Source organism: Campylobacter sp. RKI_CA19_01121, assembly GCF_025771295.1.
GTDB lineage: Bacteria > Campylobacterota > Campylobacteria > Campylobacterales > Campylobacteraceae > Campylobacter_D.
Genome location: NZ_JAKMQA010000002.1, coordinates 1 through 57,671 on the forward strand (window position 1 = coordinate 1; position 57,671 = coordinate 57,671).

At 30.0% G+C, this 57,671-nt stretch carries 51 protein-coding genes (1 of these 51 running past the window's edge); 42 read left to right on the forward strand and 9 right to left on the reverse strand.

All coding sequences use genetic code 11. The features are described 5' to 3' along the window. Window positions 1-37: 37 nt before the first annotated feature. The 12 genes from L8T90_RS01015 (at window position 38) to L8T90_RS01070 (ending at window position 15,400) form a co-directional block, all read left to right on the forward strand. Window positions 38-1,996 carry a hypothetical protein gene (locus L8T90_RS01015; protein ID WP_263736464.1) on the forward strand — a complete coding sequence of 653 codons (1,959 nt, stop codon included), beginning with the start codon at window positions 38-40 and terminating at the stop codon, window positions 1,994-1,996. Further along, window positions 1,993-2,652 (forward strand): cytidylyltransferase domain-containing protein, encoded by a 660-nt coding sequence (locus tag L8T90_RS01020; protein WP_263736465.1) that lies wholly within the window; start codon window positions 1,993-1,995, stop codon window positions 2,650-2,652. The genes L8T90_RS01015 and L8T90_RS01020 overlap by 4 nt, the downstream gene beginning before the upstream one ends. Continuing rightward, on the forward strand, window positions 2,652-4,280 hold the full coding sequence (locus L8T90_RS01025; protein WP_263736466.1) for an aldolase catalytic domain-containing protein: 1,629 nt from the start codon (window positions 2,652-2,654) through the stop codon (window positions 4,278-4,280). Before L8T90_RS01020 ends, L8T90_RS01025 begins: the two co-directional genes overlap by 1 nt. Next, entirely contained in the window at window positions 4,264-4,887 is a 624-nt protein-coding gene (locus L8T90_RS01030) for an HAD family hydrolase (RefSeq protein WP_263736467.1), read from the forward strand. Before L8T90_RS01025 ends, L8T90_RS01030 begins: the two co-directional genes overlap by 17 nt. Before the next feature lie 106 nt (window positions 4,888-4,993). Next, window positions 4,994-5,911 (forward strand): class I SAM-dependent methyltransferase, encoded by a 918-nt coding sequence (locus L8T90_RS01035; RefSeq protein ID WP_263736468.1) that lies wholly within the window; start codon window positions 4,994-4,996, stop codon window positions 5,909-5,911. A gap of 34 nt (window positions 5,912-5,945) precedes the next feature. Next, complete coding sequence (cysD, locus tag L8T90_RS01040; RefSeq protein ID WP_412174991.1) at window positions 5,946-6,848, forward strand: sulfate adenylyltransferase subunit CysD; 903 nt, start codon at window positions 5,946-5,948, stop codon at window positions 6,846-6,848. Further along, window positions 6,848-8,272, forward strand: coding sequence for a sulfate adenylyltransferase subunit CysN (gene cysN, locus L8T90_RS01045; protein WP_263736469.1), 1,425 nt, complete (start codon window positions 6,848-6,850; stop codon window positions 8,270-8,272). Before cysD ends, cysN begins: the two co-directional genes overlap by 1 nt. Next, window positions 8,269-9,984: an SLC13 family permease gene (locus L8T90_RS01050; protein ID WP_263736470.1), complete on the forward strand. Its 1,716-nt coding sequence runs from the start codon at window positions 8,269-8,271 to the stop codon at window positions 9,982-9,984. Before cysN ends, L8T90_RS01050 begins: the two co-directional genes overlap by 4 nt. Before the next feature lie 8 nt (window positions 9,985-9,992). Then, the gene (cysC, locus tag L8T90_RS01055) at window positions 9,993-10,574 is read left to right on the forward strand and encodes an adenylyl-sulfate kinase (protein WP_263736471.1); all 582 of its coding nucleotides are present in this window, start codon (window positions 9,993-9,995) and stop codon (window positions 10,572-10,574) included. Beyond that, the gene (locus tag L8T90_RS01060; RefSeq protein ID WP_263736472.1) at window positions 10,575-12,173 is read left to right on the forward strand and encodes a hypothetical protein; all 1,599 of its coding nucleotides are present in this window, start codon (window positions 10,575-10,577) and stop codon (window positions 12,171-12,173) included. Window positions 12,174-12,197: 24 nt separating this feature from the next. After that, entirely contained in the window at window positions 12,198-14,225 is a 2,028-nt protein-coding gene (locus L8T90_RS01065; RefSeq protein ID WP_263736473.1) for a capsular polysaccharide biosynthesis protein, read from the forward strand. Continuing rightward, window positions 14,222-15,400 (forward strand): capsule biosynthesis protein, encoded by a 1,179-nt coding sequence (locus tag L8T90_RS01070; RefSeq protein ID WP_263736474.1) that lies wholly within the window; start codon window positions 14,222-14,224, stop codon window positions 15,398-15,400. The genes L8T90_RS01065 and L8T90_RS01070 overlap by 4 nt, the downstream gene beginning before the upstream one ends. Here L8T90_RS01070 and L8T90_RS01075 read toward each other — a convergent pair. Then, complete coding sequence (locus L8T90_RS01075; RefSeq protein WP_263736475.1) at window positions 15,397-16,911, reverse strand: SGNH/GDSL hydrolase family protein; 1,515 nt, start codon at window positions 16,909-16,911, stop codon at window positions 15,397-15,399. The two genes, L8T90_RS01070 and L8T90_RS01075, sit on opposite strands and share 4 nt — an antisense overlap. Window positions 16,912-17,075: 164 nt before the next feature. Between L8T90_RS01075 and L8T90_RS01080 the strand changes: the two genes are divergently transcribed. From L8T90_RS01080 to L8T90_RS01090, 3 genes are read left to right on the forward strand one after another with little or no spacing between them, the layout of a single operon-like run. Next, window positions 17,076-18,206 carry a DUF829 domain-containing protein gene (locus L8T90_RS01080; protein WP_263736476.1) on the forward strand — a complete coding sequence of 377 codons (1,131 nt, stop codon included), beginning with the start codon at window positions 17,076-17,078 and terminating at the stop codon, window positions 18,204-18,206. Between the two features lie 9 nt (window positions 18,207-18,215). Beyond that, window positions 18,216-19,589, forward strand: coding sequence for a cytochrome P450 (locus tag L8T90_RS01085; RefSeq protein WP_263736477.1), 1,374 nt, complete (start codon window positions 18,216-18,218; stop codon window positions 19,587-19,589). After that, window positions 19,586-19,939 carry a membrane protein gene (locus L8T90_RS01090; RefSeq protein ID WP_039627957.1) on the forward strand — a complete coding sequence of 118 codons (354 nt, stop codon included), beginning with the start codon at window positions 19,586-19,588 and terminating at the stop codon, window positions 19,937-19,939. Before L8T90_RS01085 ends, L8T90_RS01090 begins: the two co-directional genes overlap by 4 nt. On the opposite strand, the gene nusA is transcribed toward L8T90_RS01090, so the two are convergent. Next, complete coding sequence (gene nusA, locus L8T90_RS01095) at window positions 19,936-21,027, reverse strand: transcription termination factor NusA (RefSeq protein WP_263736478.1); 1,092 nt, start codon at window positions 21,025-21,027, stop codon at window positions 19,936-19,938. The genes L8T90_RS01090 and nusA overlap by 4 nt on opposite strands. A gap of 123 nt (window positions 21,028-21,150) precedes the next feature. On the opposite strand from nusA, the gene L8T90_RS01100 reads away from it, so the two are divergent. The 6 genes from L8T90_RS01100 to L8T90_RS01125 are packed head-to-tail and all read left to right on the forward strand — an operon-like array spanning window position 21,151 to window position 25,340. Next, on the forward strand, window positions 21,151-21,393 hold the full coding sequence (locus tag L8T90_RS01100; protein WP_039617566.1) for an HP0268 family nuclease: 243 nt from the start codon (window positions 21,151-21,153) through the stop codon (window positions 21,391-21,393). Continuing rightward, entirely contained in the window at window positions 21,390-22,688 is a 1,299-nt protein-coding gene (miaB, locus tag L8T90_RS01105) for a tRNA (N6-isopentenyl adenosine(37)-C2)-methylthiotransferase MiaB (protein ID WP_039617568.1), read from the forward strand. The genes L8T90_RS01100 and miaB overlap by 4 nt, the downstream gene beginning before the upstream one ends. Next, window positions 22,672-23,295, forward strand: coding sequence for a lysophospholipid acyltransferase family protein (locus L8T90_RS01110; RefSeq protein ID WP_263668986.1), 624 nt, complete (start codon window positions 22,672-22,674; stop codon window positions 23,293-23,295). Before miaB ends, L8T90_RS01110 begins: the two co-directional genes overlap by 17 nt. 5 nt (window positions 23,296-23,300) lie before the next feature. Further along, the gene (locus L8T90_RS01115) at window positions 23,301-24,266 is read left to right on the forward strand and encodes a hypothetical protein (RefSeq protein WP_263668985.1); all 966 of its coding nucleotides are present in this window, start codon (window positions 23,301-23,303) and stop codon (window positions 24,264-24,266) included. Further along, window positions 24,263-24,817 (forward strand): hypothetical protein, encoded by a 555-nt coding sequence (locus tag L8T90_RS01120; RefSeq protein ID WP_039627963.1) that lies wholly within the window; start codon window positions 24,263-24,265, stop codon window positions 24,815-24,817. The genes L8T90_RS01115 and L8T90_RS01120 overlap by 4 nt, the downstream gene beginning before the upstream one ends. After that, entirely contained in the window at window positions 24,801-25,340 is a 540-nt protein-coding gene (locus tag L8T90_RS01125; protein ID WP_263706576.1) for a hypothetical protein, read from the forward strand. Before L8T90_RS01120 ends, L8T90_RS01125 begins: the two co-directional genes overlap by 17 nt. Here the strand turns inward: L8T90_RS01125 and L8T90_RS01130 are convergent. After that, window positions 25,327-26,124, reverse strand: a complete 798-nt coding sequence (locus L8T90_RS01130; RefSeq protein ID WP_263736479.1) for a membrane lipoprotein lipid attachment site-containing protein — start codon at window positions 26,122-26,124, stop codon at window positions 25,327-25,329. The two genes, L8T90_RS01125 and L8T90_RS01130, sit on opposite strands and share 14 nt — an antisense overlap. A gap of 72 nt (window positions 26,125-26,196) precedes the next feature. Here L8T90_RS01130 and lgt point away from each other — a divergent pair, with 72 nt between their 5' ends. The 6 genes from lgt to L8T90_RS01160 all read left to right on the forward strand — a co-directional run bounded on the left by lgt (window position 26,197) and on the right by L8T90_RS01160 (window position 34,572). Then, on the forward strand, window positions 26,197-27,012 hold the full coding sequence (gene lgt / locus L8T90_RS01135) for a prolipoprotein diacylglyceryl transferase (protein WP_257928651.1): 816 nt from the start codon (window positions 26,197-26,199) through the stop codon (window positions 27,010-27,012). 77 nt (window positions 27,013-27,089) lie between these two features. Then, window positions 27,090-27,869: a fumarate reductase cytochrome b subunit gene (locus L8T90_RS01140; RefSeq protein ID WP_012661076.1), complete on the forward strand. Its 780-nt coding sequence runs from the start codon at window positions 27,090-27,092 to the stop codon at window positions 27,867-27,869. Further along, entirely contained in the window at window positions 27,853-29,844 is a 1,992-nt protein-coding gene (locus L8T90_RS01145; protein ID WP_066007209.1) for a fumarate reductase flavoprotein subunit, read from the forward strand. The genes L8T90_RS01140 and L8T90_RS01145 overlap by 17 nt, the downstream gene beginning before the upstream one ends. After that, window positions 29,837-30,562 (forward strand): fumarate reductase iron-sulfur subunit, encoded by a 726-nt coding sequence (locus L8T90_RS01150; protein WP_012661078.1) that lies wholly within the window; start codon window positions 29,837-29,839, stop codon window positions 30,560-30,562. Before L8T90_RS01145 ends, L8T90_RS01150 begins: the two co-directional genes overlap by 8 nt. Beyond that, the gene (locus tag L8T90_RS01155) at window positions 30,540-32,765 is read left to right on the forward strand and encodes a dynamin family protein (protein ID WP_263682685.1); all 2,226 of its coding nucleotides are present in this window, start codon (window positions 30,540-30,542) and stop codon (window positions 32,763-32,765) included. The genes L8T90_RS01150 and L8T90_RS01155 overlap by 23 nt, the downstream gene beginning before the upstream one ends. Next, complete coding sequence (locus L8T90_RS01160) at window positions 32,755-34,572, forward strand: dynamin family protein (protein ID WP_263736480.1); 1,818 nt, start codon at window positions 32,755-32,757, stop codon at window positions 34,570-34,572. Before L8T90_RS01155 ends, L8T90_RS01160 begins: the two co-directional genes overlap by 11 nt. Here L8T90_RS01160 and L8T90_RS01165 read toward each other — a convergent pair. After that, complete coding sequence (locus L8T90_RS01165; protein ID WP_263736481.1) at window positions 34,562-35,146, reverse strand: NAD(P)H-dependent oxidoreductase; 585 nt, start codon at window positions 35,144-35,146, stop codon at window positions 34,562-34,564. The two genes, L8T90_RS01160 and L8T90_RS01165, sit on opposite strands and share 11 nt — an antisense overlap. A gap of 233 nt (window positions 35,147-35,379) precedes the next feature. Here L8T90_RS01165 and L8T90_RS01170 point away from each other — a divergent pair, with 233 nt between their 5' ends. The 4 genes from L8T90_RS01170 (at window position 35,380) to L8T90_RS01185 (ending at window position 38,838) form a co-directional block, all read left to right on the forward strand. Continuing rightward, the gene (locus tag L8T90_RS01170) at window positions 35,380-36,108 is read left to right on the forward strand and encodes a gluconate 2-dehydrogenase subunit 3 family protein (protein WP_263682688.1); all 729 of its coding nucleotides are present in this window, start codon (window positions 35,380-35,382) and stop codon (window positions 36,106-36,108) included. Window positions 36,109-36,111: 3 nt separating this feature from the next. Next, the gene (locus L8T90_RS01175; protein ID WP_263736482.1) at window positions 36,112-37,833 is read left to right on the forward strand and encodes a GMC family oxidoreductase; all 1,722 of its coding nucleotides are present in this window, start codon (window positions 36,112-36,114) and stop codon (window positions 37,831-37,833) included. Between the two features lie 226 nt (window positions 37,834-38,059). Beyond that, a complete protein-coding gene (gene rrpA, locus L8T90_RS01180; RefSeq protein ID WP_263663793.1) occupies window positions 38,060-38,389 on the forward strand; it encodes a MarR family transcription factor RrpA in 330 nt (109 codons plus the stop codon). Further along, complete coding sequence (locus L8T90_RS01185; RefSeq protein WP_214114847.1) at window positions 38,386-38,838, forward strand: lipocalin family protein; 453 nt, start codon at window positions 38,386-38,388, stop codon at window positions 38,836-38,838. The genes rrpA and L8T90_RS01185 overlap by 4 nt, the downstream gene beginning before the upstream one ends. On the opposite strand, the gene L8T90_RS01190 is transcribed toward L8T90_RS01185, so the two are convergent. Beyond that, on the reverse strand, window positions 38,835-39,917 hold the full coding sequence (locus L8T90_RS01190; RefSeq protein WP_263736483.1) for an NAD(P)-dependent alcohol dehydrogenase: 1,083 nt from the start codon (window positions 39,915-39,917) through the stop codon (window positions 38,835-38,837). The two genes, L8T90_RS01185 and L8T90_RS01190, sit on opposite strands and share 4 nt — an antisense overlap. A 153-nt stretch (window positions 39,918-40,070) precedes the next feature. Here L8T90_RS01190 and hsdR point away from each other — a divergent pair, with 153 nt between their 5' ends. The 6 genes from hsdR to L8T90_RS01220 all read left to right on the forward strand — a co-directional run bounded on the left by hsdR (window position 40,071) and on the right by L8T90_RS01220 (window position 49,295). Further along, complete coding sequence (hsdR, locus tag L8T90_RS01195; protein WP_263736484.1) at window positions 40,071-42,383, forward strand: EcoAI/FtnUII family type I restriction enzme subunit R; 2,313 nt, start codon at window positions 40,071-40,073, stop codon at window positions 42,381-42,383. Then, a complete protein-coding gene (locus tag L8T90_RS01200; RefSeq protein ID WP_197553790.1) occupies window positions 42,373-43,317 on the forward strand; it encodes a DUF1837 domain-containing protein in 945 nt (314 codons plus the stop codon). The genes hsdR and L8T90_RS01200 overlap by 11 nt, the downstream gene beginning before the upstream one ends. Continuing rightward, on the forward strand, window positions 43,307-45,418 hold the full coding sequence (locus L8T90_RS01205) for a DEAD/DEAH box helicase (RefSeq protein ID WP_318529932.1): 2,112 nt from the start codon (window positions 43,307-43,309) through the stop codon (window positions 45,416-45,418). The genes L8T90_RS01200 and L8T90_RS01205 overlap by 11 nt, the downstream gene beginning before the upstream one ends. 4 nt (window positions 45,419-45,422) lie before the next feature. Next, on the forward strand, window positions 45,423-46,610 hold the full coding sequence (locus L8T90_RS01210; RefSeq protein WP_263736486.1) for a restriction endonuclease subunit S: 1,188 nt from the start codon (window positions 45,423-45,425) through the stop codon (window positions 46,608-46,610). Between the two features lie 120 nt (window positions 46,611-46,730). After that, a complete protein-coding gene (locus tag L8T90_RS01215; RefSeq protein ID WP_263678532.1) occupies window positions 46,731-47,801 on the forward strand; it encodes a Fic family protein in 1,071 nt (356 codons plus the stop codon). Continuing rightward, window positions 47,802-49,295, forward strand: coding sequence for a type I restriction-modification system subunit M (locus tag L8T90_RS01220; RefSeq protein WP_263736487.1), 1,494 nt, complete (start codon window positions 47,802-47,804; stop codon window positions 49,293-49,295). It begins immediately after the preceding gene. On the opposite strand, the gene L8T90_RS01225 is transcribed toward L8T90_RS01220, so the two are convergent. The 4 genes from L8T90_RS01225 to L8T90_RS01240 are packed head-to-tail and all read right to left on the reverse strand — an operon-like array spanning window position 49,292 to window position 52,701. After that, window positions 49,292-50,473, reverse strand: a complete 1,182-nt coding sequence (locus L8T90_RS01225; RefSeq protein WP_263736488.1) for a molybdopterin molybdotransferase MoeA — start codon at window positions 50,471-50,473, stop codon at window positions 49,292-49,294. The genes L8T90_RS01220 and L8T90_RS01225 overlap by 4 nt on opposite strands. Window position 50,474: 1 nt before the next feature. Beyond that, entirely contained in the window at window positions 50,475-50,921 is a 447-nt protein-coding gene (locus L8T90_RS01230) for a molybdopterin synthase catalytic subunit (RefSeq protein WP_039627992.1), read from the reverse strand. A gap of 3 nt (window positions 50,922-50,924) precedes the next feature. Then, window positions 50,925-51,146, reverse strand: coding sequence for a MoaD/ThiS family protein (locus L8T90_RS01235; protein WP_263672196.1), 222 nt, complete (start codon window positions 51,144-51,146; stop codon window positions 50,925-50,927). A gap of 10 nt (window positions 51,147-51,156) precedes the next feature. Beyond that, the gene (locus tag L8T90_RS01240) at window positions 51,157-52,701 is read right to left on the reverse strand and encodes a multicopper oxidase family protein (RefSeq protein ID WP_263736489.1); all 1,545 of its coding nucleotides are present in this window, start codon (window positions 52,699-52,701) and stop codon (window positions 51,157-51,159) included. A 144-nt stretch (window positions 52,702-52,845) separates the two neighbouring features. Here L8T90_RS01240 and nspC point away from each other — a divergent pair, with 144 nt between their 5' ends. The 5 genes from nspC to L8T90_RS01265 form a co-directional block, all read left to right on the forward strand. After that, window positions 52,846-54,009, forward strand: coding sequence for a carboxynorspermidine decarboxylase (nspC, locus tag L8T90_RS01245; protein ID WP_263736490.1), 1,164 nt, complete (start codon window positions 52,846-52,848; stop codon window positions 54,007-54,009). 136 nt (window positions 54,010-54,145) lie between these two features. After that, the gene (locus L8T90_RS01250; RefSeq protein WP_263663798.1) at window positions 54,146-55,075 is read left to right on the forward strand and encodes a formate dehydrogenase subunit gamma; all 930 of its coding nucleotides are present in this window, start codon (window positions 54,146-54,148) and stop codon (window positions 55,073-55,075) included. A 63-nt stretch (window positions 55,076-55,138) separates the two neighbouring features. Then, on the forward strand, window positions 55,139-55,819 hold the full coding sequence (locus L8T90_RS01255; RefSeq protein ID WP_263663799.1) for a molecular chaperone: 681 nt from the start codon (window positions 55,139-55,141) through the stop codon (window positions 55,817-55,819). A gap of 176 nt (window positions 55,820-55,995) precedes the next feature. After that, window positions 55,996-56,199 carry a twin-arginine translocation signal domain-containing protein gene (locus L8T90_RS01260; RefSeq protein ID WP_012661099.1) on the forward strand — a complete coding sequence of 68 codons (204 nt, stop codon included), beginning with the start codon at window positions 55,996-55,998 and terminating at the stop codon, window positions 56,197-56,199. Between the two features lie 16 nt (window positions 56,200-56,215). Further along, window positions 56,216-57,671, forward strand: the 5' portion of a protein-coding gene (locus tag L8T90_RS01265; protein ID WP_263678542.1) for a formate dehydrogenase subunit alpha. It continues 1,367 nt past the right edge of the window; the window shows 1,456 of its 2,823 coding nt (coding positions 1-1,456); its start codon is at window positions 56,216-56,218; its stop codon lies off the right edge, out of view.

Here is a 57,671-nt window from a genome sequence, read left to right on the forward strand (position 1 = left end):
GATTGCTATGTGTATACATTAGAAAAAAGGTAATATTGTGGAAATTAGAAATTTTATAGAAATGCTAAAAAAATTCGATGAAAAAATTATAGAAAAAGAATGTATTATTGGTGATTTTACTGAAGAATTTAGGAGTATTGTTAAAATTCAAGAAGAAAAAAATATTTCAAAGATGATCGATTTTTGGGGTAAACAAATAAGCAATAAATATTTTGAAATAGAGCACCCATTTTATAAAAACATTAAGACTAGGGCTGTATATAATATTGCAGATAATAAGGCTTCAAATATCGTATTTATGATTGACAAGGAAAATAAGTATCCGTGGATTTTTACACAGGCATCTTTGTTGATAAACTATATTATTGTTCCCGGTGCTTTTTATAAAATTCAATGTGCATGGCCTATTCCATATACAGTGAAATATATGGCTAATAAAATAAATTTGAATGATTTGAAATTTAAAAACATTAAATTTGGCTTTACATTCAATATGTCTCAACCGCAGCATTTTTTTGTTTACCCATTGAGATTTTTTTATTTGTTGATGAAAAGTGGATTAGTAGAGGATGTAAAAATTGATCCTGCAAATTGTTTTTTTATGTTTAAAAAATATATTAAAAATATAAATTATAGTCATGATAATATTGTTTATATTTATCCAAATGGTGTCCCAGAATCGCGCAATATTGAATTTGAGGAGGCAATATTGCGTGATGTTTTAGAAGATAAAACAGAAGATAAAACAGAAGATAAAACAGAAGATAAAACAGAAGATAAATTAGTTATATGGATTGGTTTGTGTATTTTTGAGTATAGAGAATGGATTGAACAAGAAGAGGGTGTTTATAATATTATTATAGAGTTGTTAAAATATTTTAATTGTATAAAAATATATTTTAATGGAACTACATCTTATGATGGTATGATTGGTGATAGTAATAAGCAACTTTTGTTTTATGGGGTTAATTCAAATCTTTTTAAGAATTTGTCTGAAAAATTTAAAGAAAAAATTATAACGGGCGAAGTTGAGTTAATTTTTTTGGAAGACTGTGATTATAGAAAAAAAATTTCTTTATGCAATGAGAGTCATTTATGTATATCAGAAGGAAACACAACTGGTATGATTCCGTTTCAGTTTTGTAAAAAACAGGGGGTTAATTTTGTTCCACCGCAAGTTCCTTGGGCGAGAAAGTGCGGTATAATGGTTGAGAAAAAATTTATACTAGCTGCGTATAATGTAAAAAATAAAATAAATGGCGGTTTAGGTGGATATCATATTCCTTGGCAACATATTTATAACCTTGTTGCAGACATTTTGGAAAAAATGGATCTCAGTAGTGTGGCTATAAAAAACGAACTGAAGATCTCTCGTTTATCGGTTCCTGCGGTTGAGATATTAGCAGAGCGTTATAGAATCAATTCAACTTATGGAGTTGCATTTGATTTAAAAGATATGGTTTTAGCAGATACTATAATAAAAGAACTAAAACAGGTAATCCAAAATCAAGATAATCAAGTTAAAAACTCTCAAATTCAAAATTTAAATCAAAATATAAAACTTAAAGAACAAACCATTCAAGATAATTTAGCTCAAATTCAGTTATCAAGCAAACAATTATCCTTCCAAGCTAAATACGGAACAGCCAAAGCAAGAATTCAAAATCAACTCTCTTATAAACTAGGTCAAGCTATGATAGCAAATTCAAAATCTATACTAGGTTATATAAGAATGCCTTTTGTGCTATCTTATATAAAAGATAAACACAAACAAGAACAAAAAATCTATCAAGAAAAAATAAAAAAAGATCCATCATTGGCATTACCTCCATTAGAAGATTATCCTGATTATAAAGAAGTCTCAAAACTTAAAAATCATCTTTCTTATAAACTTGGACAAGCTCTTATACAAGCTAATAAAACTTGGTATAAGGGTGGATATGTTAAGATGTGGTTTGAGATAAGAAATATAAAATACAAAAGTGAGAAAAAATGAAAACAGTTGCTTTTATTCCGATAAAATTAAACAATGAAAGACTACCAGGTAAAAACACTAAAACCTTTTTCGATGGTACACCATTGGTACATTTTGTTCAAAAAACTTTATTGAAATGCGAATATATTGATGATATATATGTATTTTGCAGTGATGCAAAAATAAAATCGTATTTGCTTGATGGAGTTAAATTTTTACAAAGAGATGCTAGTTTAGACTCATCAGAAACACTCGCTGGAGATTTAATAGCTAGTTTTGTTAAAAGTATAGATGCTGATATTTATATTATGGCTCATGCTACTTCTCCTTTTGTGCTTCTTGATACATATAAACAATGCATTAATGCAGTAGTATCTAAAAAATTTGATTCAGCAATTGCTGCAAAGAAATTTAAAAATTTTATTTGGTTTAAAAATGAACCATTAAATTTTTTATTAGATTCAGTTCAAAAAACTCAAGATATAGAACCTGTATTTTGTGAAATATCTTCTCCATATGTGTTTACAAGGAATGTTTTTGCAAATTATAATAGTCGAAGCGGGAAAAAAGTTTTTGTTTGTGAGTGTAATTTTATTGAATTTATTGATATAGATTATCCTGAAGATTTTGAATTTGCGGATAAAGTATACCAATATTTCATTAAAAAGGATAAATAATGAAACATTTAAAAATTTTAGATTGTACATTGCGAGATGGAGCTTATATTGTTGATAAAAAATTTGGAAAACCAGTTATACAAGGTATTATTGAAAATCTCATAGACGCTAATATTGATTTAATCGAGATAGGTTTTTTACAAAATGAAGGTTTTGGAGAAGGTAAAACAGTATTTAAAAAACCGTCTGACGCTTTTGATTTTTTACCTGAAAATACAAAACAATCAAATTTTTCTTTATTGGCTGATTATTCAAGATATGATTTTGATTTATTACCTATAAATGTAAATTGTAAAATCAATGTAATCAGGATATGTTTTTTTAAACATGAGTGTTTCTTAGCAATAGATGCGGTAAGAAAGGTTATTGCCAAGGGTTATAATGTTTATGTGCAACCTGTTGATATTTTGGGTTATTCCGATAAAGAATTATTGGATTTAATAGACGAAGTTAACAAAACAAATAGTACTTGTTTTTCAATAGTTGATACTTTTGGATCGATGTATATTGAAGATTTAAGAAGATTGTATTATTTTATAAATCATAATTTAAATAAGAATATTCAAATAGGATTTCATTCTCATAATAATTTGCAGCTTTCTAGTGCATTATCTCAAGAGTTTATTAGATTGAGCCAGAATGAAAGAAATGTTACAGTTGATACTAGTTTGAATGGTATGGGAAGAGGAGCTGGCAATACACCTACAGAGCTTATTGCATTATACGCAAATAAAAAAATGAACTATAGTTATAATATTCATGCTTTACTAGATTGTATTGATGTGTATATTAAACCAATTGCGGCAAAATTTAATTGGGGATATAGTTTGCCATATTTTATTGCTGGTATGTATAGTGCACATACAAATAATATAAACTACTTGTTAGGGAAAAACAATATCCTTTGTAAGGATATTTCATTGATTTTATCGCAATTGGAGATAGATAAAATTAAAAGATATGATTATGATAGACTCGAAGAGCTTTATCTTGAACATATAGGAAGGGTTGATATTGACGATAGTCACGAATTCAAGAGATTAGCTGAAATTTTCAATAATAAAAATATTTTAGTTCTAGCTCCTGGAAATTCTATAATAAATGAAAAAGATAAAATTTTAAAATATATAAGAGATAAAGATTGTTTGGTTGTAAATATTAACTTTATTGATTCAAGTTTTCAAAATGATTTTTTTTATGTAAGCAATATTAAACGTTTTGAATATTTGAAATTAAATTCAATCTTTATTCAAAAACCAAAAATATTTTTGTCAAACATTCAGGCTAACATTCCAAATTCTTTTAGAATAAACATTAATAGAGTTGTTCAAAAAGGATGGAGTAATTTGGATAATTCTATTATCTTATTTTTTAGACTTTTAGATTATTTTAAATTGCAATCTTTGGCTATAGCGGGTTTTGATGGATTTGTATTTGGGCAACAAAATTACTTCAAAGATGAAATGGAAATTCAAAAAAGCAAAGAAGAAATTCATAAAATAAATATTGAGCTAGAAGATATGTTTAATAGTTTTATTGACACAAGGAAAAGTAAATATGAAATTATTATGCTCACAAAGACAAATCTCAAATTAAAAAAAGGTAAGATTAATGCTGATACTTTTTGATCTTGATGGAACTTTAATTGATCCTATAGATGGTGTTATTAGAAGTATTGATTATGTTACAAATTACTTAAAACTTCCTAACATTAGTCGAGAAGTCATTAGAACGTTTATAGGACCACCCATTTTTAATTCACTAAAAAATACACTTGAACTCAGTGATAAGGATGCTGCTCTCGCAACAAAACTTTTTAGAAATATATATAAGCAAAATTTTCTTTATAATGCAAGTGTTTACGATAACATTTCTCTGTTGCTTGAAAAAATTCATAATAGTACAAATAAAATTGCAGTTGCAACTTATAAAAGACAGGAGCACGCAGAGCTTATTTTGAAATATTTTGGTCTCAGTAATTATTTTGATTTTATACAAGGATCTGATGCTGAAGGAAAATGGTGTAAAGCAGATATCATAAAATTATGTTTAGAGTATTTTTCTATGAAAAATGCTCTAATGATAGGTGATACCTTACATGATGAAAAAGCCGCTAAAGATTTAGGTATTGATTTTATTAGTGTTTCTTGGGGATATGGATTCAAAAAAAATGAAGCTATGGTGCATAGTGTAGCAGAATTAATTGATTTTTTATATAATAAAAAGATAATATAATTGTTGCTTTTTAAATATTAAAATTAATAAAAATGATATTATTTTAGTTGTATTGAAGATTGCTTTGTTACAATAAATTTTTAAATATTAGTAAGGAGATGGATTTATGAAATGTTATTTATGTGGAAATGAAAATATTTCTAAAAGAAATGGCAAGGTTAGAGATAATAATGAAATTGATATACTTGAATGTGAAGAATGCGGATTAGTTTTTTTGAGTAAATTTTGTACAAATGAAAAATTTTATATAGATAATAAGATGAATGATTTATCTTTTTTTCAACATTCTAAAAGAATAGATTTTCAAAATAATGGAAAACAAACTCTATTAAATAATTATATTGAAACATTATCTAAAGATAAAGAAGAAGCTATTAAATTCAGGTTGAAATTTGTTAAGGAACAAATTATTGCTAAAAATATATTAGATTTTGGAAGCGGAAGGGCTGAGTTTTTAATTTTAGCTAAGGAGTATGCAAAAACAGTATCTGGAGTGGAAATTGAACAGCAGGTTGAAAAAATTTATGAAAATAACAATATTAAATTATATAGAGATTTAGATGATATTAATTTAATAGAAGGAGAGGGTTATGATATTATAACAGCATTTCACGTAATAGAGCATTTACATGACCCTATCGGTATTTTGAAAAGATTATCTTTTAAATTAAAAGATAATGGCAAAATAATAATAGAAGTTCCTAATGCAAATGATGCACTTCTTACTATATTTCAAAATAAATCATATCAAAATTTTATATATTGGAGCCCACATTTATATTACTTTAATACACATACCTTATCTATGATTGCAAAAAAAGCTGGATTACACGTTGATTTTATAAAATGTATACAAAGATATTCCATAAGTAATAATTTATATTGGTTGGCAAATGGACTTCCTGCTGGACAAAAGCATTGGGGAAAATTTATAGATAATCCTATCTTGCAAAATGCTTATGAGCAAACTTTGGCATCATTAGGCGCAACAGATACTTTGATAGCTCAATTTAGTAAAATTTGATATAATTTTCTCTTTTATTTTGAAAGAGAAAATTATGTTCAATATATCTTATCTGGAATATTTAGAAACACAATCCATTCATACCATCCGTGAAGTGATAGCTGAGTTTGAAAAACCAGCTATGCTTTATAGTATAGGTAAAGATAGCTCAGTTATGCTTCATCTTTTACAAAAAGCATTTTACCCAAGCTTGCCCCCGCTTCCTTTAGTGCATGTAGATACCACATGGAAATTTAAAGAGATGATAGAATTTAGAGACAAACGTGCCAAAGAGCTTGGCATGGAGCTTGTAGTTTATCAAAACCCCAAAATCAAAGAATTAAATCTTTCTCCATTTGCACATGGCTCTTCTATGTATACAGATATTGCTAAAACACAAGGTTTAAAACAAATGCTTGATTTATATCAGTTTGATGCGGTATTTGGTGGTGCAAGAAGAGATGAGGAAAAATCGCGTGCAAAGGAAAGAATTTATTCTGTTCGTGATGAAAATCACTCATGGGATCCGAAAAATCAACGCTCAGAATTATGGGATATCTACAATGGTCGTCATAAAAAAGGTGAATCCATAAGAGTTTTTCCACTGAGTAATTGGACTGAACTTGATATATGGCAGTATATTTATAAAGAAAATATTCCTTTGCCAAGTCTTTATTTTGCTAAAAAACGACCGGTAGTAGAATATATGGGGGCTAAAATTTTAGTTGATGATGAGCGTATGCCAAAAGAACTTGCTAAAAATGCCAAAGAAGAATTGGTTCGTTTTAGAACCCTAGGTTGCTACCCGCTAACAGGAGCTATAAATTCAAGTGCTAGCAATGTTTTAGAAATCATCGAAGAACTTTTGCTTTCTAAAACAAGTGAAAGACAAGGTAGGCTTATAGACACTGATGAAGAAGCAAGTATGGAAAAAAAGAAAAAAGAGGGGTATTTTTAATGAAAACAAATGTAGAAAAATACCTAAAAGAACATGAAAATAAAGAGCTTTGTAGATTTATCACTTGTGGTAGTGTAGATGATGGCAAATCTACCCTTATAGGTAGAATGCTTTATGATACAAAAATGCTTTTTGAAGATCAAATTTTATCTTTAGAAAAAGATAGTAAAAAGCTTGGCAATGCAGGGGAAAAGCTTGATTTTGCACTTTTAGTAGATGGTCTTGCAAGCGAGAGAGAGCAAGGTATAACCATAGATGTAGCATATAGATTTTTCACAAGTGAAAAAAGAAAATTCATCATAGCAGATACCCCAGGCCATGAACAATACACTAGAAACATGGCAACAGGTGCTAGTACAGCTGATATTGCTATCATACTTATAGATGCTAGAAAAGGGGTTTTAACTCAAACTAAAAGACATTCTTATATAGTGAGTTTGCTTGGTATAAAACAATTTATTATTGCTGTGAATAAAATGGATTTGATTGATTATAATCAAGAAATTTTTAATACAATCTGCAAAAATTATCAAGAAATTCTACCATACTTAAAAAATCATGAGTATATTAAAACCCATTTTGTTCCTATATGTGCACTAGATGGAGACAACATAGCTTCTAAAAGCATTAATATGCCTTGGTATAGTGGAAAAACCTTATCTGAGCTTTTAGATACTTTGCCTATTGCTACTAGTTTAAGTGATGAGTTTATCATGAGTGTGCAATATGTCAATCGCCCTCATTTAAATTTTAGAGGTTTTTGTGGAAATATTGCTAGTGGTAGTATAAATATCAAAGGTGAAGTTGTGATTTTACCTTCTTTAAAAATAAGTAAAGTAAAACAAATTATCACGCCTAGTATTAAAAGTCTAAATATACCTGATAAAAATGAAAAAATTCAAAGTGCTAAAAATGCTAGCTTTCCAAGTGCTATAACTTTAACTTTAGAAGATGAGATAGACATTTCAAGAGGCGATGTAATAGCTTCTAAAAATCATAGCATAGAAATTTCAAATTCTTTTAAAGCTATGGTAATATGGATGAGTGAAGTTGAGTTTAATTTAAATGAAAACTACCTTATTAAAATAGCAAATTTAACTACTAATGTAGTATTTGAAAAAATTGATTTTAAAAAAGACATTAATACTTTCAAAGAATTTCAAAGCGATGAATTAAAACTCAATGATATTGCTAAATGCACCTTAAAGCTTAATAAAAAAACAGCCCTTAAAGCTTATAAGGACAATAAAACTTTAGGAAGTTTTATCATCATAGATAAATACTCTAATGAAACCTTAGCAGCGGGTATGGTAGAAGAAATTTTAGCAAGCGATGAAAAGAGTAGAATTTACACTCAAGCAGAAATAGAACTTAATGCTTATATTAGAAAAAACTATCCTGAGTGGGGATGTAAAAAAATATGAAAATTATTGTCGCATTAAGTATTTTAATCTTGCTTATTTTACTAATTAGCAATAAAATTAAACCTTTTATTTTATTTGGTAGTGTAGCTGTGATTTATTATCTTTTGGGGTATTTAAATTTAAATACTTGGCTTAGTTCTTATACGAGCGAATCTTTGATAGTGCTTGTTTTGCTTTTGCTAGTTTCACTAGCTATAGAAAAAAGTGTTGTGATAAGTTGGTGTTCTAAATTCATCATAGGTAAAAATTATCATCTATCACTTTTAAAGCTTGGAGTTGTTACAGCTAGTATTTCAGCTTTTTTAAATAATACTGCAGTAGTGGCAAGTTTTATGAGTATTATAAAAAATAACAAATTTCAGGTTCCTTCTAAACTACTCATCCCACTTTCGTATTTTTCCATAGTTGGTGGAACGATGACTTTGATAGGCACTTCAACTAACTTGATAGTCAATTCTTTTGTGGTGCAAAATGGTTTGGAAAGTTTAAAGATTTTTGATTTTTTTGCGGTGGGTTTTTGTATAAGTATTAGCGTGCTTATAGTGCTTTTGATTTTTAGCTTTTTATTGCCTGAGTATAAAGAAAGAGAAAATGTCATTAATGAGTATTTGATTAATGCTAAAGTATTGAAAGGTAGCTCGTTAGTGGGGAAAACTATACAAGAAAATGGCTTAAGAAATTTAGAGTTTTTGTTTTTACTTGAAATTCAAAGAAAAGATGAGCTTATTACTCCTGTTAGTCATAATGAGCTTATCAAAGAAGGAGATGTATTAGTTTTTAGTGGAGATATTACACATTTAGAGGCTTTGAAAAAATTTAATGGCTTGCAAATTGGCTCGCAAGATTTGAAATTAGAAACATTAAATTTAGTAGATGTTGTTATAAATTCTGAGTCAAATTTGATAGGAAAAAGCGTTAAGGAGGCAAACTTTAGAGCTAAATTTGATGCTGGGATTGTGGCTCTAAAAAGAGGCTCAAAAAATATTTCAAAAATTGGTCAAAATTTATTACAAGCTGGGGATAGACTTATTTTAAGCGTAGGCAAGGATTTTCACTCAAGAGATAATATCAATAAAAACTTTTACATTATCTCAAATATCATGCAAAATCAAAAGTTAAGTAATATTCAAAGTTTTATAGTGATTTTTGCGTTTTTAGCCATCATTGCTTTATCTGCTTTGGAATTAGTGTCTTTGCTTAAAGCACTGTTAGTGTTTTTAGCTTGCTTATTTATATTTAAAATCATAAGTTTTGATGAGGCAAAAAGACGCTTTCCTTTGGAAATTTTTATTATAGTAGGATCTTCTTTAGCTATTACTAAAGTTTTAGTTAATAGTGGTTTAGCTAAAGATTTGGCCGAGTTTATTATAGGAACTTTTGGGGTATATGGATTATATGGTAGTTTCGTGGGAATTTATCTTCTAACTTTGCTTTTAACTGAAATTATTACCAATAACGCTGCTGCAGCTTTGGCTTTTCCTATCGCTTATAGTACTGCTTTAGCGCTTGAAGTTAATCCAACTCCGTTTATATTAGCGGTTGCTTATGGGGCAAGTTGTGCTTTTTTAATGCCACATGGTTATCAAACTCACTTGATGGTAGGTTCAATTTGTGGGTATAAAACTACTGATTTTATAAAAATAGGATGGATAGTTTCTTTGACTTATTCAGCTATTGTTTTAACTATGACTCCGGTATTTTTTAGTTTTTAAGGAAAGAAATGAGTAAAAATTTAACTTGGCACACAAGTAGCATTACAAAAACTCAAAGAGCTAAACTTAAAAATCAAAAACCATGCGTTTTGTGGTTTAGTGGGCTTAGTGGTAGTGGTAAATCTACTTTAGCAAATGCGGTTGAAAAAAAACTTTTTGAGCAAGGTTTTCATACTTATCTTTTAGATGGAGATAATGTGCGTCATGGACTAAATAAAGATTTGGGTTTTGATGAGGTTTCAAGAGTAGAAAACATAAGACGCATAGGAGAAGTATCTAAGCTTTTTGTAGATGCTGGTATGATAGTGCTTTGCGCTTTTATATCACCTTTTGAAAAAGATAGAAAGCTTATAAAAGATCTTTTAGATGAGGATGAATATATAGAAATATTTGTTGATACACCTTTGGAAATTTGTGAAAAAAGAGATCCAAAAGGACTTTATAAAAAAGCAAGAAATGGAGAGATTAAGAATTTTACAGGTATAGATAGTCCTTATGAAAAACCTAAAAACCCGCATATACACATAACAAAAGAAGATCTTAATGAGAATGTGGATATGATTTTGAGATTTTTAGATAAGAGGGTGTAAATGACTGCTTATGTGCATATAGGGACTGAAAAAACAGGAACAACAAGCATACAGGATTTTTTATTACAAAATCATGATTATCTTGTTAAACAAGGTTATTTATATCCTAAAAACTATTTAATAGGGAAACAACATTGGTGGCTTGCTGATTTAGCTCATGAAATGACAATAAATAAAATTAATGATTTTAGAGAGATAAATTTAAATAAGAATTATTCTTTAGTATTTGAGGAAATCAATCAGCATCAGAGTAAAATATTTGTGTTTTCATCAGAAGCAATATGTAGAAATTGTTTTTCAAAAGTTCACGTAAGCAATCTAAGTAATATTTTTAAAATACTCGGATTTGATGAAGTTTTTATTATTTTATATATAAGAGAAATTAGTGAATTTGTTAGTTCATACTCTGTGCAGAATATACAAGGTTGGGCTCATTTTAATACTGATAAAATTACGCCAAATATACATCCAAGAATTTATTCTTTTAATATTAAAAGAATAATAGAAGATTTTTCTGAAGTTTTTGGCAAAGAGAATTTAATTGTAAGGTTGTTTGATAAAAATGAATTTTACAAAGGAGATTTGTTAAAGGATTTTATATGTAGCATAGGCTTGAAATGGGATAAAAATTTGATTATACCCCCAAAACAAAATGAGAGTTTGGATTTATTAGGTGTAGAGTTACAAAGAAGACTTAATGAAAAATTTCCTCATAAATTTGATAATAATCCTCCTTATATGCCTATAGAAAATAATAAATTACGTATAGATTGTCTTAAATATATAAAAAAACATTTCCAAAATTCTAACAATACTCATCTAAAATTTCAAGTATCTAAAAAAATAATACAATCCTATATAGATTATTTTGAAGAACCAAATGAATGGGTAAGAAAAGAATTCTTTCCCCATAAAGAAAGATTATTTCCTAAAAAAGATTTAAGTAATTATAAAGAAAACTATGAGCTTAAAGAAATGAAGCCAGAGTATTGGGATAAAATAGCTGAATTTATAGCTGATATTATAGAAACTAAAAATCAAACCATTCAAAATAATTTAACTCAAATCCAAAGTTTAAATCAAAATATAAAACTTAAAAATCAAACCATTCAAAATAATTTAACTCAAATCCAAAGTTTAAATCAAAATATAAAACTTAAAAATCAAACCATTCAAAATAATTTAACTCAAATCCAGTTGTTAAGTAATCAACTATCCTTCCAAGCTAAACATGGCACGGTAAAATCTCGTATCCAAAACCAACTCTCTTATAAGCTAGGTCAAGCTATGATAGTTAATTCAAAATCTATACTAGGTTACTTAATAACGCCTATGGTATTATTAAGTGTAATAATTTCACATAAACAAGAACAAAAAATCTACCAAGAAAAAATAAAAAAAGATCCTTCTTTAAAACTACCTCTATTAGAAGATTATCCTGATTGTCAAGAAGCCTTAAAACTTAAAAATCATCTTTCTTATAAACTAGGACAAGCCTTTATAAAAGCTAATAAAACTTGGTATAAGGGTGGGTATGTTAAGATGTGGTTTGAGATTAGGAAGTTGAAAAGAGAATTTAAGAATAAAAAATTGATATAATCTTTTTTTAATTAAAGAGAGATCATGAAATTTTATACCATATCAAAAAAACTAAAAGAAAATGTCAAAAATTTTTACAAAATAACTCTGTATCATGCCTATAAAAATATCACAAAAGAAGATATTTTTGTAGGTTGGGGTAGAAAAAAGTCAGGTTTAAAAGCTGTAGAACTAGCTAAAAAATATAATGCAAGATTTTTGCTTTTAGAAGATGGTTTTTTGCGCTCATTGAATTTGGGTATAGAAAATAGTCCAAGTTTTTCTATCGTCAAAGATGATATGGGAATTTATTACGATGCGACTGCGCCATCTAAACTTGAAAATATTTTAAATTCTTATGAGTTTAGTGCCGAAGAATTAGAGCAAGCAAAAAAGGCCATAGAGCTTATAAAAAAAGAAAAACTTAGTAAATATAATAATAATCTTTGCGTGCCAAAAGAGCTTTTTAACGTCAACGAAGAACGCGTATTAATCATCACTCAAGTAGCAAATGATGCTTCATTAAAATTTGGCTTAGCTGATAATTTTTCAACTCAAGATATTATAAATGAAGCTATCAAAGAAAATCCAAATGCTAGAATATATATTAAAATTCATCCTGATGTATTAAGTGGTAAAAAACAAAGTGATTTTAATGTACAAGATTTACCAAGCAAATGTGTAGTTATAAAAGAAAATTATAATCCCATAGAATTGCTAAGTTATTTTAAAAAAGTTTATACCAAGACTTCTGGTATGGGTTTTGAAGCTTTGATGTTAGAACGCGAATGTGTGTGTTATGGTATGCCATTTTATGCAGGCTGGGGTTTAACTCAAGATAAGCAAGCGTGTAAAAGAAGGCTTAAAAAAAGAACCCTAGAAGAGGTTTTTTATGCTACTTATATTTTATATAGTGAGTATTTTAATCCTTATTTAAATCAAAAAAGTGATATTTTTGATACTATTCATACCCTAGCAAAGTATAAAAAGATAGAACAAGCTAATTCTAATACTTTGTATTTTTTAGGTTTTTCTAAATGGAAAAGAGAATTTGTAAGACCTTTTTTTAAAGCTAAGAATAATAAAATCATTTTTTTAAACTCACTTGATGAACTTTACAAAGCAAATTTAAATCCTAAGGATAAAATTTTCATCTGGGGTAAAAAGTATGATAAATCTTTGCTCGCTAAAGATTTTAATAATGAAATTTTCTTAGTAGAAGATGGCTTTTTGCGCTCTGTTTTTTTAGGTTCAGATCTTACACGCCCTTTTTCTTTGATAGTAGATAGTAAAGGCTTGTATGTAGATCCAAGTAAGCCAAGTGACTTAGAAGATATTTTGCAAAATCACATTTTTGATGAAAGTTTAAAACAAAGAGCTAAAAAACTCATCATCACCATCACACAAAACAAATTTTCAAAGTATAATGGCTTAAAGCATGAAAAGCTAAATTTTAATACCAATAAAAAAATCATTTTAATCCCTGCTCAAGTAGAAGACGATGCTTCTATGATCTTAGGTGGAGCAGGTTTTGATACTTTAAAACTTTTGCAAAGTGTAAGAAAGGCCAATGAAAATGCTTTTATAGTGTTTAAACCTCACCCTGATGTTTTAAGTGGTAACCGTAAGGGTTTAAAAGATAAAAGTATTATTTTAAAATATTGTGATGAAATTATAGAAAATGTCAGCATAGATAGTGCTATAAATGCATGCGATGAAGTACACACTATAACCTCAACAAGTGGTTTTGACGCTCTTTTGCGTGGTAAAAAAGTAGTGGTGTATGGCAAGCCTTTTTATGTAGGTTGGAGCTTGACAAGCGATTTGCATGAAATTCCAAGACGTACAAGAGTGCTTAGTTTAGAAGAACTTGTTGCTGGCGTTTTGATCCTTTATCCAAGATACATCCATCCAAAAAGTAAAAATTTATGTGAAGTTGAGCTTGCATTAGATATAATGTTAAAAATGCAAAAAGATTATTTTTCTAAATTTTATTTGCGTTGGTTTATGGATATAAGAATTTATATATTAAGAAAAATAAGAAGATTAATAGAATTTATTTTGGTTAGATGAATTTAAGTAAGAAATTAAAAAAATTTTCTGGTAAAAATGTTTTATTACTTCAAGGACCTGTGGGAGGATTTTTTTGTAAAATTGCTACAAAAATTCCAAAAGCTAAGGTTTATAAAGTAAATTTTAATGGCGGAGATTTTTTCTTTTATCCTTTTAAAAGCGTTAATTACACTAAAAGTTTAGCCGAGCTTGAAGACTTTTATAAAAAGCTTTTTGAAGAAAAACAAATTCAAGTTATCTTGATGTATAATGATTGTAGAAAAGTGCATGAAATCGCCATTAATGTTGCTAAACAAATGGGTATTGAAGTATGGATTTTTGAAGAAGGTTATATAAGACCAAATTTTATTACTTTTGAAAAAGACGGAGTAAATGCAAACTCCACTTTACCAAGAGAAAAAGAATTTTATCTAAGTCAGAAAAAATTTGATAAAGATTTTAAATTTAAAACTTTCTCAAGTACTTTTAAAAATATGGCCTTTGCTTCGTTTTTATATTGGCTTTTTGCTTTTTTATTTTCTTGGTATTTTAATAATTCTTTACATCATAGAAGTTTAAAATTATTTGATTTTTTACCTTGGTTTTGCTCAGTATATAGAAAAAACAAATACAAAATCACAGAAAAAAGTTTAAATGAAAAAATTCTTTCCCTAAAACAAAAGTATTTTTTAGCTATTTTGCAAGTGCATAATGATACTCAACTATCTCATCATTATAAAAAAACTACAGAAAAATTTATAGAAGAAGTGATCATCTCTTTTGCTAATCATGCCAAAGCAAAGTCTTATCTAGTTTTTAAACACCATCCTATGGATCGTGGCTATAGAGACTACACTAAGCTTATAGAAGATTTGAGCTTAAAATACAATGTCGAGGGTAGAATTTTATATGTACATGACTTGCACTTACCTACGCTCTTAATCAATGCAAGAGGCACTATAGTCATAAATAGCACGGTAGGACTTTCTGCTTTATATCACAATAGCCCTTTAAAAGTTATGGGTAAAGCTTTTTATGATATAGAAGGTTTGACTTATCAAAAAAGCTTGCATACTTTCTGGAAAGAATGCAGAGCATATAAACCTGATGTGGTTTTGCACGCTAAATTTAGAAATTATGTGATATATAAAACCCAAGTCAATGGAAATTTCTTCAAAAATATTAGTTTAGATTAAAATTTCTTTTTATAGTTTTTTGCAATTTTTCTAAGTTTAAAAGGTAAGCTTAAATAGCCTATTTTAAAAGGAGTTCTTGAAGCTTGCAAAAGTGCATTACCTAAAATATAAGACAGATGTGTTTTTGCAATAAGGGCTTGTTTATAATCCGCATAAGCTTTTAGTGGCGGTAGATCTTTTTGTTCTTTTTGATTTTTAAAATGATCTTTTTTGACTTTTCTTAATTCAAAAGGTATTTTAAAATACCCTAGATAACTTTTACTGTTTTTTATGATGATTTCTCCAAGCTTATAACTTAGTCTTTCTTTTATCCTTAAGCTAGCTCCATAAAGTTTATTGTTTTGATGGATAAATATCTCATATTCATTTTTTAAGCCTTTGTGGTTTAAAAAACGTAAAAGATTATGATTTTGACTTTGTAGAAAAGTTTGTGTGTTAAGTTTTTTTAGTTCATGGTATTCTAACGCTAATTCTTTATAAAATGCTATGGGTGGTATTAAAGAATCATGGGTATTTGTAGGATAATTTTTACATTCAATTTTTTTATTATTATCATTTTCTAAAAGTAAAATTCCTATTAAGTCCACATAATCAAGTCTTGGTGTTTTTTCATTTGCTATGTTTGAGCCTAAACTTTCTTCGCTTTGCTTGATAATTTGCGTATTAACATGCAAAAAGGTTTGCTCGTCGCAAATTGCTTTTTCATTTTGTATATCTTGAAAAGTATTGATAAGTCCAAAATTTTTTACTAATTTAAAAGATGAGTTTACAATGCTTATAGATGATATAGCATGGGGGGGGGTTGATAAGTTAGTGTGATTCCAAGTATGTATGCCTAAGATTTGATAGTTTTTGAACTCTTTTGGAAAAATGATTTTTTCACTAGCTTTAATCTTTACAGTTTTTTCACAAAAAAATGAGTTTTTATGCTCCATTTTGGTTAAATTTGAAGGTGCAAAGATACGGTATTTTCTTTTTGAGTAAATGATATTTTCTTTGGATTTTTTAAAGCTGTGTAAATTTTTAATGATGTTTTTTCCAAGCTCTTGCATACCTAGTGGTATAGGATGAAAATTATAGTTTTGATCAAAATCATAAAGATTATTTTTTTGGTAGTAAAGATCTACATCGATTAGATTGAAACCATAATGAGTACAGTTTTTCCTATGGGCTTCATTGATAGCTTTTGATTTGTCATTGTAAGCTGGTATGGGAAATATAAGCACTATGGTAATTTTGTTTGCTTTGTAAAGTTCTTCGTAAAAATAGTCAATATTTCTAAGTATAATATTTAAACTCATAGGACTTAGATAATCATTGATATTTGATTCGCTGATGAGAAAATCACTTTTGTTTATAGTATCTTTATGGCGTATTAACTCATAAAGATTTTGTAAAGAAGTACTAAGCCCTAAGGCATAATTATGTAGTGTAATGTCTTTATTTTCAAGACCTATTCTAAGACCATTTTTAAGTACACTATTGCTACCACCTAGTAAGATTACATTCATTTAAACCTTTCCATAGTTTAATAAATTTTATTTATTCTATAAAATATTTTTTAATGAATAATTTCAGAGTAAAAACACCTCATTTTGCCTTTAAATAAGCATTTGACAAAGATAACAACTTTAGCTATATTTTTAAATTCATTTTGAGTTTATTTGGGATTTTAATGGATAAATTGTGTCAAAAAAGAGATGTTTTTTATATAGCAGGTTATGATCCTAGAGGATATAGGCATTATTATGTTATGTTTAAAAAAAATTTAGCCGAGCAAAATACACTTTTAAATTATGATTATACTTTATCAAAAGCTCAGGTTAATACATATGCTTTTTGGCAAATTCAAACCCCACATACAAGTACTTCTTACACCTTTTTAAGTTGGAATGATATAGTCAAAAAAAACTGGTCAGAGGGTATAAAAGATGCTTTGAGTGATTGCTATAGTTTTTTTAGAATTTATACTATTACAGGACTTTTTTTAAAATTTGGTAAAGAATCCCCGCACCAACTCATCACAGGTTATTACCCATTTTTTTATGTACTTTTGAGTTTGATTTTTACTTTATTTTGTGCTTTTGGAAGCTTGTTTTATTTGCAAAATTTTCATGTTATTTTAGGAATTTTAGCTTTTATTTTATTATTAGTGTTTTTACCAAAAATGCTTTATAAATTAGGCAAGAAATTAGCTGTTTTTTGGATAGCTAGAATTTGTTCTTTTTGTGCAAACTGGGAGAAAAATTCCCAAGGCGAGCTTGAGTTAAGAATGGATGATTTTGCTAGGGTTATTTTTGAAAAACTAAAAGAAAATGTAAATGATAAAAATTACGAACTCATCTTAAGCGCACATAGTGTAGGAACAGTACTTTGTATAAATGTTTTAGCAAAAGTGCTTAGGATGTGTGAAAAAGAAAATATATCTTTTGAAAATTTAAAGGTTTTAACTTTAGGTGAGTGTATACCTTTGGTAAGCTATCAAAAAAGATCTTTTGAGTTTAGAAAAGACTTAGAGTATTTAGGAAATAAAAATTTAATATGGTATGATTTTACTTCTATTATTGATGGGGCTTGTTTTGCACAAGTTGATTTTATACGCACAAGCGGGGTAAAGGCGCAATTTAGTCCAAAATACCTTTCGGCTAAATTTCATACTTTATATAAAAGCAAAGATTATAAAAAAATCAAAAAAGACAAATATAAAGCACATTTTTTATATTTATTTGCCACACAAATTCAAGGGGTATATAACTTTTTTGAATTTATCATAGATAAAAATAAACTAGAAGAAAAAATCAAATAGGAGAAAAACATGGGTCAGTGTCCTTTTCATCCAAAACCTTATAAAAATAAAGCTTCTACATTAACTACTTTTTTACTAAAAAGAAGATCATGGCTTGATGGGCTTTATGAGCGAAGCTATAAGATGATGATGGGTAGAGTAAAAATGCCTGGATTTGATCTTTATGTGGTAAATGATCCAAAAGAAGTTAGACGCATTATGGTAGATGAGGTTAGAGAATACCCAAAAAGCCAACTTTTGCATGAACTTTTAGAGCCACTTTTGGGTATAAGCATTTTTACAACTAACGATAGAGTATGGGAAAAGCAAAGAGAGCTTTTAAGACCTTCTTTTGAAATGACAAGGATTTCTAAGGTTTTTAATTTGATGAGTGAAGCAGCTTCTGATATGATGGCAAGATTTGCAAAATATGAAGATAAAGCGGTTATAGAAGTAGATGAAGCTATGACTTTTGTGACTGCAGATGTGATTTTTAGAACTATCATGTCATCAAAACTTGATGAGCAAAAAGGCAAACTTGTTTTGGATGCTTTTGTAACTGTGCAAGAAGAAACAGTTAAAACAGCTATGCGAAGAATGTTTCGTTTCCCAACTTGGCTTTCAAATCTTTTGGGCGAGAGAAAAAGACTCAAAGCAGGTGGAGTTATACGCAAGGTTTTATCAGATATTATAAAACCAAGATATAATAATGCTACAAATGATCAAGTAAAATATGAAGATATTTTATCATCATTGCTTATGGTAGTCGATGCAGATACTAATGAGAGATTTTCTTTTAATGAAATTTTAGACCAAGTTGCCATGCTTTTCTTAGCAGGCCATGAAACTACTGCAAGCTCGCTAACTTGGACGCTATATATTTTAAGTATTTCTCCAGATGAGCAACAAAAAGCTTATGAAGAAATCATGCAAATTGCAGGTGATGAGGAGTTTAAAATAGAACATATTAGAGCGATGAAATATCTTACAAATGTGTTTAAAGAAAGTTTAAGACTTTATCCACCAGTTGGTTTTTTCGCTAGAGAAGCAAGAAATGATAACAAAATGAGAGATAAGCTCATCAAAAAAGGCTCAGGTGTAGTGGTAGCTCCATGGCTTATCCATAGACATGATAGTTTTTGGGAAAATCCACATGAGTTTGATCCAAGTCGCCATGAAGATAAAAGCAAGATTCAAAAAGACACTTATATGCCTTTTGGTATGGGAGAGCGTGTGTGTATAGGGCAGGGCTTTGCTATGCAAGAGGCTGTTTTGATTTTAGCTAATATTTTAAGGACTTATAAGTTAGAATTAGAAGAAAATTTCGTGCCTGATATAGTAGGAAGACTTACTATAAGATCGGCAAATGGTATGAATATAAGATTTATAAAAAGGCAAAAATGAAAGAAAAATTAGCAGGAACTATACTACTTTGCGCTATCGTTCCTTTAGCGGTGATTAGTTATCTTTTTATTGTTATAGTAGGTACTTTTGGTAATCCTGCTAGGGTTAGACAAGGTGTGAGAGCGCTTGATCATTTTGTCAATGCTACTTTGTTTAATGGTTATGCTTGGGAGTCTTTATCATCTCATGCTTGGAGAGAGCGCGATAAAAGATGGGCTAAAATAGTTATTAAAATTACAGATTTTTTTGATAAAAATCACTGTCAAAAGGCCAATAAAAGAGAACAACCTATAGTAGATTTAGTTTTAGAAAGAAAGCTTACCGAGCAAACTGTCGGTAAGCAGCTTTAGTTTTCTCCAAATAAAGCTTTAAGGTTTTTAAACGCTTCTTCTTGGTTATTAGTTTTATCTTCATTATTTACTTCATTAAGCTCTATCTCATATCCAAGAAGCATGCTAGCTAAGCGTATATTAATACCACTTTTTCCTATGGCTTTGCTTTTTTGCTCGCTATTTAGCGTTACAATAGCTTTTTTATCTTCAATAATAACTGAGTTTATAATGGCTGGAGCTAAGCTTCTAGTGATTAAAATTGCCATTTCATTAGAATACTCAATGCAGTCAATGTTTTCATTTTTTAATTCTTTGCTTACAGCATTGATTCTAACTCCTTTTATACCCACAGTTGCTCCTACTGCATCAACGCTTGGGCTATTAGCTTGTAAGATGATTTTTGCTCTTTCACCTGGAATTCTTGCACTTGCATAAATATTTATAAGACCATCTTTGATTTCAGGAACTTCAGCTTTTAACAAAGCTTCTAAAAATTTAGGGCTAGTTCTACTAAGCTCCATTCTCATACCTGATTTATCAATATATACATGTCTAATAACAGCTTTAATCACATCGCCTACTTTAAATTTTTCACCTTTGATACGATTTTTTCTAGGTAAATATGCACGAAACTCATCAATTTCTACATAAGTATTTTCTTCACTATCTACTCTTACTACGCTACCAAAAACCATATGTCCTACCATTTTTTGGTATTTTTCATAGATTTTTTCTTCTAAGAGTTTTTGTATATTGTATTCTAATTCTTTATGTAAGATATTTACAGCAGTGCGGCCTAAATTTTCTAAAGAGCATTCATAAGTTAGCTCATCGCCAATTTCTACATCTTTAGCTTCTGCTCTTGCTTTACTTAAAGCGATAAAATGCTCATTTTCATTTTCTAATCTTTCATCATTATCAGCTACTACGATGATTTTTTGATAAAGTTGTAAATTTTTACCTGAATCAACAAAAAATTCATATTTATCACCATAAATTTTCTTAGCAGTATTAATAAGTGCTTTTTTAACTCTCTCTCTGACATCTTCTATTTGTAAATTTTTCTCATTAGCAATGGATTCAATTATATCTGTGATTTTTTCCATAATGACAATACAACCTTAATTTTGGATTTTAAAAGTTTGAAGAATAAAATTATATCTTTAATAAGTTTAATTAAAAGTAAAATTTGCTATAATTTCAGATTAAAAAAACTTGAGGATGATGATATGGATTTAAAAATAGCAAGAACCTCTGTTGATGAAAAGCCAAAAAGTATAAGTTTAGAAAGTATTGAAAAGGCTGTAGATAAAGAAGGTCAAAAATTTTTCTATTTTGATAAAGACAATGCACATAAGCAATTAATCGCTTTGGTAGAGCATTTTGAAAAAAAAGGAAAATGTGTTTATCATAGAACAATCAAATATGGTTTAGATGATACAGATTTTATGTATGAGGTACACATTCTTTGAGTAAAAAACTTTTTATACAAACTTTAGGTTGTGCTATGAATGTGCGTGATTCAGAGCATATGATAGCTGAACTTAAAGAAAAAGAAAATTACGAACTAACTCAAGATGCAAAAGAAGCAGATTTGATTTTAATCAATACTTGCTCAGTGCGTGAAAAGCCTGTGCATAAGCTTTTTTCAGAAGTTGGAAGTTTTGAAAAAATCAAAAAAAATGGAGCTAAAATAGGAGTTTGTGGTTGCACTGCTTCGCATTTAGGAGATGAGATTTTTAAGCGTGCTCCTAATGTGGATTTTGTTTTGGGTGCTAGAAATGTTTCTAAAATCACAAAGGCTGTAAATACTCCAAAATTTTTAGGTAATGATATAGATTTTGATGAGAGTAATTATGCTTTTGCAGATTTTAGAAATAGCCTTTATAAAACCTATATTAATATCTCTATAGGTTGTGATAAACATTGTACTTATTGTATAGTGCCTCATACAAGAGGAGATGAAATTTCTATACCTTTTGAGATTATTAAAAATGAAGCATTAAAAGCTGTTTCTAAAGGTGCTAAAGAGATTTTTTTACTAGGACAAAATGTTAACAATTACGGCAAAAGATTTTCTAATGCACATGAAAAGATTAATTTTTCAGATCTTTTAGAAAGACTAAGTGAAATTGAAGGTTTGGAGCGTATCCGCTTTACAAGTCCACATCCATTGCATATGGATGATAGATTTTTAGAGGTTTTTTCTAAAAATCCTAAAGTTTGTAAGTCTATGCATATGCCTTTACAAAGTGGCTCAAGTGAAATTTTAAAGGCTATGAAACGCGGTTATACTAAAGAGTGGTATTTAGATAGAGCCTTGAAACTTCGTTCTATGTGCAAAGATGTGAGTATTTCTACTGATGTGATTGTAGCTTTTCCAGGTGAGAGTGATAAAGACTTTGAAGATACTATGGATGTGCTTGAAAAAGTGCGTTTTGAACAAATGTTTTCTTTTAAATACTCTAAAAGACCACTAACTAAAGCTGCAACTATGCCAAATCAAATTCCTGATGATATAGCTTCAAAACGCTTGAGTATTTTACAAGCAAGACATACAGAAATTTTAGATGAAATTGTTGCAAAACAAAAAGATAAAGAATTTGAAGTTTTATTTGAAGAATTAAGAAGTGAAGGTTTTGTAGCAGGTAGAAGTGATAATAACTTTTTGATTCAAGTTAAAGGTAGTGAAGAATTATTAGGACAAATGAAAAAAGTAAAAATCACCAATCCTAGGCGTATGGTGTTAAATGGCGAAATCCTTTAAGATTAATCTTTTAGCTTTTGGAATTTTTTTATTACAATGGCTGATTTTTTTAACTTGTAGAAAGGTTTATTTAGGGCAAAAGCTTCCAAAAAGATCATGTGTGATACTTTTTTGGCATGGGCGTCTTGCTCTCATGCCTTTTGCCTATCGTAAAATGGGTATTAAAGGAAAAAAAGCTTATGTGATGATTTCACACCATAAAGATGGAGAAATCATTGCTAGAAATATTGCCTTTTTTGGTTTGGATACTTTAAGAGGTAGTACAAGCAAAGGTGCTTTGGCTTTATTAAAACAATCTTTTAAAATTTTAGATCAAGGCGATGATGTGATTATTACTCCAGATGGACCAAGAGGACCTTATCATAGTGTTTCAGATGGTTCTGTGATGATAGCTTTGAAAAAAAATACTCCACTTTTTTTGCTAAATTACGAAGCAAGCTCTTTTTGGGAATTTAAAAGCTGGGATAAAATGATCTTACCTAAACCTTTTTCTAAGATTACCTATAGACTAAGTGAAGAAATCAAAATACAAAATTTAAATTTAGAAAAAGCTAAAGTATTGATAAAAGAAAAATTTGATATGATAAGTCAAATAGACAAGGGATAAACACTATGTTATCTTTTTTTAGAAAGTACATTTTACAACTTTTAGTTTGTATTTGCTATGATGAAAAACAATACATTATAAGATGTCATACTTGGAAAAAATCCCAAGCTGTGGATACTTTTGAAAAAAGCTTTGAAGATAAAGAAAAAGCTATAGAATATGTAAAAAATTTAACTAAAGATTTTCAAATTTATTATATATGTACTTTTTTTACTCCTATTGCCCAAGGCGTTGTGCCAAGCTCAAATTTTAAAGATCTTTCCAATTTTGGTGTCGATGCAAGTAGTGTTAAGTGTATTTCTTTTAACAATGGCTTATTGTATGCATCTAATCATTCTTTAAGCTCATATGAGCAAGATTATGAGGCTTTTGGCGGTTTAGATTTACTTTATTCGCCTTTTTCTTTGCTTTATCATTGTATGGCAAATAGAGGTTTTGAAGAAAAAATAGGCCTTTATGTATATAGATACCATGATTTTGTTGCGATGTTAATTTGTAAAAATGAAGCTATATTATTTGGAAGTTATTTTAATATAGCTAGTCAAAATTATAATGAAGATGATTTTTTTGATGATATTAAAGAAGAATTTGATTTACAAATTGATAATGAAAATCAAGAAGAAGAAAATGAGCAAAATTATGATTTAAAAAGTTTAGAAGAAATGAGTCAAGAGCTTGATAAACTTGAGGAATTAGATGAAGAAAAAGAAGAACTTCCTATGGAATCTTTAGAAAATTTTAGCTCAGATATGAAAATGATAGAATACATCATCTCAAGTGTAAAAGAATTTTATCAAAATCCTTTGTATGATAATAGCTTTTTAGAAGAAATTGTGATTTTTGATGAGGAAAGTTTTAGCCCAACCTCGCTTGATTATTTAGAAAATGAGCTTTTTATAAAACCTAAAGTAGAGCTTGTAGATACTTTAAATTTGATGAATGAACTTATGGTGAAGGACTTAAAACTATGAGATATAGTCTAATCAAACCTAAGATAAAACCTGTTTTTAATCTTTTTACTAGAATTTGGATTTATTTTACTAGTATTAGTGTTGCTTTGATTTTTGTAGTATTTATTGTGGTAGTTTTTAAAAGCTATTATGCGTCTGTGCAACTTGATAATAAAAAAGAAGAGTTGGCCCAAATTATCGCACAAATTAATGCAAATAAGCTTAAATATCAAGAATTAGTAAGACAAAATGATAAAGCAGAGTTGATTTTGGGAGATTTAGAGCAAGAACAAGAAAATGGTAAAAATAAAGTTTTATTAAAAAGTATTCAAAATCTTTTTACTCTAGTGCCTAAAAACATATCTTTAGATGAGGTTTTAATGGAAGATAGATCACTTATTTTAAGAGGCATTACACCTACTAAAGAAATGTTTGCATTGTTATTAGAGGCTCCATTAAGAAGTATTTTTTCCAATTCTCAAACAAGTTATTATCAATTAGAAAATGGGTGGTATCGCTTTGTAAGTGTAAATATCACTATACCAGAGGAAATGTATGAGCAAAAACGATAAGAGCTTAGAAGAAGCTGATGTATTAAAAATCTTGATTTATTCTTTTTCATTTGTTGCACTTTGTGCGATTTTGATTTTATTTTTAATCGTACCTTTTTTGAAAGATTATAAAATCGAACATTCAAGATTAGCAACCCAGCAAATTCAAAACACTAAAGCAATAAACGAATTACAAGCTTTAGAAAAAGTTATTGATGAGTTTCAAAAGGTGAATGCGCAAAATTTAGCTCAAATCAATACAGAATTTTCACAAAAAGAATTATTGGAATTTATGAAAAATTACTTTGATGATGTAAAAATCAATCTCATTCCTATTAAAAAAGAGCAAGAGTATCTAAAATATCAATTTGGAGCTAATGTAAAGATGAAAAATCCTCAAGCTTTTTATTCTTTTTTAAATGATTTGCAAAGATATAAAAATTTAATAGAAATTAGCACTCCTGTAGAGTTTAAATCCGAAGAAAAACACATCAATCTTAAATTTAAGATCAAAGTGTTTTACGCACAAGCTATTCAAAAATGATTACTTCATTATTTTGATAAGGAGTAGCTTTTTCTTCTTTTTTATCATCTTGTTTTGTATCTTGAACTTCTGAGTTTTCTTGTGTTTTTGGTTCTTCTTTGATTTCTTTTATACTCGTTTTTAAACTAGATGTGATTTCTTTATAAAAAGTAACAAAAACTTTATCAATTTCTAAAGCACTTGCTGCAAGACTTTCATTAACTTGGGTTGGAACAGCACTATATACCTCTCTAAAGCTTTCTATGCTTGCTTGTCCTTTTATAGGATAATTTAAAATAATAGGATCGTTTAATTTTGCCGAGCTTGTTGTGCTTTGAAAAGTATCTTCTTGGTGTAAATTATTTAAATGACTTTGAGCTTCTAAAATAATCATAAAAGAAGACTCCACACTATCGCCTCCAAGACTTGAATTTCTCGTAACCTTATCTTCATATAAACTAGCATTGATAACTATATTAAAAGCATAATCAGGATTTTCATTATCTATGGTATATCCTTTGCTTTGAAGCAATGCTTTGCTATCTTCTAAAAGTTGTTTTTTGAGTAATTCTAAGCTTTTATTAATTCTTTGATTTAGGGTAGATTGCTCAAAATATGAACTATAAAAAGTATTTTTTATAATTTCCACATCATTGATTTTGACTTTAGGACTATTAGCATTTGTGTTGTTGTGTTCTTCAAAAGTACTTTTAAAATTTGGCATAGAAATATAATAAGTTTTTTGATTACCAGTGCAAGCACTTAAAAATAAAATTATGCTAAAAAATAATAATATTTTTTTCATTTTCTCTCCTTTTGATTTTTATAATTATAACAATTTTTTGCTATATTATATGTTTTATAATAAGGGCTTTTTATGGAATTTTGGCAAAATATTTATGCAAATTTTGATGTGGTAGCTTTTGAAATTTTTGGTTTAAAAGTGCATTGGTATGGCATTATGTATGTGTTAGCTTTGCTTGTTGCTTTAATGGTTGCAAAATACTATGCGATTAAAGACAATATGGGAATTTCTAAAGCTATGCTTGATAGCTATTTTATATGGGTAGAAATAGGGGTGATTTTAGGTGCAAGATTGGGTTATATTTTAATTTATGATGCACATACTTTATGGTATCTTACACATCCTTGGCAAATTTTTAATCCCTTTTATAATGGAGAATTTGTAGGGATTAGAGGTATGAGTTATCATGGAGCTGTTGTTGGATTTTTAATAGCAACTTATGCTTTTTGTAAAAAAAATAAGCAAAATTTATGGAAATATTTAGATTTGGTTGCTATTAGTGTGCCATGTGGATATATTTTTGGTCGTATTGGAAATTTTTTAAATCAAGAGTTATTTGGTAGAGCTACAGAAGTGCCTTGGGGTATTTATGTAGATGGGATATTGCGTCATCCATCACAGCTTTATGAAGCATTTTTAGAAGGTTTTGTAGTTTTTGCTATTTTACTACTAATAAAAAAATATAAAAAATATAATGGAGAACTGATTGCTTACTATACGATTTTATATGCCCTAGCGCGCTTTGTATGCGAGTTTTTTAGAGAGCCTGATTTTGGTATAGGCTTTGTGGCTTTTGGTATGAGTATGGGTCAGATATTGAGCTTATTAATGTTTTTATTAGGACTATTTTTATCTTTTTATTTAAGAAATATTAAAAAAAATTTATAAATTTTTATTTATTTTAAGAATAAAAGTTCTATAATTGCTCCGATATTAAAACTTATCAACTTTTAAAAGGAGTAAATATGAGCCAACTCATTGAAGGTTTTTTAGGCAAGAGTATTGATGGCAAAAAAAGCAAAATGCCAGCAAAACTTGACTATATTCAAAGTGCGACAGGCTTAATTTTAGGCTTGTTTATGTGGGCACATATGTTGTTCGTTTCTACCATTTTGGTTAGTGATGATTTTTTTGATTCAGTGGTTCATTTTTTAGAACTAAAATTTATCATTAATAGCCCTATGATGAGCTACATCACGTCTTTCTTAGCTGCCTGTGTTTTGGTTATTTTCTTTGTGCATGCGGGTCTTGCAATGAGAAAATTTCCTATTAATTTCAGACAATACCAACTTTGTAGAACACACTTAAAATATATGAATCATGGTGATTCTTCTTTATGGTGGGTTCAAGCTGCAACTGGTTTTGTAATGTTTTTCTTGGGTTCTGCGCACTTAATTTTTATCATTACTAATGCAGATAAAATCAGTGCTGATATGTCAGGTGATAGAGTAGTGAGCCATTTTATGTGGTTATTTTACATTGCCTTATTAATCTGTGTTGAGTTGCATGGTAGTATTGGTCTTTATAGATTATGTGTAAAATGGGGTTGGTTTGAAGGCAAAGATGCAAAAGAAAGTCGTAAAAAACTTAAAAAAGCAAAATGGTTTATTAGTATTTTCTTCTTAGTTTTGGGTGTATTAAGCTTAGCTGCTTTTGCAAAAATAGGCTTTAATAATTACCAAAACAACTCTGTAGCGCAAATAGTAAAAACTTATGATGGAGCTAAATATGAACATACAATATAGTGATGCTTTAGTTATCGGTGGTGGTCTTGCAGGTTTAAGAGCTGCTATTGAAGTTGCAAAAAGTGGTCAAAGTGTAACTTTATTAAGTATTTGTCCAGTTAAAAGATCTCACTCAGCTGCTGTACAAGGTGGTATGCAAGCGAGTTTAGGAAATAGCGTTAAAGGTGAGGGAGATAATGAAGATGTGCATTTTGCTGATACAGTAAAAGGATCTGACTGGGGCTGTGATCAAGAAGTTGCAAGAATGTTTGCGCAAACTGCTCCAAAAGCTGTGCGTGAGCTTGCTGCTTGGGGTGTGCCTTGGACTAGGGTTACAAAAGGACCTAGAACTGTAGTTATCAATGCTCAAAAAACTACCATTGAAGAAAAAGAAGAAGCACATGGTCTTATAAATGCAAGAGACTTTGGTGGTACTAAAAAATGGAGAACATGTTATATCGCTGATGCAACAGGACACTGTATGCTATATGGTGTGGCAAATGAAGCGATTAAACATCAAGTTAAAATCATCGATAGAATGGAAGCAGTGAGAATTATCCATGATGGTAAAAAATGTTTAGGGGCTATTGCTAGAGATTTAACTAATGGGGAATTAATCGCTTATGTTGCTAGAGGAACTATGATTGCAACAGGTGGTTATGGTAGAATTTATAAACAAACTACAAATGCTGTTATTTGTGAAGGTACAGGAGCTGCTATTGCTTTAGAAACTGGACTTTGTAGACTTTCAAATATGGAAGCAGTACAATTTCACCCAACTCCAATCGTACCAAGCGGTATCTTACTAACTGAAGGTTGTAGAGGTGATGGTGGTATCTTAAGAGATGTTGATGGTTACCGCTTTATGCCTGATTATGAGCCTGAGAAAAAAGAACTTGCAAGTAGGGACGTTGTAAGTCGTAGAATGATGGAGCACATTAGAAAAGGTAAAGGTGTAAAAAGCCCTTATGGAGATCATTTATGGCTTGATATTTCTATCCTCGGTCGTGCTCATGTTGAAAAAAATCTTCGCGATGTTCAAGATATTTGTAAAACATTTAATGGTATTGATCCTGCTGATGAGGGTCCAAAAGGCTGGGCACCAGTTTTACCTATGCAACATTACTCAATGGGTGGTATTAGAACTAAACCAACCGGCGAAAGCCAATGGTTAAATGGTCTTTTTGCGTGTGGTGAAGCAGCTTGCTGGGATATGCACGGATTTAACCGCTTGGGTGGAAATTCATGTTCAGAAACTGTTGTTGCAGGTATGATCGTAGGGGATTATTTTGCGCAATATTGTAAAGAAAATGGTAATGATATTGATACAAATATCGTTAAGTCTTTTCTTTCTAAAGAGTATGATTACTTAAAATCTCTTGTTAGCAAAGAAGGAAAACATGATGTATTTGAAATCAAAAATAGAATGAAAGACATTATGTGGGAAAAAGTAGCTATCTTTAGAACAGGTCAGGGTCTTGAAGAAGCGGTTAAAGAGCTTGAAGAGTTATACCAAAAATCACTTGATCTAAAAGTACATGATAAAGAATTAAAATGTGCAAATCCAGAGCTTGAAGAAGCTTATAGGGTTCCAAGAATGTTAAAAATTGCTTTATGTGTTGCTTATGGTGCGCTTTTAAGAACAGAAAGCCGCGGGGCTCATTATAGAGAAGATTATCCAAAAAGAGATGATTTAAATTGGATGAAAAGAACAAATACTTACTGGGTAGAAGGTGAAAGTATGCCTAGAGTTGAGTATGAAGATCTTGACATTATGAAAATGGAAATCCCACCTGCATTTAGAGGTTATGGTGCTAAAGGAAATATCATTGAAAATCCATTAAGCGAAAAACGTCAAGCTGAAGTTGATGCAATCCGTGAAAAAATGGAAGCAGAAGGCAAAGGTAGATATGAAATTCAACATGCTTTAATGCCTTATGAATTACAAGCTAAATTTAAAGCACCAAATCAAAGAATAGGAGTTGATTATGAGTAGAAAATTAACAATAAGAGCATTTAAATATAATCCATTAAGTAAAATTTCTAAGCCTCATTTTGTTACTTATGAGCTTGAAGAAACTCCATTTATGACGATTTTTGTGTGCTTAACTCAAATCAGAGAAAAAATGGATGCGGATTTGAGTTTTGACTTTGTATGTAGAGCAGGGATTTGCGGAAGCTGTGCTATGATGATCAATGGTAAGCCAAAACTTGCTTGTAAAACATTGACAAAAGACTATCCAGATGGTGTTATAGAACTTATGCCTTTACCTGCATTTAGACACATTAAGGACTTAAGTGTTAATACAGGTGAGTGGTTTGATGGTATGTGCAAACGCGTTGAAAGCTGGGTGCATAATGAAAAAGAAACAGATATTTCTAAACTTGAAGAACGTATTGAACCAGAAGTTGCTGATGAGACTTTTGAGCTTGATCGTTGTATAGAGTGTGGAATTTGTGTTGCTTCTTGTGCAACTAAGTTAATGAGACCTGACTTTATCGCAGCTACTGGGCTTTTAAGAACAGCTAGATATTTACAAGATCCACATGATCACAGAACCATAGAAGATTTTTATGAATTAGTGGGTGATGATGATGGTGTGTTTGGATGTATGTCTTTACTTGCATGTGAAGATAATTGTCCAAAAGAACTACCTTTACAAAGCAAAATCGCTTATATGAGAAGACAGCTTGTCGCTCAAAGAAACAAATAATCCTAGCCCCCAAGAAAAGGGGGCTCTTAAAACCTTACTAAAACAAATTTGGCAAAATCATAGCGTTTATCTTGACACAAATACACTTTTTGATGAAAGTTTGATTGATACTCAAAAAGCAGCAATTCTTTTAAGTACTAATCTTGATAATTATGAAAGATTTAGCGCTTTGAATGAATTTAAAAATTTGATGAAAAGTTTAAATTTACGCTTAGATCTTTATGGTATTCAGTATGCACAGGTTTGTTTTATTAATGCTTTAAATTTAGGAATTTTAGACAAAAATGAGCTTTTAAAAGCCTTGGAAAAACTTCAAAAAATCACTGATAATACTTTAATATATGCTTTTGTATCTAGGCAAAAAATTATTCAAAAAGATTACAAGCAAGAAGTTAAAAACTCACATCAAACATTAGATTTTATTAACCAAAACTTACAAGAGCTTTGCGAGGATGAAAAAGCTCAAAAACTCTTACAAGAAGCTTTGGTTAAATTTAGCAATATTGATTTTTCTATCGCAGTAACAGGTGTGGTAAATGCAGGTAAATCAAGCATGCTAAATGCGCTTTTAAAAAAAGATTTTTTAGGTGTATCTAATGTGCCTGAAACTGCAAATTTGAGTGTTTTAAAATACGGCAAAGAACAAAAGGCTAAGATGTATTTTTGGAGTGAAGAAGAATGGCAAGATATTTTAAAAAGTTCTAAAGATAATCAAGATATGCAAGAACTTATAAAACAATTAGAACAAAATTTTAATCTAAATGAATATATCAAAAAAGAAAATAAAAATATAGAAATAAAAATTGAAGAATTAAAAAATTACACTAGTGCAAAAAACAAAATCTCAGCACTTATTAAAAAAATAGAGCTTTTTTCATCGCTTGATTTTTTAAAAGATAATGTTTGCATAGTTGATACTCCAGGACTTGATGATGTGATCATCCAAAGAGAGCTTTTAACAAAAGCGTATATAAGCAAGGCTGACTTTTTAATCCACCTTATGAATGCTTCTCAAAGTCTTAGCCAAAAAGATTGTGATTTTATTATAGAATGTTTGGTAACTTCAAGGGTAAGTAAGCTTTTGATTGTGCTTACCAAGGCTGACTTGCTTAGTCAAAAAGACTTGCAAGAAGTAATTAACTATACTAAAAATAAGCTCAAAGAAAATTTAGCACAAAAGCAGCTTAGCCAAGAATTATTAGATAATGTAGATTTTGTGTGTATTTCTTCAAAACTAGCTAATGATTTTTATCAAAAAAAAGGTGGAAATTTAGAACAAAGTAATATTTTAACACTAGAAGAACTTATAGCTAAAAGCTTATATGATAAAAACAAAATCGCTCTAAGTGCTTATAAAAAAGAATTATTATTGCATTTAGAAAAAATAGAAGAAAAAATTAAATTTTCTAATAAAATGCTAAATTATGAAAGCTTTGAGTTTGATAAACAAAATCAAACTATTATCAATGATTTTAAAGCAAAAAAAGAAAAATTAATGCAAGTAAAAGCAGAGCTAAGTGCTATTTTTAGCACAAAAGATGAAAATACTCAAGAAATTTTAACGCTTTTGCATTTGCTAGCTAAGAAATTAAAAGAAAAACTTATAGATGAGCTAAAATATAATCAAAATAATAAAATCAAAAACAACACTCAAAGATTAAACACTATCATTGATACGACTTTAAAAGATGGAATTTTTGATCTTTTAAGAGAGTTAAAACAGCAAAGTGAGTATAAGGTCAATGAGTTTAAAAACACTCTAAGTGTGAAATATGATTTTTTAAAAGCTATTTTAGAGCAAAATTGTGATGATTTTAAAAGTAAGGTTGAAACAAAAATAGAAAGCATTTTCACTAATGATCTTTTTATGACATTAAAAGCGGAGCTTTTAAAAAATTTAGAATCAACTCAAGATATTTATAAACTAGAAAGCTCTTTAGAAAATCAAATTTTAGAAAAATTACAAACATTTAATATAGAAAAAATTGCCTTAGATTTAAAAAATAATCAAGAATTTTTTACTAATTTAGAGCTTAGTTTAAATTTATACGAAAAAGAACAAGAAGAACAAATCAAAGACTTAAAAGACTTGATTTTACAAATAGAGCAAAATGAACAAAACTCCAAAGAGCTTTTAGAAAAAAACAATACAAAATTACAAAGTTTAAAGACTTTAAAAACGGAGCTTTTAAATGCAAAATGATTTGATTAATGATTTTTTAAAAGCTTATGAAAATGCTTATTGTAAAAGTTTTGATGATAGTTTTGAAGGAAAGATTTTAGCAATAAAAAATGCATTTTTAGAACCGAGTTTGCATTTAAATGATGTCTTTTTAAAAGATCTTGAGATGATCATAGCTAGCTATAAAAGAGCCATTAATGTGGCCATTATAGGGCAATTTTCCAGCGGTAAATCCACGCTTTTAAATTTGATTTTACAAAAAGAATGCCTGCCAACAGGCGTGGTGCCGGTGACTTTTAAGCCCACTTTTTTACGCTATGCTAAGGAGTATTTTTTAAGAGTTGAATATGAAGATGGTAGTGATGAGATTGTTGATATAGATGAGCTTTCTAAATTTAGCGATCAAAGAAATGAGCTAAAAGAAACCAAAAGTTTGCATCTTTTTGCACCTATTGAGCTTTTAAAGAATATCACGCTTATAGATACCCCGGGTCTAAACGCAAATACCACTGATACGCTAACTACTTTTAAAGAACTTTCTTTTATGCATAGTGCTATTTGGCTTAGTTTGATTGATAATGCAGGTAAAAAAAGTGAAGAAGATGCTATAAAAGCAAATACTAAGCTTTTAGAGCGTGGTGGGATTTGTGTGCTTAATCAAAAAGATAAGTTAAGTCAAGATGAGCTAGAAAATGTTTTAAATTATGCACATTTAGTTTTTGATAAGTATTTTGAAAAAATCATCGCAATTTCATGCAAAGAAGCAAAATTTGATTTGCAAAAGTCAAATTTACCTTTACTTTATGAGTATTTAAAAGAACTTGATTATGAGCGTATTAAAAAAGATTTTATTAAAGAAAAACTTAGTAATCTATGCGAGCTTTTGTCAAATCAATATGGTTTGTTTCAAAATGTACTAGAGCAATTAGAGCTTAAATTTAATGCTATTTTGCAAACTTTCAAAGTAAGCAAACTAGAGCAAAAAATCAAAATTTTAAATCATAATTGTTTAGATAAATTAAAACTTGTTGGAGAAAAAATCGCCCAAGAAATTTTAAAATTTATTAAAGAAAAAGATAGTAGTTATTACAGGGAAGCCAAGGGCTTATTTAAGAAAAATCTTTATGAAAAAGTTGCTTATAAAGCGCCGTATCTTTCAAGCGATGATGCGTTTTTGGCTATGTTTTATAACTCTGAAGCAATGAATAAGGAATTTAAAAGATTAAAAAACGAAATCGCTTTAGAATTTAATCAAATCAAAGATGATTTTTCCTTATTTTTTACTCATTTAGAAGAACAAATTTTGCTTTTTAAGGCTCAATTTTCAAATTTACAAAAAGAAAATGCCTTAGAAAGTGAAAAAGAATTTGCTAGTTTTAGAAGCTTTGCTAGTGCTAGCGAGGAGCTTTTTTTAAAAGATTTTAAGCAATTATTATTTAAAAGCCAACTTGAGCTTGATCTATTTTTAGAAAAACTTAATCTAAAAGCTTTGGCAAATTATGAAAGTGCTACTAAACTTACTTTGGGATTTTTTAGCACTAAAATGAATGCGAGTAAAGAATTTTACGAGCTTGATAGCACCGAGTTTAGCTTGTATCATCCAAAAGCAAGTGAAGTGCACCAAAGAGTATTAACCGAGCTTAATGTATATGAATTTGAAGATTTGCTTTTAAATAAGCCTGTAGTTTTAAAAATTTATAAAAATTATATGCAAAGCTTTGTTGATTTTATTGAAGCTAAAAGACAGATTATTTTGAATTTAAAAAGTGAATTTGAAGCTAAAAAATCAATGATTTCTAGCATCAAATCCCAAATTTCTAAGCTTTAAAAATTTTTTCTAAGTGTGCTTTATAATTTCTGAAATACTCTTGCACTTGAGGATTTTTGATTACATCATTTGCTATGAAAGTAGGCAAAGCACTCATTCCTAAAAACTCATGTGCTTTGCGAAAGTGTAAATACACTCCATCAACCCCAGCTCCATTAAAGAATTCATTCTCATCATTAAAGGCTTGTATTGGAGCATTCCAAGTTAGCGAAAGCATATATTTTTTATTTTTTAAAAGCCCGCCACTTCCGTATTTTTTACTTGCATCATCTCTGCTTCTACCATCGTTTTTATAAAACACTCCATGTCCTGCTGTGAAAACATCGTCAATGTATTTTTTCACTATCCAAGGCTCACCCATCCACCAACCAGGCATTTGCCAAATCAAAACATCCGCATTTAGAATTTTTTCCATCTCATCGTTTATATCATAGCCTTGATCTATGTGTGTTTGTTGGGTTTGTAAACCAAGTTCTTGTAAAGTCTTAAGTGCAAGCTCATGCAAGCTTGTGTTTAATCTTCCTTTAGAGTGTCCAAAGTCTTTTGCACCGTTTAATAATAATACTTTTTGCATATTTATCCTTTTGCGTTTTTTGAAATTATAATTTAACTATAATTTTATTTCAATACTGAAATTTATGTAAGATACTATACTATAAGAAAGTGTAAAACAAATATGTTACTTTTTATGATTGATTTTTTAAAAATAATACAAAAATTGTATTATTTTTTTTATTTAAGACTATATTAAAAAAGCAAGGAATAGAATGAATATAAGTTGATATTGTCAACAAAAAGGAGGAAAATATGCAAGATAATGTCATCGATCGTAGAAATTTTTTTAAATTAAGTCTTTTGGGTGGTGGTGTGGTTGCTGCTAGCGCTATGAGTGGTGGAGCTATATTGCATGCTGCAGAATTAACTCATGCGCACAAGAAAACACAAGGAGGTTCAAATAAAATAAGAGGAAAAATGTTTTTTCAAGTGCAGACTGATTTTGATAATCTAAGTGCAGCATGTGAGAGAATTTATCCAAAAGATGAGCAAGGTGATGGTGCTATAGGCTTAGGCGTGCCTTATTTTATTGATAATCAATTAGCCTCAGCTTATGGTTATAATGATAGAGAATACCTACAAGGGCCATTTATAGAAGGAATTGCTGAGCAAGGTTATCAAACCCCAATGAAGCGTAATGAGATTTTTTTAGAGGGTGTTAAAGCTTTGGAAATAATATCTCAAAAGCGTTATAAAAAAACTTTTTCATCTTTAAAAGGGGTTGAGCAAGATAAAATTTTAGTTGATTTAGAAAAAAATAAAATCGATTTCATAGGATTTAAATCTTCTGAATTTTTTACTCTTTTAAGAGATATGACAATAGCTGGAGTTTTATCTGATCCAATTTATGGTGGTAATGATAATAAAAATGGTTGGAGAATGATGCAATATCCTGGTGCTCAAATGAGTTATATTGACAAGATCACAAGTGATGAGTTTTTTGACATAGAGCCTATGAGCTTAGCTGACATGGAAGGATAAATTATGGCAGAAGTATTAAAAAAAGTAGATGTGGTAACAGTAGGAGCTGGCTGGACAGGTGGTATAGTTGCAGCAGAGCTTACCAAGGCTGGCTTGACTGTCTTGAGCTTAGAGCGTGGTATGATGCAAACTACGGAAAATTTTGCAATGATTCACGATGAGTGGAGATATGGTATTAACTATGGTTTAATGCAAGATTGCTCAAAAGATACAGTAACTTTTCGCCATAATGTTAATGGTTTGGCTTTACCATATAGAAAAATGGGATCTTTTTTACTTGGAAGTAATGTTGGTGGTGCAGGGGTGCATTGGAATGGTTGGACCTTTAGATTTTTACCTTATGATTTTGAGATTAAAACAAAAAGTTTTGAAAGATATGGTAATAAATTAGGCGATGATTATACTTTGCAAGATTGGGGTTTAACCTATAAAGATATGGAACCTTATTATGATAAGTTTGAAAAAACCTGTGGAATTTGTGGAGAAGAAAACCCACTTGCTGAAAAAATGGGTTTGTTTAGATCAAGTCCTTATCCGCAAGAACCTTTAGAAAATACTAAAATGCTTAAACGCTTCGAAAAAGCTGCAAGAGAAATGAAATTGCACCCATTTAGATTACCTGCGGCTAATTCAAAAGGCGGTTATACTAATCCAGATGGTCAAGAACTAGCCCCATGTCAATATTGTGCTTATTGTGAGCGTTTTGGTTGTGAGTATGGTGCTAAGGCTAGTCCTATTAATACTGTCATACCTAAAGCTATGAGCACAGGAAAATATACTATAAGAACTCATAGCAATGTCGTAGAAATACTAAAAAAAGATGGTAAAGCTACGGGAGTTAGGTTTGTAGATACAAGGACTATGAAAGAGTATATTCAGCCAGCAGATATTGTGGTGCTTACAAGCTATATGTTTAACAATGCTAAGCTTTTAATGGTAAGTGATATAGGTGAGCAATATGATCCAAATACAGGCAAAGGAACTTTAGGTAAAAACTATTGTTATCAAATCAATATGGGAACAACAGCGTTTTTTGATGAGCAATTTAATACATATATGGGTTCAGGTGCTTTAGGTACAACTTGCGATGATTATAATGGGGATAATTTTGACCACTCGAAAGAGAAGTTTTTGCACGGAGCTATGATTTATAGTGTGCAACTTGGAAATCGCCCTATCCAATCAGCTCCGCTGCCAAAAGGAACTCCAAGTTGGGGAGCTGAATTTAAAAAAGCTTTAAATTATAATTTTACAAGAGCTATTACAGTAGGAGGACAAGGCGCATCTTTACCACACAAAAGCAATTATTTGAGTTTGGATCCAACCTATAAAGATGCTTTTGGAATGCCACTTGTAAGACTTACTTATAATTTTACAGATCAAGATCGTGCTTTGCATAAATTTATAACAGATAAAACAGCTGAAGTAGCTAAAAAAATGCAAGGAGTGAGATCGATTAAAAAAGGAGCATACTTGAAAGATTATAGTATAGTGCCTTATCAATCTACACATAATACGGGTGGAACTACTATGGGTGCTGATCCTCAAACAAGTGTTGTTAATACTTATTTGCAACATTGGGATATGGATAATCTTTTTGTTGTGGGTGCGGGAAATTTTCAGCACAATAGCGGATATAATCCTACTGATACAGTTGGAGCTTTGGCTTATCGTTGTGCAGAGGGTATTTTAAAATATCATAAAAATGATAGACAATTAGTATAGATATACGTGAAGCATTTTGCTTCACGTATTATTTTTCGCTACTATTTTTTTCTTTTTTCTTTTTCCATAAATGAAGCGCAGCCCCGCATGCACCACCAACAATAGCAGCAATGATAAGATTTGTGATGAAATCCATCGAAATCCTTTTTAATGTGTATTCATTTTGATAAAAAATGATTTTGGATTATAATATAAAAAAGCATAATACTATATTAAAGGAAAGTATATGGAAGAAAAGTGCGATTTTACAGAATGTGGGTTTAACTATACCTTGTCTTTGATTTCGGGAAAGTATAAGATGAGCGTTTTGTATTGTTTGTTTCGTTATGAAGTTGTAAGATATAATGAACTTAAAAGATATCTTGGCAATATTTCTTTTAAGACCTTAACGCATACTTTAAGAGAGCTTGAAAATGATGATTTAATCACGCGTAAAGAATATCCACAAATCCCTCCAAAAGTAGAATACAGCCTTGCTAAAAAAGGACAAAGCTTGATCCCTATTTTACAAGCAATGTGTGATTGGGGCGAGGCAAATCAAAAGGAAGAAAAATGATAGAATTATTAGATGGTATAAATTTAGAAAAATACATGGGTACATGGTTAGAAATGGCTAGAAAACCTGCCTTTTTTCAAAAAACTTGCAAAAGTGCTAAAGCAGAATATGAGCTAGAGTATGAAGGCTCTACGCCTATAATTAAAGTCAAAAATATATGCACTAAAGAAAATGGAGAAATCTCTCAAGCAAATGGCAAAGCCAGGGTAAAATCACCAAGAGCTTTAGCGGTTAAATTTAGTATTTTTATGAATGTTTTTAACAAGCCAAATTATGAGATTATTTACATTGATACAAATTATCAAGTTTCTATCGTAGGTAGTCCTGATAAAAAATATCTTTGGATTTTATCAAGAGAGATTTTAGCAAAAGAGCAAATAAACTCTTTGCTTGAAATAGCCAAGCAAAGAGGTTTTGATACTAGCGATGTGATTTTTGATGAGTATTAATTTTCTGCACTCATATCGATTACATAGCGGAATTTGGCTTTTCCTGAAGTGAGGTTTTCATAAGCTTTGTCAATCTCGCTTGGTTTGATGAGTTCAATTTCAGGATAAATTCCATGTTCTAAAGAAAAATCAAGCATTTCTTGAGTTTCTTTAATGCCTCCAATAAGCGAGCCATATACTTTTTTACCTGCTTTAAATACAAAATGAATGATGTTAATGCTAGGACTTACTTCATGCGGAGGTAATCCTACTATAGCCATCTCACCACCAAATTTTAACAAATCCATATAAGCTAGCGGATCATAAGGGGTTGGTATGGTAGAGATGATGAGGTCAAATCTTTCTTTTACTACGCTTTTGTCTGTACTAGTATAAAAATTACTCACACCCATAGCTAGAGCTTCTGATTTTTTCTTTTCATTTCTTGCAAAAACACTTACTTTTGCTCCCATTTTTACAGCATATTTTACTGCCATCATACCAAGTCCACCAAATCCTGCTACGGCTATGCTTGAGCCTTCTTTGATGTTTGAAAATTTAAGCGGTGAATAGGTAGTAATACCCGCACAAAGTAAAGGCGCTACTTTGTCAAGTGGTGCATTTTTTGGCACATTGATAGCAAATTTTTCACTTACTACGATGTTGTTTGAGTAGCCTCCATAGGTGTTTTCATTATCATGAAATACATCTTTGCAGTTATAAGTGTAGATGGTTTTACCATTTTCACAAAATTGCTCTTGAGATTTTTTGCATGCTTCGCACTCTCCGCATGAGTTTACCATGCACCCAACCCCAGCATAATCACCTACTTTAAATTTACTCACATTTTCACCCACCGCTATAACTTCTCCTGCTATTTCATGGCCAGGTACGCAAGGGTAGGTTGCCTCGCCCCATTCGCTTCTTGCGGTGTGAATGTCACTATGGCAAATTCCTGCGTATTTGATAGCGATTAAGATATCGTTTTTACCTACTTTATGGCGTGTAAATTCAAAAGGGGTGAATTTAGAATCCTTGCTAAGCATAGCATAACCTTTGCTTTTAACACGACCATTTTCTAAAAAGATTTTTGAGTCCATTTTCTCTCCTTTGTGGTTTTTGAAATTATATTAAAGCTAGGTTTTTATTGCAATAGGGAAAATAAAGTAAGATACTATACTCAAGGTGCGTTTGTGGGTTTTGGTTTGATTTTTATGGTATAATTATTTAAATTTTTTACCCATAAGGAAGCCATGGAACTTAAGCATTTTTCAGAAGATGATACTAGAGTTAAACTCATAGATGTAAAACTTCACGCTAGCTCTTGGAGTGAAGAAAATATCATAAGAAATTATTATTTTACTGATGGGCGTAAGCTTATAGGAAATAAAAGAGGCGAAAGAAAATTTGCAGATTATTTGCTGAAATTTCAAAACAATAATCTTGCTATCATAGAAGCTAAAAAACAAAGCAAAGATCCTTTAGATGGCTTATCTCAAGGCATAGAATATGCCAAAATTTTAAACGTAGCATTTGTATACAGCACTAATGGTGATAAAATTTATGAATATAACCTAAAAACTTCAAGCGGTGAGTATATAGAAAAATTTCCAACTCCAAATGAGCTTTTTGCTAGGATTTATGGAAATTTAAAAGAATGGCAATACAAGCTTTTATCACAGCGAGAATTATACATACCTCAAAAAGAATTAAGATATTATCAAAAGATTGCAGTTGATAAAGTCATAGAAGCTTTGATCAATGGTAAAAATAGAATTTTACTCACTCTTGCTACAGGTACAGGTAAAACCACCATAGCTTTTGCTTTGTGTTATCGTTTGCTTGAAGCTAGGTGGAATAAAACAAATCAAGACAAAAAACCTAAGATATTATTTTTATGTGATAGAGTGAGTTTAAGAGATCAAGCTTTAGGAGAGTTTAATCCTATAGAGGGCGATTGCGTGGCAGTGAGTGCGCAAGAGTTGAGAAAAAATAATGGCAGAGTGCCTACAAGTGCAAATGTGTTTTTTGGAATTTATCAAAGTCTAGCTTCAAATTCAAAAGAACAAGAAAATGTTAATGAAGAACAAGAAAGCAAATTCTACTTACAATACCCCAAAGACTTTTTTGATCTTATCATCATCGATGAATGTCACAGAGGTGGAGCGAATGAAGAAGGTAGCTGGGCAGGGGTGCTAGAGTATTTTTCATCAGCTACGCATTTAGGGCTTACTGCTACGCCTAAAAAAAGTGATAATGTAGATACTTATAGGTATTTTGGTGAGAGTATATATGAGTATAGTCTTAAAGATGGCATAGAAGATGGCTTTTTAACCCCTTATAAAGTTAAGCGTGTTACGACTACGCTTAGTGAAGGCTATGTGTATAACCCTGATGATATCATAGAAGGTGAGTTAGAAAAAGGCTTTTATAAGATCAATGAATTTGAAAGAAATATTCACTTGCCTCAATACAACGATTTTCTAGCTAAAGAAATTTTAAAGCTCATCAACCCTATGGACAAAACCATCATCTTTTGTGCTAACCAAGCCCATGCAAGTGAAGTAAAAAGAGCCATTGATAAATTTAAAAGTGTAAAAAGAGATGACTACTGTGTGAGGGTTACAAGTGATGAGGGTAAAATAGGGCTTGAGTACTTAAAGCAGTTTCAAGATAATGACAAAAGCTACCCTGTGATACTCACTAGTTCTAAAATGCTAACCACAGGAGTAGATGCTAGAAATGTCCGCAACATAGTGCTTTTGGCAAATATAGGTTCTATCATAGAATTTAAGCAAATCATCGGAAGAGGCACTAGGGTATATGAGGGAAAAGACTTTTTTACTATACTAGATTTTACCGGAGTAACAAGACTTTTTTATGATCCTAAATGGGATGGCGAGCAGATCGAAGATGAAGAAAAAACCGAAGTAAAAACTATACAAAACAAAAGAGAGCAAAGCAACCCTAAAGAAACAACCAAGCAAAAAGAAGTCACCGTGCATTTAAAAGGCACCAAACTAAAAGTGCTTGATATAGCGACAAGCTACATAGGAGATAGCGACAAGCCACTTAGCACAAAAGAATTTTTGGAATTTTTAGTAGGAAAGCTAGCAGAATTTTATAACGATGAGACAAGGTTACGCGAGATTTGGAGTAACCAAGCAAGCAGGAAAGAATTTTTACAAAAACTTGAAAAAGACCGCATAAGCGAGCAGGTTTTGGAAGAATTGACAGTGATTTTTGAGCAAAAAGACTGCGATGTGTATGATGTGCTAGCACACTTAAGCTTTAACAGCGAGATAAAAACACGCCATGAACGCGTGCTAAATGTAAAAAATAGTACATTTTTAAAACGCTTCCAAAAAGAAAAAGCCTTAAAGCTTGTCGAGTTTTTACTAGATAGGTATCAAGAGTATGGTATAAAAGACTTTGATAGTGGGTTAAAAACACTTATAGATCTTAGCTCTTTAGGTAGCGTAAAAGAGCTAGTGAGTGAATTTGAAGGTATGGAGAATTTAAAACAATGCATTGATGATTTACAAAGGGAGATTTATGCAGGATAAAGAAATAGAAAATACAACAGCAATAAACACTTATGTGAAAAATAAAGATAATAATAACTTTACAATAATTTTAAATGAAACACTATGTTGTCAATATCATCATTTTTTACTATCTATTTCAAATCAATTTGAAAGCAAAAAGTGGAAAATGAAAAATTTTAAAAATTTTATTATTACTAATTTAAAAGAATGTGCTCTAACAGAACAAGAAAGGCAAAGTTTAGCAGGCAATGAAGGCGAAATTTTAGATAAAGCTATCTCAAAACTAAGAATAAATAACAAAAGCGGAGAGATAGGAGAAATTTTTCTTCATGGTATCATGAGGGAATATTATAATGCTCTACCTATTGTACCTAAGATTTTTCATAAACAAAATCGCAATATGGAAGCATTCGGATTTGATAGCGTTCATCTAACTATAGAAAACCAAGAATACCATTTGTGGTTAGGCGAATCAAAACTATATAAAAACTTAAATGAAGCTATAAGAAAAGCTATAAAATCTCTAAAAGATAATCTAAATGACGAAACTATTCTTGATGAAGCTAGAATAATTGCAAATTCAAATGAATTAGATAATTTAGCAAAACATCATAACATTCAAACAAGCACATTGACAAATTTCAAGCAAATTATTAATGGGAATATTAATCTTGATAGATTAAAAGGCATTTTACATGTGCCAATATCTATTATTTATGATTGTGATTATACAAAAAGCATTGAAGAAATTACCAACGATTATAAAGCAACGATAAAAAATTTTCATAAGAAAAAGGGGGATAAAATATCACAAGAAATTAAAAAATTTTCGGATAAAATTGCATATATTGATAGAATAAAATTTCATATAATTTTTTTTCCTATCCCAAATAAAAGAGAAATTATTAGCAAAATAAATGAAATTTTTAAGAGTTATAGAAATGCTGACTAACGAACAAATTTTTGACGAATGTGTAAAGATATATGAAAATCTAAATGATAACAACAAAGAAGCAGAAGCTAAAGAAAAGCTTTTTTATTTGCTTGATAAAATTCAAGATAAAGCTTTATATCCGCCTATATTAAATCATCTAATCAGACAATTTGGATTATATCCTTATATGAATCAAGATACTTCAATTTTAGCAGATAGATTTTTGCTAGAATGTTTTAAAGCAAATATCGGAGAAGACGAACCAAAAGTTTTGCATAGAGAACAATCAAGAGTTTTAAAAAGACTTTTAAGTAATGAAAGTCTTATTCTTTCTGCTCCAACAAGTTTTGGCAAAAGCTTTATTATTGATGCTCTAATAGCTATGAAAAAACCAAAAAATATATTAATCATTGTCCCTACAATTTCTTTATTGGATGAAGCTAGAAGAAGACTTATAAAGAAATTTTATAATTATAATATAACCACAACCACTCAACAAACCAATTTAGAAAATAACAATATCTTTATTTTTTCTCCAGAAAGAGCAGTTGAATATTTTTCATTTATTAATAAAGAAAATATCAAGCTTGATTTTTTTATTGTTGATGAGTTTTATAAAATATCAAAGGATTATGAAAATGAAAGATTTGCTCCACTGCAAAATGCTATTTTGAAATACACAAATATTTCTAATCAAAGATATTATATTTGTCCAAATATAGATAAGATAAAAAATGAAAATAGTATTCTTTGCAAAGGAATGGAATTTGAATGCCTTGACTTCAATACTGTTTTTATTCATATTAATAAATGCTATAAGGATGAGGATTTTAAAAAAGAAGAAAAAATTCTAGAAATAGTAAAAAAAGATGAAAAAACTCTAGTTTATACCCAAAGTCAAAGCAATATAAAAAAAGTTTGTGAAATCTTGGTGGAAAATACCATCATAGAAAATTCAAATGCTTTATTGGAAAATTTTGCAAAATGGTTATCAAAATATTACGGAGAACACTACCTTAATGATACATTAAAAATTGGCGTGGGAATACATCATGGAAGACTCCATAGATGTCTATCGCAATTGCAAGTAAGATTATTTGAAGGAAAAGATTTACTAAAAACCATTGTTTCTACATCTTCTTTAATAGAAGGGGTTAATATTCCAGCAAAAAATCTTATTCTATGGGACAAAAAAAATGGAACAAAAAATATAAATCATTTTACTTATAAAAACATTATAGGTAGAAGCGGAAGAATGTTTAAATATTTTATAGGTGAAGTATATTTATTTGAATCTCCAAACGAAGATGATAATCAAGAAAAGATATTAGATGTAGAAATCAAATCAGAATCTTTATCTATTAATGATGAGATAAATAATGAAATTCCCGATAATATACAAGCAGAAGTTAAAAATAATCAACTAGAAATAATAAAATTAATAGGAAGAGATAAATTCAATTTGCTTAAAAAAGAAACATTGTTAAAAAATGATTTAGAAGTTATTATAAAAATAATTCAAATATTGCAAAGTGAAGATTTTAATAGTGAAATTTTTACATATTTATTTAATGATGAACCTGATAAATGGTATATCTTATCTAAAATTGCACTTATAAGAGAATTTCATTGCAATAATATTAATAATACTAGTAATATAAATAATGTTGAATTGGTAAAAAAATTATCACAAAATTGGACTAAACCACTACCAAAACTTATTAAAGATATGGGAATTGATTTGGATGATTTTTTTAAATTTGAGAATCATGTAGCTTTTAAAATTGCATCACTATTTTCCGATATTAACACTTTACAAAAAATACTCTATCCTGAAAAAGAGATAGATATTTCAAGTTTTGTTACAAAACTTTCAAATGCTTTTTTACCATCAGTGGTATATACTCTTGAAGAATTTGGACTACCTAGAATCATTTCTAAAAAACTTCATCAATGTGGATTTATTGATTTTGAAAATAATGATTTAACAATAGAGCAAGCGTTAAACAAATTTAAAGAACATACAGCTGATGATATAATCAATATATTAAAAGAAAAAAATCTTTACGATAATTTTGAAGATTATATATTAAATTATTTTTATGAAGGTTTGGGATAATAAAATGACAAATTTACCACAAGGTTGGGAGAAATTTAATTTCGATAATATTTTTTACAGCCCAAGCTCTAAAAATTATCAATTAAATACTAAGGATTATTTAGACAAAGGTTGCATACCCATAATAGATCAATCTAAAAAATTTATTATTGGATATTCAAATAATTATGAAAAAATATTTAAAATAAATAATTGCAATAACTCATGCATAATTTTTGGCGATCACACCAGGGTTTTAAAATTTATAGATTTTGATTTTATTGTTGGTGCAGATGGGGTAAAAATATTATTAAATAAAGACATAGAAAGATTTAATACAAAATTTTTATTTTTTCAACTATTATACAAAGATATTCCATTATTAGGATATCGAAGGCATTTTAGCGTGCTTAAACAAAATACTTTCATTATTCCACCACTCAAAGAGCAAGAAAGGATAGTGGGGATTTTAGATGAGGGTTTTGCAAAGATAGATGAGAGTATAAAAATTTTAGAGCAAGATTTGCTAAATTTAGATGAGTTAATGCAAAGTGCCTTGCAAAAAGCTTTTAACCCTTTAAAGGATAATGCTAAGGAAAACTACAAACTCCCACAAGGTTGGGAATGGAAAAGTTTGAGTGAGATTGCTGTTACTAGTAGCGGCGGAACTCCATCAAGAAATAAAAAAGAATATTGGGAAAATGGAACAATTAAATGGTTGAAAAGTGGAGAATTAAACGATGGATACATTGGTTTTATAGAAGAAAATATAACTCAAGAAGCTATTGAAAATTCATCGGCTAAGATATTTCCGAAAGGAACATTGCTAATCGCTATGTATGGAGCTACAGCTGGAAAATTAGGTATTTTAGATTTGTATTCAGCTACAAATCAAGCAATTTGTGCATTTTTACATAAAAATAATAAAAATATTAAATTTTTTGAAAAATTTCTTTTTTATTTTCTATTTTTCATAAGAGATAAAATTATTAAAGATTCTTTTGGTGGAGCCCAACCTAATATAAGTCAGACTTATATAAAAAATTTACAAATTCCCTTACCACCTTTACAAGAGCAAGAGCAAATCGCTTCGCATTTAGATGAGCTTTCTTCTCATGTAAAAAATTTAAAGCAAAACTATCAAATGCAGATAAAAAATCTACAAGAGCTTAAAAAGTCCTTGCTAGATAAAGCTTTTCAAGGAAGATTATAAATGTTAAAATTTTTATCAAATTTTAACATATGGGCTAGATATGTTAAAAATTTTTGATTTTTTTAACATATTTTTTTATAATGTTAAAAATTTTAAAAAATTTTAATATATGGAAAAATTATGAAAGAATTTATACCACCAAAACTTCCTTTAGATATAGAATTAAATGCAAATATTTATGGTCTCATCATTAGGGCTTCGAGAAAATTAGCGGAGTTAAATGGACTTAGCAAAAGCATGCCTAATCCAAATATATTAATCAATGCTTTGATCTTGCAAGAAGCTAAAGATTCTAGCGAGATAGAAAATATTATTACCACTCACGATGAACTTTTTTTATCTCAAATCGATGAAAGTAAACTTACAAGAGCGGCAAAAGAAGTGAAAGACTATGAAAATGCTTTAAAAAAAGGATATGAGCTTTTAAAAAAAGAGCAATTATTAAGAAATGCACATATTTTAGAAATTCAAAAAAGACTAGAAAGAAATAATGCAGGTTTTAGAAAACAAAGCGGAACTACACTTATAAATCCTACCACAGGAGAAATCAAACACACGCCCCCGCAAAATCCTAGTGACATACAAGAGCTTATGGGAAATTTGGAGCGATACATCAACGATGATACTTTAGATGAACTTGATTTTTTGGTAAAAATGGCAATCATTCATTATCAGTTTGAAAGCATTCATCCATTTTACGATGGTAATGGTAGAACAGGCAGGATTATCAATATACTTTATTTGGTTTATAAAGGCTTGCTTGATTTGCCTATCTTGTATTTAAGTGCTTATATAGTAAATAACAAAGAAGAGTATTATAATCTTTTACAAAAAGTACGCGATGAAGGTGCAATTTTAGAATGGATAGAATATATACTCAAAGGTGTAGAGCAAACTGCTATAAAAACGATAAAAACCATTACTATAATAGAAAAAATGATGTCTAATGTAGGTGAAATTTTGCAAAATAAAACGAATTTTTACAGCAAAGACTTTGTGGAGCTTTTGTTTTCTCATCCTTATACAAAGATAGACTTTTTGATAAATAAATTAGATATTTCTAGGCAAAGTGCCTCAAAATACCTTAAAATTTGTGAAAATTTAGGGGTGCTAGAGTGCATTAAAATGGGTAGAAATAATTATTATATTAATATAGAACTTTTAAGACTTTTTAGAAAGGGAATTTTTTAAATGCAAGGTAAAATCGATAAAATCACAGATATTCTAAGAAGAGATGATGGCATAAGTGGTGCTATGCATTATAGTGAGCAGATTAGCTGGGTGCTTTTTTTGAAATTTTTAGATGATTATGAAGAAGAGTTAAAGCTAGAAGCTGAGTTAGATGAAAAGCCTTATAAGGCTATTTTGCAAGAAAAATTCAGTTGGAGAGCTTGGGCAGCACCTAAAACAAGCGAAGGAAAGCTTGATGTAAAAAATGCTTTAAGTGGAAGCGATTTGCTAAGCTTTGTGAATGATGAGCTTTTTCCATACCTAAAAAGTTTTAAAGATAATGAAAATTTCAAAAGCATAGAGTATAAGATAGGCGGAATTTTTGAATTTATAGACAACCGCATAGCTAATGGCCATACTTTAAGAGAAGTTATAAATTTAGTCGATGAGCTAAGTTTTAGCAAAGAAAGTGATGTATTTGCTTTAGGTGAGGTTTATGAAAAGCTTTTAAAAGACATGGGAAGCGATGGGGGAAATAGCGGGGAGTTTTATACCCCAAGACCTTTGGTTAGAGCTATGGTGGAGGTGCTAGACCCTAAAGCAAAAGAGAGAATTTATGATCCTGCGTGTGGGAGTTGTGGGTTTTTAGTAGAGAGTTTTTTGCATATTCTTTATGAAGATAGGGCAAAAAAGAAAAAAGCAAATTTGAGTGTGGAAGAACTTGAATTTTTGCAAAATGATGCCTTGTTTGGTAAAGAAAAAACTCCGCTAAGTTATGCAATGGGTGTGATGAATATGATCTTACATGAGGTTAAGTCCCCAAATATCATCAAAACCAATACTCTAAATAAAAAAATCACAGACATAACTGAAAATGAAAAATACGAAGTGATTTTAGCAAATCCTCCTTTTGGTGGTAAAGAAAAAGATCAAATTCAAAATAACTTTCCTGTAAAATCAAATGCCACCGAGCTTTTGTTCTTACAGCATATTTTAAAGTCTTTGAAAAACAATGGAAGATGTGCCATAGTAGTGCCTGAAGGAGTGCTTTTTCAAAATTCAAATGCCTTTGTGAGTGTAAAAAAAGACTTGCTAGAAAATTTTAATCTTGAATGTGTTTTAAGCTTGCCAAGTGGGGTATTTTTGCCTTATAGTGCGGTAAAAACTAATGTGCTTTTTTTCTCTAAAGGACAAAGAAGTATTTGTGGTGAAAATGATGAAAGTGTATATTACTATGAGCTTGTGCCACCTTTTAAATTGACTAAAAACAAACCTTTAGAATACACGCATTTGCAAGAATTTTTAAAATGTTATAAAGAAAGAAAAATCACGGCTAATTCTTATTTGGTAAGTAAAAAAGAACTTGAAGAAAGAAATTATGATTTAAGTGCTAAAAACCCAAACATAAAAGAAGAAAAAACTTTGCGTGAAGTAGAGGAAATTTTAAGTGAGTTAGAGCAAAATCAAAAACAAGCAAAAATGCTTTTTGAAAAAATTCAAAAAGCACTTGTTTAAGGCATAAAAATTATATCAACTAAATCATTTTCTTTTATATCATCATGTGCTATCATTAATGCGGCTTTGTGGTTAAGGTTGTTGATGATGGCACTTGAGCCTTGTTTTTTACCTTTTAAATTGGCATAAATTTTTCCATCTTTAAATTCTACATTACAAGCTACAAATTCTAAATGTGAACTTTTTTTCTTATAGTCAGTATTTGCAAATGCTTTAAATACATAGTCTTTTTCTTGTAAAAGCCAAGCATTTAAAAGTTCTCTTACATATAAATTAAACATTACCATAGCCGAGTAGGGAAAACCCGGTAGAGCAAAGATGAATTTATCTTCAAATTTGGCTATTTTGATGTGTTTGCCAGGCTTTACATCGACTTTATCTATGATGATTTCATACTCTTTAACAGCTTGCTTTAAAAAGTCAAAATCCCCCATGGAAACTCCACCAGTGGTAACTAAAATATCACACGCATTAAGTGCTTGTTTTAAAACACTTGGAGTTTTTTGCATATCATCCTTTAAAAGTGGGAAAATTCTAGCTTCAGCACCAAGTTTTTTTGCCATATTAGCTATGGCTACATGGTTTGATGAGCGAATTTGTGCAGGGTGCTCTAAGCTTTCGCCTAAGTCTTTGATCTCACTTCCGCTGCTTAGCACGCCTATGATAGGTTTAGTAAAAACGCTAATATGAAAGTGTCCAAGCTCGGCTAAAAGTGCTATCTCGCTATAGCCTAGCTTTGTGCCTTTGGTGAGTAAAATTTCACCTTCGGTGTAGCTCTCGCCCACCTTTCTTACAGCAAAGCCTTGTGGAACTTTTTCTTTTATATAAACCATGTTATTTTTAACTTCTACTTTTTCCACAGGCACTAAGGTATCACAACCCTCACTCATTAAAGAACCTGTAAAGGTTTTAACACATTCTTTGCTTTGTATTTTAAAGCTTGGGAAAATTCCAGCAGGTACTTCGCCTATAAGAGACAAAGGCTCATCTTGCTCACTAAATTTGATCGCATAGCCATCCATAGAAGCAGTGGGAAATTGAGGGTTATTAGCAGTGGCTTTGATGTCTATGGCTAAAATTCTATCTAAGCACTGTGTTAAGGCGATGTTTTCTATCTTTTCATATGCTTGTATGTGTGAATGAAGTATGTCTAAACTTTGGCTATAAGAAGTTAGCATTTTAGTCCTTAGTGCTTAAAATTCCTGCTCCTTGAAGTTTCAAAGAGCGTTCTTTGGCATAAATTTTTTCACCATTAATGATATCATATTTCCATATAGGCGCACTTGCTTTAAAATCTTCCACAAAGTCATTAATCAGCTTAAGTCCTAGTTTTCTTTGCTTGCTTAAAACCCCAGCAAAATAAGAACTCTCATGCACCTTAACCTCGCCGATAGAGTGAGCAAACATCAAGCTTACATTTTCATTTGCAAGTTTTTGGCACCATTTTTCAAACCAAGTTTTTAATAAAGGCTCATATATATCAAAACTCAAAGCTTCAATCTCATCTTCAGCTCTGACTATACCGCAAAATGTGATCAAAGCTCCGCAGTTTTTGTCTTTAGCATATTCATACCATCTAGCATAAATGCTAGGAATTTCTAAGGCTCCTTGGTGTAATTCAAACATAACTCATCCTCCACAAACCGGTGGTAATAAGCATATTTTATCCCCATCTTTTAAGGTAGTTTCATCATTAAAAACCATTTCATCGTTTAAGGCAACTGCACAAAGCTCAAGCCATTCTTTTAAGCTTTCATCTTGCCCTAAAATTGCTTTTAATTCTTTAAGATTGCTTACGTTTAGTTCTAAACTTTCTTTGTTAATTGGCCCTAGAAATTCAACTTTTACCATTTTTTTACCTTTATTCTTTGATTTCTAAAATTCCCATCATTCCAAGATCTTCATGCTCTAAAATATGGCAGTGAAACATTCTAATACCGGTAAATTTTTGACTCATTCTTAGTCTTAGTTCTTCGCTAGGTCTTACATTGATCGTATCTTGCAATGCTCTGAATTTTGCTTTTGTTATTTTACCCTTAAATTTAGAAGAAATGAGTTCAAATTGTGTTCCGTGTATATGAAAAGGATGATCCATATGTGAAGAATTTTTTACCACCCATTCTTCTACTTCATTTAATTTTGAGGTTAAATCCGTTCTATTCATATCAAATGTTTTGCCATTGATTAAAAACATAGAAGCAAGGCTTTTTTTGATTTCTTCTTCGCTTTTTTTACTAATACCATGCATTTGCATATGATCTTCACTCATAATCACTTCTTTAAAGCTTGTAGCTTCTTTTAAAGGTGGAAATTCGCGTAGTTTTTCAGGTATGTTTTCTATAGTTTTTTCTACTTTAAGATCAGCTAGCATAAGAGTGTAAGGTTCTTCTCTAACAAGCATTTTATCGCGGTCATAATAAATGCTTTCAAGTTTAAAATCACCCTTACTTGCTTTGATTAACACTTCTGCTCTTGAAGCAGGACTTAAAAATAACTCATCTAATTCAACCCCTTTTTCTATAAGCCCTCCATCAGTTCCTACTAAAATAAATTTAGCACCTTTAATGCGTAAATTTAAATATCTTGCCGCACAAAAATTATAAATACGAATTCTTTGTGCTTTGTCAAGTGTTATTTTTGGTTTTAATTGTCCATTAATAAGAACTAAATTTCCTTCTCTACCATTTAGCCAATCAAATAAATTATTATCAGGAATTTGTGCATTCTCATCTAAACGCAAATCACTAATCACCCAATCTTGTTCTTGTAAATGCGACAACGCATCTTTTTTAGCTTTAACTACAAATACCCCTGCTAAACCTTTATAAACTTGCTTTGCTGTGGTGTAGTGAGGGTGTGGATGATACCAGTAAGTTCCCGCTGAATTTTCTCCAAGTTTAAAGCGATAAATTCTTTCTCTACCAGGCATGATAGGATCATGTGGATTACCATCTTGTTCAGGTGGTATGTCAAGTCCATGCCAGTGGATAGTAGTTGGTTCTTTTAAGCTATTTTTTACCAAAATTTCTACAGTGTCACCTTCATAAACTTCTATTTTAGGTCCAGGTATAGAGCCATTGTAAGTAAAGCATTTTGTTTTTTTACCTTTAACAAGTTCTATTTGACTTTCTTTGATTTCTATACTTGATCTAAAGAAATTTTTCTTTGTACTTATATTTTTTAGAAGTTTTAAATTTGCTAATGTTTGTCCGCTAGGAAAGTCTTTTTCATCTAGTAATTTAATGTTTGGATTTTCTAGTTTGATAAAAGAAGTATTGATTTCTTTTGTGTCTTTTTGTGTATGTTTTGAGTGCATATTATGATGAGAATGATCCCCCATTGCATAAGCGCTGCTAATACTTGCTAAACCTAAAGCATTAAATTTTAAAAATAACCTTCTATCCATTAAATTTTTACTCCTAAATTAATTTTGATTTGGATTTTGATTATAACTATTATTTGATTAATGATTGTAAATTATAAAAACAAGATATAATTTTAATATGATTTGTTATACAAGTGGTTTTAAATCAAAAATTAAGGATAAATAATGCTAATTAAAAATCATTTAGATAAAGACTTTCAAACCCCTGCTTATATTTTAGAAGAAGATAAACTTAGAAAAAATTGTGAACTTTTGGCTAAAGTGAGCGAGCAAAGTGGAGCAAAAGTTTTACTTGCTCTAAAGGGTTTTGCTTTTTCAGGTGCTATGGATATAGTGGGTGAGTATTTATCAGGTTGTACTTGCAGTGGGCTTTGGGAAGCTAAATTTGCAAAAGAATATATGGATAAAGAAATTCATACTTTTTCACCTGCTTTTAAAGATGATGAAATAGATGAAATCATCGATCTTTCACATCATATAGTATTTAATTCTTTTAATCAGTTTAAAAAATTTAAAGACAAAGCAAGTAAAAAGTCTCTTGGTTTGCGCTGTAATCCAGAGCTTTCAGTGGCTCCAAAAGAACTTTATAATCCTTGTGGTAGATTTTCAAGATTAGGAATTCGTGCGATTGATTTTGAAAATGAAGATTTGAGTGCTATAAGTGGGCTTCATTTTCATGCTTTGTGTGAAGAAAGTGCGCATTCTTTAGAGCTTGTGTTAAATGCTTTTGAGGCTAAATTTTCAAAATTTATTAAAAATATGAAATGGGTTAATTTTGGTGGAGGCCATCACATTACAAAAGAAGGTTATGACACGCAAAAACTAATTGATCTTTGTAAAAAATTTAGCGATAAATACGGCGTGCAAGTGTATCTTGAGCCAGGTGAGGCTGTGGGTTGGCAGTGTGGGACTTTAGTTGCAAGTGTGATAGATATAGTAGAAAATGAGAAAAAAATAGCTATTTTAGATACTTCAAGCGAAGCTCATATGCCAGATACTATCATTATGCCTTATACAAGTGAGGTTTTAAATGCTAGAATTTTATCAAGCCGTGATGGGGAAAAATATAGCGAGTTAAAAGAAAATGAATTTGCTTATTTACTTGGTGGTAATACTTGTCTAGCAGGGGATATCATGGGTGAGTATGCTTTTAATCAAGAGTTAAAAATAGGGCAAAAAATAGTATTTTTAGATCAAATCCATTATTCCATAGTTAAAAATACTACTTTTAATGGAGTAAGACTTCCAAATTTAATGTTCTTAGATAAGAATGAAAATTTATCTATGGTAAGAGAATTTGGTTATGAAAATTATTCAAAAAGAAACTAAAAATTGAGTTTTTTTGTAGTTTTTTGCAAATTTATGTTTTTTAAATAAAACTTTTTTTAAAATAAAAATGGAAACTGAAAATTAACAAAACTACAACGCTAAGCTTTGGCTAGCGTGTAATGTTTAGGAGTAATTTATGCATAGGGTTATACTAGCTCTTTTAGCCTGTTTTAACTTTCTATTTGCTCAAGAAAATTTTGAAGTTAAAAATACTCAAATTTGGGATGTGCAAAGAGTGATGAATATAGAAAGTTATCAAAATTTTGGTGCTTTGTGGACTAAACTACAAGGTGAATATATTGCAAGTGCTGTTTTGATTATACTTATAGTGGTAATTTCAGCTTTTGCATTGCATTATATGGTCATAGGTCCAAAGAAATTTTCTCATGATGGTAAGAAAATTTATGCCTTTTCGGTATTTGAAAGATTGTTTCATTTTGTAGCGGCAATTTCTTGGATTATCCTTGTGCCAACCGGTCTTATTATGATTTTTGGATCATATTTTGGTGGTGGATTTTTTGTAAGAATGTGTAAAAACTTACATGGCATTGCTACTATTTTATTTATCATTTCTATCATTCCTATGCTTTTATGTTGGATTAAAAGAATGCTTCCTGCAAGTTATGATTTAAGATGGATGATGATGGTTGGTGGATATTTAAGTAAAGAGAAAAAACCTGTGCCTGCTGGCAAGTTTAATTTTGGTCAAAAATCTTGGTATTATATAGCTGTTTTTGGTGGATTTTTGATGATAATCACCGGTGCGTTTATGTTTTTCCTTGATTTTAATTCTACTTCTTTACAATCTATTTTTGGAATTTCTCATATAGATATTTTAAGAGCTTCAGCTATCATCCATAATATTTTGGGTATTTTATGTGCGGTATTTTTTGCTATTCATATTTATATGGCTGTATTTGCTATTAAAGGAAGTATCCATTCTATGATTAGTGGTTATAAAGAAGAAGAGGAAGTTTATATTTTACATTCTTATTGGTATAAAGAATTAAGCGATAAAAAACAAATCAATCCATCATTTACTTACGATTCTAAAACAAAATTTTAAAATCTCACTTGATTTTTTTAAATTTTCCTTGTTATAATCAAATAAAAATAACAAGGAAAATTAATGATACAAGATATTGATCTTTCGCGCAAATATTTTTATGAATTTTTTTCAAAAGCTTTTAATTTTATCGATGAAAAAGAGTTTAAAATTTGGCATGAACAAGTTTTAGTTTTAGCTCAAAGTCCTTTAGATGATAGTTTAAAGTCTGATTTTGAAAAACTTAGCGCATGCGATTTTGCAAGTTTTAAAGAAGAACAAAATGCGGTGTTTTTTGATTTTTCTTACGTGAATGTGCCTATTAGCGCTTCTTTTTATGATGAGGGCAGAGATGATGGCAAAATGAAGCTTCAAGCCTGTGAAATCATTAGAAAAACCAAATTTAGAAAAAAAGAAGATTGCAGACAAAGTGAAGATGAATTTGGCTTTTTGTTTGCTTTTATGGCAAGCATTATTGAGCATGATTTGAAAGTTGCACAGCAATTATTTCGCTTTGTGATAAATCCTGTAATAGATGAGTTTATAGAAAAATTACAAATCCATAAAAACTCAAATTTTTACATTGCTATTGCCAATATTATGAAAGTCTTTTTTACAAACGAAAGAGCTTATTTAGAAGTACAAGCACCTATAAAAAAAGAAGGTAAAAGTATAGCAGATGAAGCTTTACAAAGACTTCCTTATGAACCAAGACTTCCTACTAAATTTAGTAAAACAAATATAGAAGAACTTAGCAAATTATAAAAATAAATATGTATTTTGTTACCAAAATACATATTATCAAAATCATCTTTTTATGAAAATAGAAATTAAATAAAATCTTAAGTGAAAATATGCAAAAGTTATAATGTTTAAGTGTGTAAATACTTTAAAATTAAGTATTTATAGTTATTCTTTACTTTTATTTCAAAGGAGAGAACATGGAGGCCAATCAAAGAAGGGATTTTTTAAAAAAATCTTTGAAAATTGGTGCTTTAGGGGTAGTAGCTGGAGCGAGCGTTAATGCTTTAGCTAAAGATGATTACCAAGAGCAAAATACCGTAGTTTTAGGAAAAAGTACTAAAAAAGAAGTGCTTTATAAAAAAACTATGCATTGGGAAAAATACTACAAAATAGCTTACTAATTAAGAAAGGAAGAAGATGGCATTAGCAAGAAGAAATTTTCTTAAGCTTGCTGGTATTGCTGGTCTTGGAAGTGCGGCTTTTGGTAGTGAAAACAAAGCTATTAGAGCTGCAAGTGAACAAGAAGTAGCAAATCCTTATCCAGATTCTAAGATTGTTAGAACAATCTGTAGTATCTGTAGTGCAGGCTGCGGAATTAAAGCAGAAGTGCAAGATGGAGTTTGGGTGCGTCAAGAAAACGCTATAGAACATCCTATTTCTCAAGGATCACACTGCTGTAAGGGGATAGATCAAATTGATCTTACTAAATCAAAACAGCGTATTAAATATCCTATGAAAAAAGAAAACGGTAAATGGGTACGTTTAACTTGGGAGCAAGCTATCAATGAAATTGGTGATAAAATGCTTGAAATCCGTAAAGAAAATGGACCTGATAGCGTTATGTTCTTAGGTTCGGCTAAATTTAATAACCAACAAGCTTATTATTTTAGAAAATTTGCAGCATTTTGGGGTACTAACAATATAGACCACGTTGCTAGAATTTGACACAGCGCAACAGTCGCCGGTGTGGCGAATACATGGGGTTATGGCGCTATGACAAATCATTTTGGTGATGTGACTAAACATTCAAAAATGATGATTATTTTTGGTGCAAATACTGCTGTGGCTAATCCTATTGGATTTAAACACTTATTGCAAGCAAAAGATCGTAATAATGCTAAATTGGTAGTTGTAGATCCTGTATTTACAAAAACTGCAGTACATGCTGATGAATATGTAAGAATTCGTCCAGGTACAGATATAGCTTTAGTTTATGGTATGCTTCATTTGATCTTCAAAAACGGTTGGGAAGATAAAGAATTAATAAAAACCAGAACTTATGGGGTTGAAGAAATAAAAGCAGAAGCTGCTAAATGGACTCCTGAAGTTGTAGAAGATGTAACAGGTGTTCCGGCTGCTCAACTTGAAAAAATCACAAGAATGCTAGCTACAATCAAACCTGCTACGCTATTTTGGGCTTTAGGTATTACTCAACACTCAGTAGGTAGCTCTAACACAAGAATTCTAGCTATCTTGCAACTTGTTCTTGGTAATATAGGTAAACCAGGCGCAGGAACAAACATCATCAGAGGACATGATAATGTTCAAGGTGCTACTGATATGGGTTGTTTGGCAGATACTTTACCAGCTTATTATGGACTTGATGATAATGCTTGGAATCATTTTTCTAATGTATGGAATGTCGAAAGAGAGTATTTAAATTCAAGATTTTATTCTAAAGAATGGATGCATGAAAAAGGCTTTTCGCTAGCAAAATGGTGGCAAGGCGTTTTACATGAAGAAAAAACTTATTCAAACTCACCTATCCGTGTACTTTGGGTGCAAGGAACAGGTATTACTTCTATGGCACATACGGTAAAAATTCAAGAAGCACTTAAAAAACTTGATATGATCGTAATTGCTGAGCCTTTTG

Coding starts and splice junctions, on each gene's coding strand:
- L8T90_RS01150 (WP_012661078.1), top strand. CDS start 29,837: ATGAGTAGAAAATTAACAATAAGAGCATTTAAATATAATCCATTAAGT.
- L8T90_RS01200 (WP_197553790.1), top strand. CDS start 42,373: ATGCAGGATAAAGAAATAGAAAATACAACAGCAATAAACACTTATGTG.
- L8T90_RS01190 (WP_263736483.1), bottom strand. CDS start 39,917: ATGGACTCAAAAATCTTTTTAGAAAATGGTCGTGTTAAAAGCAAAGGT.
- L8T90_RS01170 (WP_263682688.1), top strand. CDS start 35,380: ATGCAAGATAATGTCATCGATCGTAGAAATTTTTTTAAATTAAGTCTT.
- L8T90_RS01065 (WP_263736473.1), top strand. CDS start 12,198: ATGAAATTTTATACCATATCAAAAAAACTAAAAGAAAATGTCAAAAAT.
- nusA (WP_263736478.1), bottom strand. CDS start 21,027: ATGGAAAAAATCACAGATATAATTGAATCCATTGCTAATGAGAAAAAT.
- L8T90_RS01050 (WP_263736470.1), top strand. CDS start 8,269: ATGAAAATTATTGTCGCATTAAGTATTTTAATCTTGCTTATTTTACTA.
- cysD (WP_412174991.1), top strand. CDS start 5,946: ATGTTCAATATATCTTATCTGGAATATTTAGAAACACAATCCATTCAT.
- L8T90_RS01220 (WP_263736487.1), top strand. CDS start 47,802: ATGCAAGGTAAAATCGATAAAATCACAGATATTCTAAGAAGAGATGAT.
- lgt (WP_257928651.1), top strand. CDS start 26,197: ATGGAATTTTGGCAAAATATTTATGCAAATTTTGATGTGGTAGCTTTT.
- L8T90_RS01225 (WP_263736488.1), bottom strand. CDS start 50,473: ATGCTAACTTCTTATAGCCAAAGTTTAGACATACTTCATTCACACATA.
- L8T90_RS01025 (WP_263736466.1), top strand. CDS start 2,652: ATGAAACATTTAAAAATTTTAGATTGTACATTGCGAGATGGAGCTTAT.
- L8T90_RS01125 (WP_263706576.1), top strand. CDS start 24,801: ATGAGCAAAAACGATAAGAGCTTAGAAGAAGCTGATGTATTAAAAATC.
- L8T90_RS01240 (WP_263736489.1), bottom strand. CDS start 52,701: ATGGATAGAAGGTTATTTTTAAAATTTAATGCTTTAGGTTTAGCAAGT.
- L8T90_RS01110 (WP_263668986.1), top strand. CDS start 22,672: ATGGCGAAATCCTTTAAGATTAATCTTTTAGCTTTTGGAATTTTTTTA.
- L8T90_RS01160 (WP_263736480.1), top strand. CDS start 32,755: ATGCAAAATGATTTGATTAATGATTTTTTAAAAGCTTATGAAAATGCT.
- hsdR (WP_263736484.1), top strand. CDS start 40,071: ATGGAACTTAAGCATTTTTCAGAAGATGATACTAGAGTTAAACTCATA.
- L8T90_RS01035 (WP_263736468.1), top strand. CDS start 4,994: ATGAAATGTTATTTATGTGGAAATGAAAATATTTCTAAAAGAAATGGC.
- L8T90_RS01145 (WP_066007209.1), top strand. CDS start 27,853: ATGAACATACAATATAGTGATGCTTTAGTTATCGGTGGTGGTCTTGCA.
- L8T90_RS01210 (WP_263736486.1), top strand. CDS start 45,423: ATGACAAATTTACCACAAGGTTGGGAGAAATTTAATTTCGATAATATT.
- L8T90_RS01100 (WP_039617566.1), top strand. CDS start 21,151: ATGGATTTAAAAATAGCAAGAACCTCTGTTGATGAAAAGCCAAAAAGT.
- L8T90_RS01260 (WP_012661099.1), top strand. CDS start 55,996: ATGGAGGCCAATCAAAGAAGGGATTTTTTAAAAAAATCTTTGAAAATT.
- L8T90_RS01255 (WP_263663799.1), top strand. CDS start 55,139: ATGATACAAGATATTGATCTTTCGCGCAAATATTTTTATGAATTTTTT.
- L8T90_RS01030 (WP_263736467.1), top strand. CDS start 4,264: ATGCTGATACTTTTTGATCTTGATGGAACTTTAATTGATCCTATAGAT.
- L8T90_RS01080 (WP_263736476.1), top strand. CDS start 17,076: ATGGATAAATTGTGTCAAAAAAGAGATGTTTTTTATATAGCAGGTTAT.
- L8T90_RS01070 (WP_263736474.1), top strand. CDS start 14,222: ATGAATTTAAGTAAGAAATTAAAAAAATTTTCTGGTAAAAATGTTTTA.
- L8T90_RS01085 (WP_263736477.1), top strand. CDS start 18,216: ATGGGTCAGTGTCCTTTTCATCCAAAACCTTATAAAAATAAAGCTTCT.
- L8T90_RS01185 (WP_214114847.1), top strand. CDS start 38,386: ATGATAGAATTATTAGATGGTATAAATTTAGAAAAATACATGGGTACA.
- L8T90_RS01140 (WP_012661076.1), top strand. CDS start 27,090: ATGAGCCAACTCATTGAAGGTTTTTTAGGCAAGAGTATTGATGGCAAA.
- rrpA (WP_263663793.1), top strand. CDS start 38,060: ATGGAAGAAAAGTGCGATTTTACAGAATGTGGGTTTAACTATACCTTG.
- L8T90_RS01020 (WP_263736465.1), top strand. CDS start 1,993: ATGAAAACAGTTGCTTTTATTCCGATAAAATTAAACAATGAAAGACTA.
- nspC (WP_263736490.1), top strand. CDS start 52,846: ATGCTAATTAAAAATCATTTAGATAAAGACTTTCAAACCCCTGCTTAT.
- L8T90_RS01165 (WP_263736481.1), bottom strand. CDS start 35,146: ATGCAAAAAGTATTATTATTAAACGGTGCAAAAGACTTTGGACACTCT.
- L8T90_RS01060 (WP_263736472.1), top strand. CDS start 10,575: ATGACTGCTTATGTGCATATAGGGACTGAAAAAACAGGAACAACAAGC.
- L8T90_RS01230 (WP_039627992.1), bottom strand. CDS start 50,921: ATGTTTGAATTACACCAAGGAGCCTTAGAAATTCCTAGCATTTATGCT.
- cysN (WP_263736469.1), top strand. CDS start 6,848: ATGAAAACAAATGTAGAAAAATACCTAAAAGAACATGAAAATAAAGAG.
- L8T90_RS01250 (WP_263663798.1), top strand. CDS start 54,146: ATGCATAGGGTTATACTAGCTCTTTTAGCCTGTTTTAACTTTCTATTT.
- L8T90_RS01120 (WP_039627963.1), top strand. CDS start 24,263: ATGAGATATAGTCTAATCAAACCTAAGATAAAACCTGTTTTTAATCTT.
- L8T90_RS01130 (WP_263736479.1), bottom strand. CDS start 26,124: ATGAAAAAAATATTATTATTTTTTAGCATAATTTTATTTTTAAGTGCT.
- L8T90_RS01175 (WP_263736482.1), top strand. CDS start 36,112: ATGGCAGAAGTATTAAAAAAAGTAGATGTGGTAACAGTAGGAGCTGGC.
- L8T90_RS01205 (WP_318529932.1), top strand. CDS start 43,307: ATGCTGACTAACGAACAAATTTTTGACGAATGTGTAAAGATATATGAA.
- L8T90_RS01235 (WP_263672196.1), bottom strand. CDS start 51,146: ATGGTAAAAGTTGAATTTCTAGGGCCAATTAACAAAGAAAGTTTAGAA.
- L8T90_RS01115 (WP_263668985.1), top strand. CDS start 23,301: ATGTTATCTTTTTTTAGAAAGTACATTTTACAACTTTTAGTTTGTATT.
- L8T90_RS01075 (WP_263736475.1), bottom strand. CDS start 16,911: ATGAATGTAATCTTACTAGGTGGTAGCAATAGTGTACTTAAAAATGGT.
- L8T90_RS01215 (WP_263678532.1), top strand. CDS start 46,731: ATGAAAGAATTTATACCACCAAAACTTCCTTTAGATATAGAATTAAAT.
- cysC (WP_263736471.1), top strand. CDS start 9,993: ATGAGTAAAAATTTAACTTGGCACACAAGTAGCATTACAAAAACTCAA.
- L8T90_RS01090 (WP_039627957.1), top strand. CDS start 19,586: ATGAAAGAAAAATTAGCAGGAACTATACTACTTTGCGCTATCGTTCCT.